Source organism: Pseudomonas sp. NPDC077451, from assembly GCF_044543345.1.
Classification (GTDB): domain Bacteria; phylum Pseudomonadota; class Gammaproteobacteria; order Pseudomonadales; family Pseudomonadaceae; genus Stutzerimonas.
Genome location: NZ_JBITVX010000013.1, coordinates 57,672 through 114,367, shown reverse-complemented (window position 1 = coordinate 114,367; position 56,696 = coordinate 57,672). Strand labels below are relative to the sequence as shown.

Here is a 56,696-nt window from a genome sequence, read left to right as displayed (position 1 = left end):
AGCGTTCAATTGCCGCTCTGAGCGTGGGACGGTCAGGGTCATGAATGGCGGCAAAGGCAATGTTTGCGTCATCAACCAGCTGTTCCGGGCTGATCCCGTACAGCTCGCGGGAACCCTCACTGGCATAGAGAAAGCTGTAGCTCCCGTCCCCGGAGCGCTTCAGCTGGTAGACCATGCCCGGCAGCAGGCTGGTGATTTTTTGGCCACGTTCGAGCAAACGCCGGCGGGCGCGTTCCTGTTGTGTCGAACGGATCTGGTGAAGACGTTGCACGATGCCGCGCCGGTGCAGCATAAAAACCAGCATGAGCAGCAAGGCCTCGGCAATAAGCCACGCCAGGCCCCACTTCTGCAGCAGGCGGTGTTCGGCCTGCTGCTGCTCACGAAGCGCCAGAGTGATGTCGCGCCAGACGAGCGCAACCGCCATGGGCAGACGACCGGGACTGTATTCAGCCCTGACGTCATGCAGCGGTATCTGATTGAGCAAAAAGCTGCGGCCGTTAGACTCCAGCATGCGCAGGGCTTGTCCTGCTTCGGGTGCCGGGAGTTTCTGCTGTTGGGCCCATTGCAGGATCTGCGGTGCCGAGTGGCTATCGAGCAACCAGCCGCCGAGCTCCTTGAGCTGGATGCCGACCGGGCGTGCCCAGAGCATTTCCTCCAGCTCGGCACGGTTGACCAGCAGGCCCAGACCGGCATCCAGCTGCTCGCCGAGTTCGGTTAGATCCGGAAGAATGTCGAACCCCACCTCCAGCGCGCCGATTACTTCGCTTTCGAGGCTGCTGCTGGCGCGTATCGGTACGATCGCGCGGTTGCCGGCGCTGTGTTCGCCGATGTCCAGGCCAGAGACGGTCTGGCCCTGGGACAGGGCTTTGTAGAGCAACGGCCTGCGGTCGGCCACCGCGTCACCAAAGGCGTCCAGATCCTGCATGCGCAACAGGGCGATCCCGGCGTCGCCCCAGTAGAGCTGCAATTGACGGGCGCCGTGGCCCTGCATCGCCGTCCAGGTTGGCATCAACGACTGGGTCAGTTGCTGGCGTATGCGCGTTATGCGCGGACCATGCCACTGAGCTCCGGCTTTGATGGCCCGGTCCGCTTGGCGTACCAGGCGCAAGGTTTCGGGGTTGGCGCTGAGCGTCCGGGCTATCAACCGGGCCTGTTTTTCCAGACCCTGCTGGGCGCTGCGCAAGGCCATGGCCTGCAGCTCGCCCTGTTGCTCGGTCTGCAACGACCAGACGGTATCCCTAGCCTGAAAGCCATTGAAGGCCAGGCCGCCGAACAGCAAGGCCAGCAGCAGGCTGCCGACGCCGAGTAACCATCGAGGGCTGGTGGGATGGGGAAGGGGGCTCATGGCTCTGTTCGGGGCAATCATCGACACCGTCTCGCGCAGCTCTGCGTGGGGCAGAACGTCCGAGGCGGACGAAGGAAAAGTGATAGCTATATGCTATCTCGAAAGCGCCGTCCCTTGCTCCGCTGTATATCGGCCGTGAAGGCTGTTTCTGTTAGACCCTGAAACGAAAAAGACGCGCCGAACGACAGGCGGCGGCTCAGCCAGCCAGGCAGGGTGGATAATGCATTCAGGTCCGCGGCTGCGGATCGGCTTTCTACACCGCGAGGCAGCGACACTATGTGGTACACCGGTATTCTCGAGCTTTCCGCCTGGCAGGTGGTTGCGGCAACCCTGATTCTGACCCACGTCACCATCGTTGCGGTCACCGTCTATCTGCACCGTTATTCTGCGCACCGCTCGCTCGAACTGAATGCGGTGCTCAAGCATTTCTTCCGCTTCTGGTTGTGGCTGACCACGGCGATGAACACACGTGAATGGACAGCGATCCATCGCAAGCATCACGCCAAGTGCGAAACCCCGGATGATCCGCACAGCCCTGTACAAAAAGGGTTGGGCACCGTGTTGCGTCGCGGCGCCGAGTTGTACATGGAAGAGGCGAAGAATGAGGAAACCTTGCGGGTCTACGGCAAAAACTGCCCGGACGACTGGGTCGAGCGCAACCTGTATTCCCGCTACCCCAACCTCGGCATCGTCCTGATGCTAGGCCTCGATCTGGCTCTGTTCGGTGTGATCGGCCTGACCGTCTGGGCGGTGCAGATGATCTGGATACCGGTGTGGGCCGCCGGTGTGGTCAACGGATTGGGCCATGCGGTGGGTTACCGCAACTTCGAATGCCGGGATGCCGCCACCAATCTGGTGCCCTGGGGCATCCTCATCGGCGGCGAGGAGCTGCATAACAATCATCACACCTACCCGAACTCGGCCAAACTCTCGGTGCGCAAGTGGGAGTTCGACATGGGCTGGGCCTGGATCAAGCTGTTCAGCCTGTTTGGCCTGGCCAAGGTGAACCGCACCGCGCCCATTGCGCATCGCGTCAAGGCCAAGCATCAGCTGGACATGGACAGCGCCATGGCCATCCTCAACAACCGTTTCCAGATCATGGCGCAGTACCGCAAGCTGGTGATCAAGCCACTGGTGCAGCTGGAGCTGCAGCGCGCCGACGCCTCTGTCCGGCACCAGTTTCGCCGTGCAAAGCGGCTGCTGTCCCGCGAGCCGAGCCTGCTCCAGGATGATCAGCAGGCGCATATCGAGGTGATCCTGGAGCAAAGTCAGTCGCTGCGGGTGATCTATGAACAGCGTCTGGCGCTGCAGCAGATCTGGACGCGTACCAGTGCCAACGGGCACGACATGCTGGCCGCGATGAAACAGTGGGTGCACGACGCCGAAGCCAGTGGGATTCAGTCGCTGCGGGAGTTCGCTGAGCACCTGCGAACCTATTCGCTGAGGCCGGCTGTCGCCCATGCGTGACCTCTGATCGGCGCGACCTGCGACACGCCCGGAGCCCGGAACTTTGCCTGCTCGCCACTCTCTGAACTGCATTCTGGTGCTCTTGCGACAGTTATCCAGCGGGTCTCCGTCGGTGCCTGACGCCATATTTTGGAAGCAGGTATGAATCTGGTGAAGCAGCGAAGCGAAACGGGTGTCGGGATTCTTCCGCCGACCGAGGCGCAAACCCTTTTGGCATTGATGCATGCGCGTGCCGAAGTCGAGCGCCTGAGTGAACGCGAGCATTTGTTCAGCACCCTGATGGGTGCGGTCAATGCTGTGCTCTGGGCGTTCGATTGGCAGGCCCAGCAGATGATCTACGTCAGCCCGGCCTATGAGCAGATTTTCGGCCGCTCCGCCGCCTTGCTGCTGTCGGACTTTGGCGAGTGGCGCAACAGCATCTACCCGGACGATCTTGAGTACGCCCAGCAGAGCATGCTCGATGTACTCGAGAAAGGCGCAGTCGAAGAGCGTGAGTACCGCATCATTCGCACGGATGGACAGCTGCGCTGGCTCAGCGACAAATGCTTCATTGCGCGCAATGCGGACTGTCTGCACGGGCCGATCATCGTCGGGATCGCCGAAGACATCACCGAAAAGAAGCAGCTCGAGGGCGAGCTGCAGCGTCTGGCCACCATCGATGTCCTGACCCAGAGCAGCAACCGGCGGTACTTTTTCGAATGTGCCCAGCGCGAGTTCGATCTCGCTCGGCAATACGCCACGCCGATGGCCTTCCAGCTGCTGGACATCGATGACTTCAAGCGCATCAACGACACCCATGGGCACCAGATGGGCGATCAAGTGCTGCAGCGCGTGGCTCAGTGCGGATCGTCGGTTCTGCGCCGTGGTGATTTGTTCGGCCGAATCGGCGGCGAGGAATTCGCCTTGCTGCTTCCGGGTTGCCAGCCCGACCTCGCCGAGCAGATCGCCGAACGCTTGCAGCGCGAGATCCAGCGACTGGTGTTCACCAGCCCGGACGGGCAGCGCTTTGGCGTCACCATTAGCCTGGGCGTGACCTATCTGACAGCCAGCGATCCGGACCTCAGCGCGATGTTCGCCCGTGCCGATGCCGCCATGTATACCGCCAAGCGTCTGGGCAAGAATCAGGTGATCGTTGCCTGAGGCTAGTCGTGAAATAAAAAACCGCTGCTAGCCCCAGGCTACGCAGCGGTTTTTTTGTTGCCCCCGGACCTCAGCCTTTATGCGTCAACGTCGCGATCGGCTGTTGCTGGGTAATGCAGTGAATGTTGCCACCGCCCAACAGGATCTCGCGGCCGGGCACCATGACCACCTGATGCTGCGGGAACAGACGGGTCAGAATCGCTTCGGCTTCGGCGTCCAGCGGATCGTCAAAGGAGGGCGCGATGATGCCGCCGTTGACGATCAGGAAGTTCACATAGCTGCCGGCCAGGCGAATCGATGGATCGCGCGGCTGGCTGCCAACCAGCGGGACCACGCCTGCACACTCCTCTTCGGTGGCATGCAGGGGCCCCGGTATCGGCATCTTGTGCACGATCAGCTGGCGATCCCAGGCGTCCGTCGCCGTCTCTAGCACCTGCATCGCGGCTTGGCAGCGTTCGTAGTTGGGGTTGTCGCGGTCGTCCGTCCAGGCGAGTAACACCTCGCCTGGACGGACGAAGCAGCAGAAGTTATCCACGTGTCCGTCGGTTTCATCGTTGAACAGGCCGTGCGGCAGCCAGATGACCTTGTCGATCGCCAGATAGTCGGCCAGCACCGCTGCGATGTCTTCGCGTGACAGGTGCGGGTTGCGGTTGCGATTGAGCAAGCACTCTTCAGTGGTGATCAGCGTGCCTTCACCGTCGACGTGGATCGAGCCCCCTTCCAGTACAAAACCTTCGGTGCGGTAGCGATCGCAGCGTTCGATTTCGAGGATCTTCTGCGCCACCTCATCGTCGCGCTGCCATTCGCTGTATAGCCCGCCGTCGAGGCCGCCCCAGGCGTTGAAGGTCCAGTCAACGCCGCGTAGCCCACCTTTGCCATTGATTAGAAAGGTCGGCCCGGTGTCGCGCACCCAGGCGTCATCCGTGCTCATCTCAACCACCCGGATGCGTGGGTCGTCCAGCTGCGCACGGGCGGTGAGGAAATGTTCGGCTGTCACGCAGACGGTTACTGGCTCGAAGCGGGCGATGGCTTTGGCGACCGCAGTGAATGCCACCTGAGCCGGCGTGGCCTGGCTGCGCCAATTGTCCGGGCGCTGCGGCCAAACCATCCAGGTCTGGCTGTGCGGCGCCCACTCGGCAGGCATGTGGAAATCGTCGGCACGCGGTGTGGTGGTCAGAGTGGTCATCGGTCTACCTGGAGGGCGGCAAATCTTTCGTGGCCGGTTGGGAACGGCCGTTCGTTGGAGGCGATAAATCTGACCACGGCGGAGGGCATTCAGCCGCAACGAATCGTGCAGCTGAAAACCTTTACCGATCAGAGGGCCGGTTCAGGACTCCAGCGATCCATCCAGCGTCTTGATCGGGCTATACAGGTTCGGCCGGCGGTCACGGAACACGCCCCAGGCGCTGCGAATGTGTTCGAGCTGATCGAGGTCGAACTTATGCACCAGCACGCCTTCGCTGGTCTCGTCCATTTCTTCGACCTTCGCGCCGAAATGATCGGCAATGAACGAGGAGCCATAGAAGGTGATGTCGTAGCCGTCCTGCTCTTCGCGGCCGATGCGGTTGCTCGCAATCAGCGGCATCAGGTTGGCACCGGCGTGGCCCTGTTGTACGCGCTGCCAGTGGTCGCGCGAGGTGATGCTCGAATCGTGCGGCTCGCTACCAATAGCGGTCGGGTAGAACAGCAGTTCGGCACCCATCAGCGCCATGCTGCGCGCGGTTTCGGGGAACCACTGATCCCAGCAGATGGCTACGCCGATCTTGGCATAGCGGGTGTTCCAGACCTTGAAACCGGTATCGCCCGGGTTGAAATAGTACTTTTCGTGGTAGCCGGGGCCGTCCGGGATGTGACTCTTGCGGTACACGCCGAGCACCTTGCCGTCGGCATCGATGATGGCGACGGAATTGAATCGCGCGCGCCCGGACAGCTCGAAGAAGCTCACCGGCAGCACGACCTGCAACTCAGCGGCGACTTTCTGGAAATGCTGTACGGCCGGGTTGTCTTCCACCGAAGTGGCCAGTTGCAGATATTCCGGGTTCGGCTTCTGGCAGAAATATGGAGTCTCGAAGAGCTCCTGAATCAGGATGACTTGTGCGCCCTTGGCGGCTGCCTCGCGGACCAGCTTCTCGGCGTTGGCGATGTTCGCCTGGCGATCCCAAGAACAGGCCATCTGGGTGGCGGCGACGGTAACGATACGGGACATGGAAAACCTCGCGGATGCTGGCGTAAGGGCGGCCCTGTGGGGCGCTGCGAAATTTATTCGATAATTATCTGGATTGAAAGCCCATCCGGTCAGCTTCTTCCCGGGGCGCTTGAATAAAAACCGATATCTATCGGCTAGATCTGCATGCGCTTTGGCAGATAGGGCGGCAGATAGAGTGCCAGGTAGGCATCGAATACGCGTATCCCTTCCTCTGCCATGCGCGGCGTGATGCTGCCGTGCAGATGCACCGATCGCGCGTAGACCCGGTCTCCAAGCTCCAGTGCCAAGGCAAACACATCGACATCACCGGGCAATGTCGGGAGTTCGAAATGCCTCTCAAAAAGGACCTGCATCAACCCGGCGAGTTCGATGTCGTGCTGGTGGTCGGCTTGCGTCACTTCGCTTAGCCCGTGTTGCGCGAGAATCAGCTGCCGGGCGGCTGCGTCGTGCTGATAGATGGCCAGCATGCGTTGTTCGACAAGCCGGGACAGGTCGCGCCAGCAGCCCAGGCGGTCGTGATCCACCGGCTCGGCGAGGCTTGCACGGAAGGCGGCGTGCACATCGGCGGTCAACGCATTGAGCAGTGCCGGCACGCTGGCAAAAAAGTGATAGACGGATGAGGGCGGGATTCTGGCGTGTTCCGCCACGCTGTAGATGGAAAGGCCGGCCACGCCCTGTCCGGCCAGCAGCTCGCGTGCGGCGGCGAGAATCTGGGCGATGCGTGCCTGGCTGCTGGCGCGTGGTCGCCGTCCGGAGACAGGCTTTTGATCATCGGGCTTGGTCATGGCCGGCATTGGAAGCCATGACGCGGTATGAAGCAATCGTCAGTTTCGCTTCGTCGTCTGGCTCGATGCGCAGGCTGCTTCTTCAATGAGCTAGCCACGGTCCGACGGTCTTTGCTATGTCGGGCGGTTTTTTTGAGCGAATGCCGCCGATGCATGTCTCAGCTTTCTGAACGGGTCCCTGTTGGGCCTGGCCCTCAGCAGCTGCAGGAGAAGTTTCGCATTGACGACCGAGTTCAATCTGTCCGTCGCCCCCGTTGATTGTGCCCAGGAGCCCATCCACATTCCCGGGACCATCCAACCACACGGCCTGCTACTAGGCTGCACCCTGCCGGATTGGACCATCGCGCACGTTTCGGCGAACACCTCGAGCTTTTTAGCCGACGTCGACCCGCAGTCGCTGTTGGGCCGGCCGCTTGATTCCGTCCTGCCGATCGAAACGGTCCACTCCGTACGCAATCAATTGCAAACGGCGATGCTGTCAGGCTCCGCTGAGCGGCTGGACTGCCTCGCGCTTGATGACAGCGCGCATCGCTACGACATGACGGTGCATATGGTCGACGGCCTGGCTGTGATCGAAGCGGCGCCCAGCGTGATGGGGGCAGGCGCAAACGGCGTGACGCTATTGCGCGGGCTGGCCGGTCGGTTGCGTCGGGCGCCCACTGTGCAGCGGCTGTTGACGCTCGCGGCGCAGCAAGTGCGCGCCGTTACCGGTTACGACCGGGTGATGATCTATCGTTTCCTGCCAGACGAGTCGGGTGAGGTGGTGGCCGAGGCGGTGCGGTACGGCAGCGATTCCTATCTGGGACTTCGCTATCCGGCGACCGATATTCCCGCACAGGCGCGCGAACTGTATCGGCGTCAGCCACTCAGGCTGATCCCGGACGTCAACTATCAACCGGTGCCGATTCTGCCGGGCCGCAGTCCGGAAGGCCTACCCTTGAACCTGGGATTGGCGGCGCTGCGCAGCGTGTCGCCTGTGCATATTCAATACCTGCGCAATATGAATGTGCGCGCCACGCTCACGGTCAGCCTGATGCGCGGTGAACAACTGTGGGGGCTGATCGCATGCCATCACAGTGAGCCGCACTACCTGAGCGGCGCACTCTGCTCGGCAGCCGAGCTGTTCGGCCAGATGCTTTCGCTGCAGATCGATGTGCGTGAGCAACAACAGGAACAGCAGCGGGTGACCGACGCGCAGCATGCGCACGATCAGCTATTGGAGGCGATGTCCCCTCGCGATACCGTATTCGAAGACCTGAACCGCTACGCGGGCATGCTCCACAGCATGATTGCGTGCGATGGCGTGGCGGTCTGGTCGAACGGTCGCCTCAACGGCGAGGGCGTACTGCCACCGGACGATGCGGTTGGGGAACTGATCGCCTTTCTCGGGCAGAAGCCTGTGGATCGCATCTACGCAACCTCATCGCTTGCGGAGCACTTCGCGCCCGCCGCCAGCTTCGCTGATCTCGCCAGTGGTGTGCTCGCTATCCCCATTTCGCGGGTCGCACAGGATTATCTGTTGTTCTTCCGCCGCGAAGTTATCCAGACCGTCACCTGGGGCGGCAACCCTGACAAAGCCGTGCAGCGGGATCCTGTTCGCGGAACGCTCAATCCGCGCAGCAGCTTCGAGGCCTGGCGAGAGACCGTGCGTGGCCATGCGCGCCCTTGGACCACCAGTGAGCTGCGAGTCGCCGAAACGCTTCGGGTGGCCCTGCTGGAAGTCATTCTTCGTCGCACTGAATTGATCGCTTCGGAACGTCAACAGGCGCAAGACAGCCAGTCTCTGCTGATTGCCGAGCTCAATCATCGGGTCAAGAACGTTCTCAGCCTGGTTCTCGCTACCACGCGTCAGAGTGCGCAACAGGCGACATCGGTGGAGGAGTTCACCCGGGAGGTAGAGCGACGCATCCAGGCACTCGCCAGCGCGCACGATCAGATCAACGCACCTGCTGGCGCCTCGACACAACTGCGTGCGTTGCTCGAATCCGAAGCCCGGGCTTGGATCGGCCGCGACGAACTGGACGAGCGCATCCACTTCTCCGGTCGCGCGGTAACGCTGGATGTGCGGGGCTATCAAACCCTGGCGCTGGTGCTTCACGAGCTGATGACCAACGCCGCAAAATATGGCGCACTGAGCGTGCCCGAGGGCCAGCTGACTGTAAGTTGGCAGCTTGTGGAGGGTCGGGGACTGGAGCTGGAGTGGAATGAAAGCGGCGGGCCAGAGGTAAAGCCACCGACTCGACGCGGCTTCGGAAGCATCGTCACCGAGCGCACCGTTCCCTTCGAACTGCAGGGGGACGCACGGGTGGAGTTCCGTCCGGAAGGGTTGTTCGCCAGATTCCGCATTCCACCTCAGCATGTATCGCTGGCTACCGAGCAACCTCAGCCGGACGTGGCTCGTGCTCGCCCGGCAAGCCCCATCGCCGGTCTCAGGTTGTTGCTGGTCGAAGACAGCATGATGATTGCCCTCGACGCGCAGACCATGCTCGAAGACGCCGGCGTCAAGGTTGAGATCGCAGGCTCGCTGAGCGATGCGCGGCGAGCCTTGCGGCTCGATCCGTTCGATCTGGTGATACTGGACGTCAATCTGGCCGGGGAAACCAGCCTTGGTATTGCCGCCGAGCTTGAAGCCGAGCAGCATCCTTTCCTGTTCGCCACAGGCTATGGCGCCCGTACCGCAATCCCGGAGCGCTTCGATCAGGTTCCGGTCGTGACCAAACCCTACAACCTCAGCGCCTTAGGCTACGCCATCGGGCAACTGCCAGGACTCGGGCGTCGCCGTGAGCGATCTCCGTTGACCGACAATCGTGGCGCGTGACCTTGCGTTAGTTGAGCTGGTTAGGTTTTTTTATCGATGGCGGTGCAGATGGCATCGAGGTTTTCCGATCACCAGCGCTTCCGTGAGCGGCTGAGAGCCCCGCACGCGATGGTGCGGGGCGTGGTATCAGACGGTGTGCAGGTACCAGTTGTATTCGAGGTCGGAGATCGAGTGTTCGAATTCTTCCAGCTCGCTTTCCTTGCAGGCCACGAAAATGTCGGTGTACTGCGGGCTGATGTAGCGCGCCATGATCTCGCTGTCGTCCAGCTCGCGCAGCGCATCGCGCAGGTTGGAGGGCAGACTCGGCTCGACCTGCTCGTAGGAATTCCCCTCGATCGGCTCGTCCGGCGCGATCTTGTTAGTCAGACCATGGTGAATGCCTGCTAGCACGCTGGCCAGCAGCAGGTAGGGGTTGGCGTCTGCGCCGGCAACCCGGTGCTCGATGCGCACGGCATCGGGGCTGTCGGTTGGCACGCGCAGCGCCACGGTGCGGTTGTCCAGGCCCCAGCAGGGCGCGTTCGGTACATAAAACTGGGCACCGAAGCGGCGATAGGAGTTCACGTTGGGGCAGAGGAAAGCCATCGAGGCGGCCATGGTCTGCTGAATCCCGCCGATGGCGTGGCGCAGCGTTTCGCTTTCCAGCGGATTGCTGGTGGCGAAAATATTGTTGCCGTTCTTGTCCAGCAGCGAGATATGCACGTGTAGCCCGTTGCCGGCCTGGCCCGGGTAGGGCTTGGCCATGAAGGTCGTATCCATTTCATGGTCATAAGCGATGTTCTTGATCAACCGCTTGAGCAACACGGCGTAGTCGCAAGCCTTGATCGGGTCGGCGACGTGATGAAGGTTGACCTCGAACTGCGCCGGGGCGCTTTCCTTGACGATGGCATCGGCGGGAATGCCCTGTTCCTTGGCGCCTTCGAGCACGTCCTGCAGACAGTCGACGTACTCGTCCAAATCGTCGATCAGGTAGACCTGGGTGGAGTGGGGGCGTTTGCCGGAGATGGGCGAACGTGGCGGTTGCGGACGACCGTTCACGTTTTCCTGGTCTATCAGGTAGAACTCCAGCTCGAACGCGGCGCAGATGGTCAGGCCCAGTTCATCGAACTTGCTCACTACCTGACGCAGCACTTCCCGTGGATCGGCGAAGAATGGCGAGCCGTCACGCTCGTGCATGGTCATCAACAGCTGGGCGGTGGGGCGTTTCTGCCAAGGCTCGTTGCTGAGCGTGTTGGGAATGGGGAAACAGGTCCTGTCGGAGTCACCAATGTCCATTCCGAGGCCGGAGCTCTCCACGGTGATGCCATTGATGTCGAGGGCGAACAGCGAGGCCGGCAGGTTGATGCCTTTTTCATACACCTTGTGCAGGCTGGCGCGCTCGATGCGCTTGCCCCGGACGACACCGTTCATGTCTGCGATCAGCAGGTCGACGTACTGGACCTCCGGGTGTTCCTTTAGAAATGCGTTCGCTTCGTTGAGCTGAACGGCACGCGGCGGCGGAAGCATGATGAAGCACCTTAATTGTTAAAAATTTCAATCATCAAACAGCTTGTCTTGGAGTCAATCGAAAAGCCCTGCTGCTGTCAATAGTGCCCCGAAATGCCTCTTCGAGGCCCACAGTGGGCGTTTTCGGGGCAGTCCGGAGAACGATCCCTAAACGCTGACATGGCTTTGCGAAGCGGTAACCCTCGGCTATTGTCTATAAAAACGAACAAGACTACTCTCCGAAGAGCCCCATCTGGAAAGACGAGTATCCCATGCCTCGCGTGCCATTGATCGGCGTTTCCGCCTGTACCAGGCAGATCGGCCACCACAGTTTCCATATCGCCGGCGACAAGTACCTGCGCGCGGCGGCTGTAGCCGGCATGCCGCTGGTCATCCCGGCACTCGGCGATCTGATCGACCCAGCTGCTTTACTGGATAGCGTAGACGGCCTGCTCTTTACCGGCTCACCGTCCAACGTCGAACCGCACCATTATGGCGGCCCGGCCAGCACCGAGGGCACGGCCCATGACCCATCACGTGATCAACTGACGCTGCCGCTTATTCGCGCGGCGGTGGATGCGGGTGTTCCAGTATTCGGCGTCTGCCGCGGGTTTCAGGAAATGAACGTCGCTTTTGGCGGCAGCCTGCATCAGAAGGTTCACGAGGCCGGGCCTTATGCCGATCACCGTGAGCGCGCCGAGGATCCAGTCGAGGTGCAGTACGGTCTAAGTCATCCGTTGCACGTCCAACCGGGCGGATTGCTGCAGCGCCTCGGGTTACCCGCGCAGATTGATGTCAATTCGGTGCACGGGCAGGGCGTCGAGCGGCTCGGCGAGGGCTTGCGCATCGAGGCGCTGGCTCCCGATGGGCTGATCGAGGCGTTTTCCGTCGAGGGTGCGCGAAGCTTTGCCCTCGGCGTGCAGTGGCATCCGGAATGGAAGGTGCATGAGCATCCTTATTACCTGGCGTTGTTCGAGGGCTTTGCCCGCGCCTGCCGGGAACGCGCAGGACGGCGCTGAGCGCGGGCCGGCCCGGCGCTCGTTTCATTAATTTCTGAGGTCGATATGTCCAGCAAGCTCGACCAGCTCACCGGCTGGCTGAAAGAACGCAAGATCACCGAGGTGGAGTGCCTGATCAGCGACCTGACGGGCATCGCCCGCGGCAAGATCTCACCCACCAACAAGTTCCTCGACGAAAAAGGCATGCGCCTGCCGGAAAGCGTACTGCTGCAGACCGTGACTGGCGATTATGTAGAGGACGATATCTATTACGAGCTGCTCGATCCCGCCGATATCGACATGTTCTGCCGGCCCGACCCGGACGCGGTGTTCCTGGTGCCCTGGGCCATCGAGCCCACCGCCCAGGTGATCCACGACACCTACGACAAGATGGGCAACCCCATCGAAATCTCGCCGCGCAATATCTTGAAGCGTGTACTGAAGATGTACGCCGATAAAGGCTGGCAGCCCATCGTCGCGCCGGAGATGGAGTTCTACCTGACCAAGCGCTGCGAAGACCCGGACCTGCCATTCCAGCCGCCGATCGGTCGTTCGGGCCGGCAGGAGACGGGCCGGCAGTCGTTCTCCATCGACGCGGCCAACGAGTTCGACCCGCTGTTCGAGGACATGTACGACTGGTGCGAGGCCCAGGGGCTGGATCTGGATACCCTGATCCACGAGGAAGGCACCGCGCAGATGGAAATCAACTTCCGTCATGGCGAGGCGCTGCACCTGGCCGATCAGATTCTGGTGTTCAAACGCACCATGCGCGAGGCCGCGCTCAAGCACAACGTCGCCGCCACCTTCATGGCCAAGCCCATGACGGGCGAGCCGGGCAGTGCGATGCACCTGCACCAGAGCGTCGTGGACCTCGAAACCGGGCGCAACATCTTCTCCAACAGCGACGGCACCATGAGCCAGCTGTTCCTGTACCACGTCGGCGGCCTGCAGAAATACATTCCCGAACTGCTGCCGCTGTTCGCGCCGAACGTCAATTCGTTCCGCCGCTTCCTGCCCGACACCTCGGCACCGGTCAACGTCGAATGGGGCGAGGAGAACCGTACCGTCGGCCTGCGAGTGCCTGATTCCGATCCGCAGAACCGTCGCGTCGAGAACCGCCTGCCGGGCGCCGATGCCAACCCTTATCTGGCCATCGCCGCCAGCCTGCTGTGCGGCTACATCGGCATGGTCGAGGAGCTGCCGCCAAGCCAGCCAGTCAAGGGTCGCGGCTATGAGCGCCGCAATCTGCGTCTGCCGCTGACGCTGGAAGCGGCACTGGAACGAATGGAGAACTGCCGGCCGCTGGAGAAGTACCTGAGCCCCAAGTTCATCACCGGCTACATCGCGGTCAAGCGCGCCGAGCAGGAGAACTACCATCGGGTCATCAGTTCCTGGGAGCGGGAATTCCTGATGCTCTCGGTGTAACGAACAGCCGTAGGGTGGATGACGCTCTGTTCATCCACCGGACCAAGCAACCATTATCAAGAGGTGATTGATGAGCGATTCGCAAACCCTGCAATGGCAAGCCCTGAGCCGCGACCATCACCTTCCGCCGTTCACCGACTTCAAAGCGCTCAATGCCAAGGGCACGCGCATCATTACGCGGGGTGAGGGCGTCTACCTTTGGGACAGCGAAGGCCACAAGATCCTCGATGCCATGGCCGGGCTCTGGTGCGTCAACCTCGGCTACGGCCGCGAAGAATTGGTCGAAGCGGCCACTCGGCAGATGCGTGAGCTGCCGTACTACAACCTCTTTTTCCAGACTGCCCACCCGCCGGCGCTGGCCTTGGCCAAAGCCATCTCCGAGATCGCGCCGGAAGGCATGAACCATGTGTTCTTCACCGGCTCCGGCTCGGAAGCCAACGACACCGTGCTGCGCATGGTGCGCCACTATTGGGCGATCAAGGGGCAGCCGCAGAAGAAGGTGGTGATCGGCCGCTGGAACGGCTACCACGGCTCAACCATTGCTGGCGCCAGCCTCGGCGGCATGAAGGCCATGCACGAGCAGGGCGATGGTCCGATCCCTGGCATCGAGCATATCGACCAGCCCTACTGGTATGGCGAAGGTGGCGACCTCGATCCGGAAGAATTCGGCGTTCGCATGGCTGAGCAACTGGAACAGAAGATCCTCGAAGTTGGCGAAGACAAGGTGGCCGCCTTTATCGCCGAACCGATCCAGGGCGCCGGCGGGGTGATCATTCCGCCGGACAGCTACTGGCCGAAAATCCGCGAGATCCTCGCCCGCTACGACATCCTGTTCATTGCCGACGAAGTCATCTGCGGCTTCGGGCGAACCGGCGAGTGGTTCGGCAGCGACTATTACGGCAATGCGCCGGACCTGATGCCAATTGCTAAAGGCCTGACATCCGGCTATCTGCCCATGGGCGGCGTGGTGGTACGCGACGAAGTGGTGCACACCCTCAACGAAGGGGGCGAGTTCTATCACGGCTTCACCTACTCGGGACACCCGGTAGCGGCTGCGGTAGCGCTGGAGAACATCCGCATTCTGCGCGAGGAGAAAATCGTCGAGCGGGTCAAGACCAAGACGGCACCTTATTTGCAGTCTCGCTGGCATGAGTTGGTCGAGCACCCGCTAGTTGGTGAGGCCCGTGGTGTCGGCATGCTTGGCGCGCTGGAGCTGGTGAAAAACAAAAAGACCCGTGAGCGCTTCGCTGACCCTGGCGTGGGCATGCTCTGTCGGGAGCATTGCTTCCGCAACGGTCTGGTGATGCGCGCAGTCGGTGACACCATGATCATTTCGCCACCGCTGGTGATCAACGAGGAGCAGATCGACGAGCTGATCGGCAAGGTCCGGCTGTGCCTGGACGCGACGCTGAAAGATGCGCGGGGTTGAGTGTGCAGGGCGTCGGCGAGAGCTACCGGCGCCAAGGATCGACTGGAAAACTGTGCAAGCGAAGCGCATGCAAGCGGTTGAAAAACAGCCATTGACCTTGCCAGACTGCGCGCGTGCTTTGGCCTGACTTACCGAGGGTGTGTCGATGCCGGCACAGCCATTAGCTGCACCAGGCACAACGGGGTAGGCATCGCCGCCGCCCTGTGTGACCTGTCCACAGCCCAACATATGACTACAACAGGAGCTGCACGGATGAAACCCTTTGCCAAGACCCTACTTGCGATGACGCTGGCTGGCGCGGTCGCCGGCGCTGCGCAGGCCGAAGACAAGGTGCTGCACGTCTATAACTGGTCCGACTATATCGCTGAAGACACCTTGGAGAACTTCACCAAGGAAACCGGGATCAAGGTCGTCTACGACGTGTTCGACAGCAACGAAGTGCTGGAGGCCAAGCTGCTGGCGGGCAGCTCCGGCTATGACGTAGTCGTACCGTCCAACCCCTTCCTGGCCAAGCAGATCAAGGCGGGCGTATTCCAGAAGCTCGACAAGAGCAAGCTGCCGAATTGGGAAAACCTCGACAAGGACCTGCTCAAGGCGTTGCAGCCGAGCGATCCAGGCAACCAGTACGCGGTGCCGTACATGTGGGGCACCATCGGCATCGGCTACAACCCTGAGAAGGTCAAGGCTGCGCTAGGCGAAGACGCTCCGGTCGATTCCTGGGATCTGGTGTTCAAGCCGGAAAACATGGAAAAGCTGAAATCCTGTGGCGTTTCCTTCCTCGATTCGCCCACCGAAATCCTTCCGGCTGCACTGCACTACCTGGGCTACAAGCCTGACACCACCAACAAGGAGGAGCTGAAGAAGGCTGAAGAGCTGTTCATGCAGATCCGTCCGAACGTGGCCTATTTCCATTCCTCGAAGTACATCTCCGATCTGGCCAACGGTAACGTCTGCGTTGCCATCGGCTACTCCGGTGACATCTACCAGGCCAAGGCGCGTGCCGAAGAAGCCGGCAATACGGTCAAGGTCAACTACAACATTCCCAAGGAAGGCGCAGGCACTTTCTTCGACATGCTGGCGATCCCGGCTGATGCGAACAACGTCGACAACGCCCATGTCTTCCTCAATTACCTGATGAAGCCTGAGGTGATGGCCTCCATCACCAACTATGTGCAGTTCCCCAACGGCAACGCGGCGGCCACGCCGCTGGTGGATGAAGCAATTCGTACCGACCCGGGCGTTTACCCGAGCCAGGCCGTGCTGCAAAAGCTCTACACCTTCCCGGACCTTGACCCGAAGACCCAGCGCACCATGACCCGCAGCTGGACCAAGATCAAATCCGGTCGTTGATCCAGCCGCCTCGCCAGGTCTGCTTGCGGGCCTGCGCGAGGCACTCCTCAGTGCCTCGAAAGGGCCAGTTCGGATTTTGCAATTCTGGCTTGCGGTCTGGCTGTAGCGCACCTTTTGCGCCTGACCGTCTCGCCATTTACAACGCGCCAGTTGATTTTTAGAGGTTTTTCCAATAAATAGCCCGCCTTTCGCCCACTGATCGCGCGGTCTGCACTAAGAGGACACTCTCATGCGCTCGACATTGAAGTCGCTTCTTATAGCCGCTGCGGTCAGCGGTGCTGCATCCGCTCAGGCTGCCACGGTGCATATCTACAACTGGTCCGATTACATCGGCGAAACAACGCTGGAAGAATTCGAAGAAAAGACCGGTATCAAGCCGGTCTATGACGTCTTCGATTCGAACGAGACCCTAGAAGGCAAACTGCTCGCTGGTCGTACCGGCTATGACGTAGTGGTGCCTTCCAACCATTTCCTCGGCAAACAGATTCGCGCTGGCGCTTTCCAGAAACTGGACAAGAGCAAGCTGCCTAATTGGAAACACCTGGATCCCTCGCTGCTTAAGCAGCTCGAGAAGAACGATCCGGGCAATGCCTACGCCGCGCCCTATCTCTGGGGCACCAATGGCATCGGCTACAACGTCGAACAGGTGACCGCTGCGCTGGGCATCGAGAAGGTAGATTCCTGGGCCGTTCTGTTCGAGCCGGAGAACGCCAAGAAGCTGGCCGGCTGCGGCATTGCCCTGCTCGACTCGCCTGATGAAATGATCCCGGCGATGCTCAACTACCTTGGCCTGGATCCCAACAGCACCGATCCGGATGACTACGCCAAAGCTGAGGCGAAGTTGCTCGAAATACGTCCGTACGTCCGCTATTTCCATTCATCCAAGTACATATCGGACTTGGCCAACGGTAACATCTGCATAGCCGCTGGCTTCTCCGGGGACATTTTCCAGGCGTCGGCGCGCGCCGACGAAGCCGGTAAGGGTATCGATATTGCCTACGCGATTCCCAAAGAAGGCGGCAATCTCTGGTTCGACATGCTGGCCATTCCCGCCGACGCACAGAATGTCGAAGAAGCCCATGCCTTCATCAATTACCTGCTCGACCCCCAGGTGATCGCGTCTGTCAGTGATTATGTTGGCTATGCCAACCCCAACATCAAGGCGGGGGAACTGATGGACCAGGAGGTGCGTAACGATCCGTCGGTCTATCCGCCGCAAGCCGTGCTGGATCGCCTGTACGTCTCCGCAGAGCTGCCGCAGAAGATCAACCGCCTGATGACCCGCACCTGGACCAAGGTGAAGTCCGGCCAATAGCAACACCGGGCAAGGCGGGAGCCGCTGCTGGTCTTCCGTCTTGCCTTACAGCGTGTCATTTCCCGGCGCCGTCCGGGTCCATTATTCCAATCGGGAGTTTGCGCATGGCCGTTGCCTCCAGCGCCTACAAAAAGGCCCTCACCGGTGAGAGCCAGAACAAGCAGGTGCTGCTGAAGATCGACCGCGTCACCAAGAAGTTCGACGAAACGGTGGCGGTCGATGATGTCTCGTTGAGCATTCACCAAGGCGAAATCTTTGCCCTGCTTGGAGGATCGGGCTCGGGCAAGTCCACTTTGCTGCGCATGCTGGCAGGCTTCGAGCGGCCCACTGAAGGACGGATCTTCCTCGACGGCCAGGACATCACCGATATGCCGCCCTACGAGCGGCCCATCAACATGATGTTCCAGTCCTACGCATTGTTTCCGCACATGAGTGTCGAGCAGAACATCGCCTTCGGCCTGAAGCAGGATGGCCTGTCGAAGGATGAGGTAAAGACGCGCGTCGATGAGATGCTCAATCTGGTACAGATGAGCCAGTACGCCAAGCGCAAGCCGCATCAGCTCTCAGGCGGCCAGCGTCAGCGTGTTGCCTTGGCCCGTTCGTTGGCCAAGCGACCCAAGCTATTGCTGTTGGATGAACCGATGGGCGCGCTGGACAAGAAACTGCGCTCGCAGATGCAGCTGGAGCTGGTGCAGATCATCGAGCGCGTCGGCGTAACCTGCGTGATGGTCACCCACGACCAGGAAGAGGCCATGACCATGGCCGAGCGCATCGCCATCATGCACCTCGGCTGGATCGCTCAGGTCGGCAGCCCGATGGACATCTACGAGACCCCGGCGAGCCGCTTGGTCTGCGAGTTCATCGGCAACGTCAACCTCTTCGACGGCGAGTTGGTCGAGGACGTCGAAGACCATGCCGTCATCTCATCACCTGGCCTGGAAAACCCGATCTACGTTGGCCATGGCATCAGCACCCGGGCCCAGGACAAGCAGATCACCTATGCGATTCGCCCTGAAAAACTGCTGATCGGAACCGAACTGCCTGAGCTGCAACGCCCCGGCTATAACTGGGCCAAAGGCGTCGTCTATGACATCGCCTACCTCGGCGGGCATTCGGTCTATTACATCCAAATGCCATCCGGCGGCATCTTGCAGGCATTCATGGCTAACAACGAGCGCCATGTGAAATGGCCGACCTGGGAGGAAGAAGTTTTCGTTTATTGGTTGGACGACAGCGGCGTGGTGCTGCAGGCATGAGCCGCTCCCGTCTGAACCCAGGTCGCCGGCTGGTCATCGGCGTACCCTTCGTATGGCTGGTGCTGTTCTTTCTGCTGCCGTTCGTGATCGTACTGAAGATCAGTTTTGCCGAAGCCGATGTAGCGATTCCGCCGTACACGGAGGTTTTTGCTTACGCCGAGCAGCAGCTGCAGATCATCATCAACCTGGGTAACTACATCTTCCTCAGCGAGGACGATCTGTACTGGGCGGCCTACGCCGGCTCGCTGCGCATTGCCTTCTTCAGCACGCTGATCTGCCTGCTGGTGGGCTATCCGATGGCCTACGCCATCGCTCGAGCACGCAAGGACCTGCAGACCGTGCTGCTGCTGCTGATCATGATGCCGACTTGGACGGCCATTCTGATCCGCGTCTACGCCTGGATGGGCATTCTCAGCAGCAACGGCATTCTGAACGGCCTTTTGCAGGGCCTGGGTCTGATCGACGAACCGCTGCGTATCCTCAACACCGATCTCGCTGTCTACATCGGCGTGGTGTATTCCTACCTGCCGTTCATGATCCTGCCGCTCTACGCCAACCTGGTGAAGCATGACCTCAGCCTGCTGGAGGCTGCGTCCGACTTGGGCGCTCGCAATTTGACCAGTTTCTGGAAAATCACGGTGCCGCTGTCAAAGAACGGCATCATTGCCGGCTGCATGCTGGTATTCATTCCGGTGGTGGGCGAGTTCGTCATCCCCGAGCTGCTCGGCGGGCCGGAGACGCTGATGATTGGCAAGGTGCTGTGGCAGGAGTTCTTCAATAACCGCGACTGGCCGGTAGCGTCTGCACTGGCGGTGGTGATGTTGGCGATCCTGTTGGTACCGATCATTTTGTTCAACCGCAACCAAACCAAGGAACTGGAGGGCAAGCTATGAAGCGTTACAGCTTTTCCAACCTGATCCTGGTCCTCGGGCTGTTGTTCATCTACCTGCCCATGGTGCTGCTGGTCATCTACTCGTTCAACGCCTCGCGGCTGGTAACGGTGTGGGGCGGCTGGTCGCTGAAGTGGTACGCGGGTTTGCTGGACAATAGCCAGTTGATGGGCGCGGTCATGCGGTCGCTGGAGATCGCTTTCTACACCGCCATAGCCGCGGTTGCGCTAGGCACCATGGCCGCCTTCGTGCTGACGCGAATACCCAACTTTCGCGGGCGCACCGTGTTTGGCGGTCTGGTCACGGCGCCGCTGGTGATGCCGGAAGTGATCACCGGTCTGTCGTTGCTGCTCCTGTTCGTGGCCATGGCGCAGCTGATCGGCTGGCCCGCCCAGCGCGGCATCGTCACCATCTGGATCGCCCATACCACCTTCTGCTCGGCCTATGTCGCCGTGGTCGTAATGGCGAGGTTGCGTGAACTTGACCAGTCCATCGAGGAAGCAGCGATGGACCTCGGGGCACGGCCCTGGAAGGTGTTTTTCCTGATCACCATGCCGATGATCGCGCCGTCACTGGCGGCCGGTGGCATGCTCTCGTTCGCGCTGTCGCTGGATGATCTGGTCCTGGCCAGCTTCGTCTCTGGTCCAGGCGCAACGACGCTGCCAATGGAGATTTTCTCGGCGGTGCGCCTGGGTGTGAAGCCTGAGATCAACGCGGTTGCCAGCCTGATCCTGCTGGTGGTGTCGCTGGCGACCTTCATTGCCTGGTACATCGGCCGTCGCGCCGAGAAGCGCCGTGTACGTGCGATGCGCCAGGCGATGGATGACACCAATGCCAACCCGACCTGGCGTCAGGTTATCGACAGTCGCAAGGTAATGACGCCACCCTCGGCACACAGCTGACAGGCACTGCTAGCGGTCAGCGATTAGCTGCTGACCGCTGGTTTGCTGAGGATTCAGCGCTCGGCGAAGGCGCCCAGTCACAGAAACAACCCACCGCGAGCGAGTGCGTCACCTTGACCGGACGGCCAGCCAGCACCGCCTCGAGGATGGGCTCGATAAAGCTGTTGTCGGAGCTGCACACGGCCCCTTCGCTATAGGGGCCGATGTACACCAGTCGTCCATCGGTATCCCAGATCCCAACCGCCGGACTGGCAGGCAGGCTGCTGGCCCCCGGCAGATCAGCGAGCGGCTGCAGACCAGCCAACTGGTCCGGCAAGCGGCCCTGGCTACCCGGCTTTTGCAGCGCATAAAAGCTGACGCCCCGCCCACCGAAGCGTTGCACCAATTCGGCCAGGTGTTGCTGGTTGCCTGCATTGCAGGGGCAGGCCGGATCCCAGAAGTGCACCACGCGAACCGGCCCGGCGCCGCTCAGCGACTCGGGCAATGCCAGCTGATCGCCGGAGAACAGCTCGGCCCGCTCGTTCTCGAACGGTCGCAGGTAGCGCGCTTCGAACCACCAGAAGGCAGCCAGCATGGCGCCACCCCAGACTAGGGCAACGAGCGCTGCGATCAGATACTTGTTGCGTACGGACATGATGGGACTCTTGGATGGATGCGCCAGCTTGCCACGTCGCGCTGCAGAGCTGAATATCTCGCTTACTCCTAGCAAGAAAACCGCTCATGCCTTCGCGAATCGATCCCGACGCACTCCGCGCACAATTAAGCCCACTTCGCCACGCGGCCGAGCTTACCGCCGATGCACGCTTCTATCAGGCCTACTATGGGTTGGATCTGCCTCACCACGGCGGTATCCAGCGGCGCCTGGGGCGGTTTCAGGTACACGGTTATGAGGTGGTGGCACAAGCGTGGTGCCCAGAGCAGCCGGTCGCGACACTGCTGGTCCTGCACGGTTACTACGACCATATGGGCCTGTACCGGCACGTAGTGGATTGGGGGTTGCGCATGGGCTTCGCCGTGCTCGCCTGCGACCTGCCGGGGCATGGGCTTTCCAGCGGGCCTCGCGCCAGCATCAATGAATTCGATGAATACCAGGCCGTGCTGCAGGGCCTGCTGCAAGAAGCCGCTGCGATGAATCTGCCGCATCCTTGGCATTTGCTGGGGCAGAGCACTGGCGCCGCCATTGTGCTGGATTACCTGCTCTGCCAGCCGGTGCACCCAGCGCTGGGGCAGAGCATTCTGCTGGCGCCCCTGGTGCGGCCACGAGCCTGGGGATGGTCACGCTTCAGTTATGAAGTGATGCGACGTTTCGTCCAGCAGATTCCCCGGCGCTTCAGTGAAAACTCAGGCGATCCGGCGTTTCTCCAGTTCATCCAGAGCCACGATCCGCTGCAGCCCGATATTCTACCGACCGCCTGGGTGGGCGCGCTGTCGCGCTGGATCCAGCGTATCGAAGGCGCGCCTGCCAGCCTGTACAGCCCGCTGATTGTTCAGGGAGAGGCCGACATGACGGTCGACTGGCAACACAACCTGCCGGTCCTGCAAGACAAGTTCGCTGCCCCGGAGATTCTTCGGCTACCCGCAGCGAGGCATCACTTGGTCAACGAGCAGGAAGCCCTACGCCGTGAATATTTCGACTTTCTCAGCGAGCGCTTGAAGTAGCTGGCGCGTTGGCTGAGAGCTCGCTCAAGCCCGAGTCTCGTTGCCGCTCAAGCCGACTGCAAGCCCGGCACGAAGGGCTTGCAGCGCTGCGCTGTAATAGCGCTGACCGGCCTCCGACTGGGCGAACTGGACAAATTCCTCCAGTTCGGCATCGGAGAGATCGCGATAGATATACAGCAGCGTGTTGTCCAGGTCGCTCTCGACCTGTTGCTGCAAACGCTCGCGTTGGCTGTCGAGCAGGCCCTGCGCCTGGCCGCCGCCGAGCAAGCCCGGAATCATCTGGCTGAGGCTATCGGCTGCGACACCAGCCAACGCCAGGCTGACCTCAGCACCGGCTTCGGCAGCCGGCAGCGCCTGGGCCAGATGACGGATCAACAGCTGCCGGTTGCTGCCGGCCTCCATTCGCGGAATGCCGTTTTCGTATCTGGCCAGCTGCTCGCGGCGCCCGGCCAGCGTCTCGGCCGCGACCACCTTGTGGCCGAGCGGAGATTGGAAAAACTCCAGCGCTGGTTGCGGATTGGCAAGGCTCTCGCGCAGCGCCTGCTTGGCCCGCTGATCGATGGCATTAACCGCGAAACGGCGATTGCTGTTGGTCACTAGCGCCTGGTAAACGGCGGGTGGCAGGGTGTTCTTGTAGCGCTGTTGAGCGGCGGTCAGAGCATCGCTGAAATTGGCGCGTTGTTCGGTCCAGCCAGCGGTCTCGTACAGCTCGTCGTAGGTATCGGCGAGGGTGTTGAAGCTGAAGGCAAGTAATACACAAGCGATTAAAGCGCGCATGGAAGCTCCTGTCTGGCGGGCAGTTTATTTTCAGCGCCCTGACGGCTGCTGTCGAGGCGCGAAAGCGCTGCTGCTAGACTCCACGCAGTCCTTTCGGAGTCTCTTCCTTGCAGTTCGATCCCATCATTGACGACCTCGCCGAGCATGGCTGGTCGCTACGTCATTCGTTCCTGTCAGATGATCTGACCCTCGGTTTGGCAGCGGAGTGCCGCAAGCGCGAGGCACAAGGTGCCCTGGCCCCGGCCGGTATCGGCCGGGGCGATGCGCTGACGATCCGCGAAGGAATACGTGGCGATCAGATTCAGTGGCTCGAGCCGGGCCAGTCGCCGTTGTGTGACTGCTATCTGGAGCTGATGGATGGGCTTCGATTACGCATGAACCAGACGCTGTTCCTCGGTCTGGAAGAGTTCGAATGCCACTTCGCCCTGTACCCGCCGGGCGCCTTCTACAAGACGCATCTGGATCGCTTCCGTGACGATGACAGCCGCTGCGTTACTGCGGTGGTTTACCTCAACCCAGACTGGCAACCCGCTGATGGGGGAGAGCTGCGTATGCATTTCGCTGACGGCTCGCAGCGCGACATTCCGCCGCTTGCGGGTGATCTCCTGGTTTTCCTGTCTGGCGAGTTTCCTCACGAAGTATTGGTCACCCAGACCGACCGCCTCTCGCTGACGGGCTGGTTTCGCCGCCGTCCTGCAGATGTCCTCGCGCTGTAGCGCGGGCAAAAAAAAGCCCGGCATAAGCCGGGCCAATAGGGAAGCGATGCAATAGGCAGGCGTTACATTCCAAGCAGGTTTGGCAGCGCCAGGGAGATCGACGGCACATAGGTGATGATCATCAGGAAGCTCAGCAGCAGCGCAAGCCACGGCATCACGGCACGGATCACCTGAGTCACCGGCATGCCGGTCACGGCCGAGGCGACGAACAAATTCAGCCCCACCGGTGGCGTGATCAAACCGATTTCCATGTTCACCACCATGATGATGCCCAGGTGGATCGGGTCGATGCCCAGTTCCATCGCAATCGGGAACAGGATCGGTGCCAGGATCAGGATGATCGCCGACGGTTCCATGAAGGCACCGGCGATCAGCAGGACGATGTTCACCACTAGCAGGAACATCCAGGGCTGCAGACCGGCCTCGAGCACCATGGCGGTGATCTGCTGTGGGATCTGCTCAGTCGTCAGTACATGCGCGAAGAGCATGGCGTTGGCGATGATGAACATCAGCATGATCGACAGCTTGCCCGACTCCAGCAGCACCTTTGGGCAATCACGGATCGTGATGTCTTTGTAGACAAACAGCGCGATGATGGCTGAGTAGACTGCGGCGACTGCGGCGGCTTCAGTCGGGGTGAACATGCCCGAGTAGATGCCGCCGAGGATGATGACCATCAGCAGCAAGCCCCATATGGCCTTGCGTGCAGCCGACAGCCACTCGCGGAAGGTTGCCCGCGGCAGTGCAGGAAGGTTCTTTTTCACCGCGATGATGTAGATCGCCACCATTAGCCCGAGACCCAGCAGCAGACCCGGCACGACGCCTGCCATGAACAGCTTGCCGACCGAGGTTTCGGTGGCCGCGGCGTAGACCACCATGACGATCGACGGCGGAATCAGGATGCCCAGGGTACCGGCGTTACAGACGATGCCGGCGCCGAAAGCCTGAGGGTAGCCGGAACGAACCATGCCGGCGATGGCGATTGAGCCGACCGCGGCTACCGTTGCTGGCGACGAACCGGACAGCGCGGCGAACAGCATGCAGGCCAGTACCGCCGCGATAGCCAGGCCGCCGCGGATGTGGCCAACGCTGGCGTTGGCGAAATCGATGAGTCGCTTGGCGACGCCACCGGTAGTCATGAATGCGCCAGCCAGCAGGAAGAACGGGATGGCCAGCAGCGTGTAGTGTTCGGACGTCTCGAACAGCTTGATCGCCAGCGAGGTGACCGAATCCGGGCTGAACAGCAGGATGGTCAGCGAACCGGCCAGGCCGAGGGAAACGGCCACCGGCACGCCGATGAACATCAGCGCGAAGAGCGCGACAAAGAGGAACAGGATGGTCATTTACTTCGGCTCCTCTGCGCCCAGTTTCGCGGCTTCGGCGGCTTCGTCTGCCAGGCCCAGGCCGGTTTGCTCGTTACGCAGAATGCGCACGAAGATTTCGGCGAAACGGATGAAGACCATGGCGAAGCCAATCGGAACGATCATGCCGATGTGCCACTGCTTGATCCCGAAATGACCGAGGTCTTCCGCGCCGATGTCTGCGGTGAACAGGGCGGAGATCCAATTGAAGCTGGCGAAGGCCAGCAGGCCTGCATAACCGAGGCAGAACAGGCAGGCAACGAAGCCGATGTAGCGCTGGATGTGGCGCGGTGCCAGTTTGACCAGGGCGTCGATACCGATGTGGCCGGCGGTGCGCACACCGTATGCCAGGCCGGAAAAAATCAGCCAGGCGAACAGTGCCTTGGTCAGTGCCGTGCTCCAGGTCATCTCTTGCGCCAGGCCGATGGTGAAGTCACCCATGGCGAAGAACAGATCGCTGGCACCCTCGTAGCGATCGCCGAGGCTGTAGAACACGGTGTAAAGGTTGTTCAAGACCACGTAAACGAAGGTCACCAATGTCATGGCGGCCAGAAGGAAGGCGATAAACGCTTCTTCGAAGTGGTCCCAGACGCGCCAGAGGGCGTTCATGGATGACATCTCCTGATGGATTGCATTGTTTCGGTGGGCGTACAGAAGTGCGCCATGGGCCGGTCGAGTAACCGGGTGACAGAGCAATGAAAAACTCTTGTTGTACAGGCAGCTGGCTCGGGATCACCGCGCCGTAGGTATTGCCTGGCTGGGTTGTCTTTTCACTGGTCTGTCGATGTGGCTGGTATTGCTCTAGTCGGAACGCGGAGGGCGGCTTGTGGCTGCCCTCCGGCAAGGCCTTACTGGGCCTTGTTAGCTTCTTCGGCGGCCTTGATCAGGTCGGCACCGATGTCGTTCTCGAACTTGCTCCAAACGGGCTTCATGGCTTCGCGCCACTTGGCACGCTCTTCCGGAGTCAGGACGAGGATTTCGGTGGTGCCAGCAGCCAGGATGTCCTGCTTGGCTTTCTGGTTCAGGTCATCGGCCTGCTTGTTCACCTCAACGGTGACTTCGTCGATGATCTGGTCCAGCTCGGTGCGAACGTCTTCCGGCAGACCGTCCCAGAACTTGGTGTTGGTGATCAGCATGTAGTCGAGCAGACCGTGGTCGGACTCGGTGATGTGCTTCTGCACTTCATGCATCTTCTGGGAGTAGATGTTCGAGTAAGGGTTCTCGGCACCGTTGACCACGCCAGTCTGCAGGCCCTGATAGACCTCGGCGAAGCTCATCTTGCGCGGATTGGCACGCAGGGCCTTGAACTGCTCGTCCAATACGGCGGAGGCCTGTACGCGGAACTTCAGACCACGGGCGTCTTTCGGCTCACGCAGTTCCTTGTTGGCCGACAGCTGCTTCATGCCGTTGTGCCAGTAGGCCAGGCCAGTGATGTTCTTGTCTTCCATCGAGCTCAGCAGCTTCTGGCCGGCATCGCTCTGCTGGAAGCGGTCAACCGCCTGGATGTCGTCGAACAGGAACGGCAGGTCGAACACCTGAACGCCCTTGGAGTAATGCTCGAACTTGGCCAGCGACGGAGCGATCAGCTGTACGTCGCCCAGCAGCAGCGCTTCCATTTCCTTGCCGTCGCCGAACAGGGAAGAGTTCGGGTAAACCTGGACTTCCACCTTGCCGGGCAGACGCTCTTCAACGAGCTTCTTGAACATGACGGCACCCTGACCTTTCGGGGTGTTCTCGGCAACCACGTGGGAGAACTTGATCAGGATCGGGTCGGCGGCCTGGGCCAGGCTTGCGATACCGAGGGACAGAGCACAGGCGAGCGCTGTGGCAGTCAGCTTGAACATTGTTGTGTTTCCTCTTGTTGTGGATGAGCCGCTGCAATCAGGCAGGAGCTCGGCTGTAACCAGCAAGACAAGTCTAGGCGCCATTGAATAAATCGCCGCGCCGGATTGCGGCTGGACTTGCCGGTTCATGGAGTTTGCGGGAGCAAGTGCTGTGCCAGATGCGTGCAACTGGCGCCCGTGAGGCGGAAGTTTACTCGCATGATGGCTAAATACTGACGAATATTTCTCAGCCTAAGACGTCTAGCTCGCAGGTTTCGTCAGCGTTGCCAAGCCAGGGCAAGACGCCGACATTCAGCCAGATGAAGATGTCCAAACCATGTCTGCTTGGCCTTGGACGCTACGATTTGATTGCAGTGAGCGAGGGCTTGGCGGAAATCCGCCAGCTATTCGTTATCCTCGGGCGGAGTTCCGCCAGCATCATTGAACACCAGGCCGTGCTTGCGCAGTTTGTCGTGCAGCGTTTTGCGTGGCAGACCCAGGGCCTCGGCAACGCTGCGCAGCGAGCTATGGGGCCGTGCGAGTTCGGCTGCGATCAGGGCGCGCTCGAAAGCGTCTACCTGCTCGCTAAGCCCGTGGGCTGAGTCAGTACTGCTGGCCTCAGAAGCACGAGCGAGATCGTCGAGACCCAGTTCAAGCCCCAACGCGAAGCGTTCGGCGGTGTTCTGCAACTCACGCACATTGCCCGGCCAAGCATGCCGAAGCAGCTGTGCACGCTGCTCCGGACGCAGCTCACGGATCGGCAGGGCGTGGCGATTGGCGGCGGTCTCGGCAAAATGCTGGAACAGGAACAGCAGGTCCTCGCTGCGTTCGCGCAGCGGCGGGATGCGCAGGGGGGCGACATTCAGGCGGTAATAGAGATCGGCGCGGAAGCGGCCCTGGTCGGCGGCTTGGCGCAGATCCTCCTTGGTCGCGGCAATCACCCGGATGTCCAGCGGGATCGACTGGTTGCCACCGAGTCGCTCGACGACCCGCTCCTGCAGCATGCGCAGCAGCTTTACCTGGACATCCAGGCTCATGCTCTCGATCTCGTCTAGGAACAGGGTGCCACCGTTGGCGAACTCGAACTTGCCGATACGGCGTTTTTGCGCGCCGGTAAAGGCTCCGGCTTCGTGCCCGAACAGCTCGCTTTCGACCACTGACTCGGCCAGCGCCCCGGCATTGATCGCCACGAACGGCCCGCTGCGACGGCTGGAAAGGTCGTGCAGCGCACGGGCTACCACCTCTTTGCCCGCGCCGGTTTCGCCAAGGATGAGTACGTCGGCCTGGGTCCCGGCAAGCGCGCCGATCTGCTCACGAAGGCGCTGCATGGCGGGTGATTGGCCGAGCAGACGGGTCGACAACTGCTGACGGTCGGCCAGGGCCAGGCGTAGGCTGCGGTTGTCGAGCACCAGCTGGCGTAGGGCGAGGGCGCGACGAACGCTGTCGAGCAGTGCCTCGCTGGGGAAGGGTTTTTCAAGAAAGTCATAGGCACCGGCGCGCATGGCCTGAACCGCCAGCTGGATATCACCATGGCCGGTAATCAGCAGCACCGGTAGCTCGCGGTCGATCGCATGTAGCTGTTGCTGCAGCTCCAGGCCGTCTATGCCGGGCATGCGGATGTCGCTGACCACTACGCCGCCCCACTCCACTGGCAGCATGCCTGGAAGGCCGCGTGCATCGCTCAGGCTGAGCACCTTTAGCCCGGCGAGGTCGAGGGTCTGGCTCAGTGCCTTACGCAGATGGGGATCGTCATCGACCAGGATGACCTGAGTCTGCGGGTCGATCGGGTGGGTCATGCTAGTCCTCGCTTGGAAAGGCGACACCGGGGTCGGCGCAATGCAGGTAAAGACTGATCTGCGCGCCGCCCTCTGGATGGTTGGCCAAGGTCAGTTCACCGTCCAGGGCTCGGGCCAGGGTATCGCAGATGGCCAGCCCCAGGCCCAACCCCTGAGCGCTGGTCTTGGTAGTGAAGAAGGGCTCGCGGGCCCGTCGCATCGCCTCGTCGGAAAAGCCCGGTCCGTTATCGCGCAAGGTCAGCAGCACACCTTCGCCCTGCCGCTCGGCGCGCAGCCAGATGCGACGCACCGGCGGGCGCTCGACCAGAGCGTCCAAGGCGTTGCTCAACAGGTTGGAGATAATCTGCCGTAGTCGCGTCTCGCCGGCCTGAACCCAGAGTGTGGCGTCCGGTAGGTCACGAATCAGTTCTACGCCCATGGCCTGACGCCGCTTGGCCAGCAACGCCAGCGCGTCGTCCAGCGCTGGCTGCAGCGCAACCCGCTCCGGGGCATGGCGGTCGCGGCGGGCGAAGGCGCGCAGATGAGCGATGATCGAAGCCATGCGCGCGGTCAGCTCGCTGATCAACCGAAGGTTGTCGCGCGCCTCGTCGTTTCGCTGCTGGTCGAGCAGGACGCCGGCATTGTCGGCATAGCTGCGAATCGCCCCAAGCGGCTGGTTGAGTTCATGGCTGATGCTCGCTGACATGGTGCCGAGCGCCGACAGCTTGCCGGCCTGCAGCAACTCGTCCTGAGCGCGGAACAGCTCCTGCTGAGCTTGCTCGCGTTCCAGCACCTCTTCCTTGAGTCGGCTGTTCAGGGCTTCCAGGTCGTATGTTCGTTCCTGCACGCGGCGCTCGAGTTGTTGCCGCGCTTTGGCATCGAGGGCGATACGCTCGAGGTAATGGCGACGCCGCTGCATCAGCAGGCCAAGCAACAGCAAGAGCGCTGCGAGGGTCGCTGCGCCGATCGCGACGACCGTCTGCACGGGTCGTTCGACCAGGCTGATCGGCGCCAGGATGCGCACCGTCCAACCGGTTTCCTTGAGTTCGCGGCTCTGAATCAGCCAGGTATCGATATCGAGCGTCAGGTCACGGGGTTCTAGCGTTGGATAGGGGCGTTCGGAGGCGATCTGCTCGCGCTCCTCAATATCCAGTGCACGGCTGGCGCGGAACCGCCATTCTGGTTTCGAGGTGAGGATCACCACGCCGAAACTGTCGGTCACCATCAGTTGCTCGGGCGTGCTGCCCCATAGCGTCTCGGTATGGTCCAGGTCCACCTTGACCACCAGCACGCCAAGGATCTCGTCGCCGTCGCGGACAGCGGCCCCGAAGTAGTAGCCGCGCTTGCCCGAGGTGGTGCCGAGGCCGAAGAAGCGGCCAAGCTGGCCGGCCATGGCTTCTCGGAAATAGGGCCTGAAGGCGAAATTCCGACTTATGAAGCTGTCTTCCTCGTTCCAGTTCGACGCGGCCAGCGTGTCGCCGTCCGGCGCCATCAGATAGATCACATCGGCGCCGGTTTCCTTGCGCAGCTGATCCAACAGGCGGTTGGCCTGATCCTTGGCGGCTGGGTTGTCGGGCTGACGCAGCGCCGTGCGCAGGGTCGGCAGATCACCGAGGATGCGCGGCAGCACTTCGTAGCGGCGCAGCGAGCCGAGCAGGTTGGCGACGTAGAGATCGAGCGTCTGGCGGTTCTGCTCGATCAGCTCGTTGCTGTAATAACGTTTGGCCAGTTGCTGCAGCGGCCACAGCAGCGGCGCCAACAACAATGCAACCACGGCCAGGTTGCGCCAGCGAGGGCGGCGGGGGGTATCGGGTGAAGTCATGCAGATGCGCCTGTGGTTCGGGCGCCATTATGCACGTCCGACCCGCTTTGGTGCTTGCGGCTAGGTGAGCGGCTTAGTCGGCTGGACCAGCGTCGGTACTATCAGACGCTTTGTGCAGTCGGTGCGCTGTGATCCGCTTGAGCATGGGGCATAGTGCCAAGGCACTGCTGCAGGGCGGTTTCCCAGTCTGGCAAGGTGATCTGCCAATCGCGCTGCAGGCGCGCGCAGCTGAGGCGGGAATTAAGCGGCCGCTGAGCAGCCGTGGGGTAATTGGCAGACAGGATAGGCTCTATCCTTGCGCGCAGCAGGCCCTGGCTCTGCAGATGTTGAGCGATGTGGCAGGCGAAGCCGTACCAGGACGTCTCCCCTCTGGCGGTCAGGTGATAAAGCCCGCTGGGCCCGCCCGCACCGCTACGCCGTTTGCGTACCATCTCGGCGGTGGCCGCTGCGATGGTTCCGGCCCAGGTTGGCGCGCCGATCTCATCGTCGACTACCGACAGCGAGTCGCGCTCCTGTAGCAGGCGTCGCATCGTCAGCAGAAAGTTGCGCCCGTGCAACGAGTAGACCCAACTGGTGCGCAGTATCAGGTGGTCGCCGCCTACGGCCTGAATCGCTTGTTCACCGGCCAGCTTGCTCGCCCCGTATACGCTCAGCGGAGCTGGTACATCTTCTTCACTGTAGAGCCCGGTCTTGCGGCCGTCGAAGACGTAGTCGGTGGAATAGTGGATCAGCGGTACACCCAGGGCTGCCGCCTCCTCGGCGAGCACACCAGGGCCGATGGCGTTCACTGCAAAGGCTCGCTCACGGTCGTCTTGCGCGGGGTCAACCGCGGTGTAGGCGGCCGCGTTGATGATCAGGTCGGGACGCAAAAGGCGAACCTGTCGACGAATCTGCGCCGGCTCGGCCAGGTCCAGCAGCTTGTGACCCAGCGCGAGCACCTTCCCTTCACCGGCAAGCGCCAGTTGCAGCTCCCGAGACAGTTGCCCCGAGCTACCGGTGACGAGGATTTTCATGCAAACAGCTCCGCTTCGCTGAGTACTTTGCCGTCGATATCTTTCTTCGAAAGCTGGGGCGGCTCGGTGAATGGCCAGTCGATGCCGATCTGCGGGTCATTCCAGAGCAAAGAGCGCTCATGGGCTGGCGCGTAGTAGTCGGTGGTCTTGTAGAGGAATTCGGCGCTCTCGCTGAGCACCACAAAACCATGAGCAAAGCCTTCCGGGATCCACAGCTGGCGCTGGTTATCGGCACTCAGGCGGGTGCCGACCCAGCGACCGAACGTCGGCGAGCTGCGGCGCAGGTCCACCGCGACATCGAATACTTCGCCGGCCACGACCCGCACCAACTTCCCCTGGGGCTGCTGAATTTGATAGTGCAGGCCGCGCAGCACGCCGCGCTGGGACTTGGAATGATTGTCCTGAACGAACTGGCGCTTGAGCCCCGTGGCCGCTTCGAAAGCGGCCGCGTTGAAACTCTCGTAGAAGAAACCGCGTTCGTCGCCGAAGACCTTGGGCTCGACAATCAGCACATCGGGAATGTCGGTTTCGATGACCTTCATGCGTCTTCACCCGCCAGCTTGAACAGGTACTGGCCGTAGCCGGTCTTGCCCAGGGCATCGGCGCGCTGCAAGAGCTGCTCGCGGTCGATCCACTTGTGTTGATAGGCGATCTCTTCCAGGCACGCGACCTTCAGGCCTTGACGGTGCTCAATGGTTTGCACGTACTGCGAGGCTTCGAGCAGGCTGTCGTGGGTGCCAGTGTCGAGCCAAGCGAAGCCGCGGCCGAAGCGCTCTACATTCAGGTCGCCGCGCTTGAGATAGGCATTGTTGACGTCGGTGATTTCCAGCTCTCCGCGCGGCGAGGGCTTGATCGACTTGGCGATCTCGATCACATCGTTGTCGTAGAAATACAGGCCGGTCACGGCATAGCTGGATTTCGGCTTGGCCGGCTTTTCTTCGATCGAGAGTGCTTTGCCGGTCTCGTCGAAATCGATCACGCCGAAGCGCTCCGGATCCTTGACCCAGTAGCCGAATACCGTGGCGCCTTTCTTCTGTGCCGAAGCACGCTGCAGCTTCTCGGTGAAGTGCTGACCATGGAAGATATTGTCGCCGAGGATCAGGCACACCGAGTCGTCGCCAATGAACTCTTCACCGATCAGGAAGGCCTGAGCCAGGCCGTCCGGCGACGGCTGCTCGGCGTAGCTGATGTTCACGCCGAACTGGCTGCCGTCACCCAGCAGGTTCTTGTACTGCGGCAGGTCCTGCGGCGTTGAAATCAGCAGGATGTCGCGAATCCCGGCGAGCATCAGCACCGAAATCGGGTAATAGGCCATCGGCTTGTCGTAGATCGGCAGCAGCTGCTTGGATACGCCCAGGGTGATGGGGTGCAGCCGGGTGCCGGAGCCTCCAGCGAGGATGATTCCTTTCATGCGTTCTCCAGGGCGCCGAGGCGCTCACGTTGATAGCTGCCGTCCTGAACGCGACGGCACCATTCGAGGTTGTTCAAATACCACTGCACGGTCTTGCGCAGGCCGGTCTCGAAGGTCTCCTGCGGGACCCAGCCGAGCTCGCGCTCGATCTTGCTGGCGTCGATGGCGTAGCGCAGGTCGTGACCGGGGCGGTCCTTGACGAAAGTGATCAGGTCCTCGAAACGCTCGAGGCCTTCGGGCTTCTGCGGCGCCAGCTCTTCGAGCAGGGCGCAGATGCCGCGCACCACGTCGATGTTCTTTTGCTCGTTGTGACCGCCGATGTTGTAGGTCTCGCCGACCTCGCCTTCGCTGACCACCTTGAACAGGGCGCGCGCATGGTCCTCGACGAACAGCCAGTCACGTACCTGGGTGCCGTTGCCGTAGACCGGCAGCGGCTTGCCATCCAGCGCGTTGAGGATCACCAGCGGAATCAGCTTCTCGGGGAAGTGATACGGCCCGTAGTTATTCGAGCAGTTGGTGATCAGTACCGGCAGCCCATAGGTGCGCTGCCAGGCCCGAACCAGATGATCCGACGAGGCCTTGCTCGCCGAATAAGGCGAGCTGGGCGCATAGGGTGTGGTTTCGGTGAACAGGTCATCGACGCCGTGCAGGTCGCCGTACACCTCGTCGGTGGAGATGTGGTGGAAGCGGAAGGCTTCACGGCGCTCGGCTGGCAGGGATTGCCAATAGGCACGTGTTGCCTCGAGCAGCTGATAGGTGCCGACTATGTTGGTCTGGATGAACTCTGCCGGGCCGTCGATTGAGCGATCGACATGGGATTCGGCGGCCAGGTGCATGATGGCGTCCGGCTGGAATTCCAGCAGCGCTTCGCTGACGCGCTCGCGATCGGCAATGTCGGCTTGAAGGAATTGGTATCGGTCGCTGCTGTGGACTTCGGCCAGCGACTCGAGATTGCCGGCGTAGGTCAGCTTGTCCAGGTTGAGGACGCTGTGCCCGGTGTCTTGGATAAGATGGCGGATCAGAGCAGAGCCGATGAATCCGGCTCCGCCGGTTACGAGAATGCGCATGATTGAGAGGCTTCCTTGGCGCGCTACAGAGCTACAGGCTCTTGGCATGTCGGCAGGATAGACCCGCCGAAAATGCAAAAATTCCCGCCCATGGCGCTGAACTCCGAACGGGTATGACGGTGACTGACTGCGTTTGTTCCGGCAACCCGCTGGCCAGGGCCCCGCCAAGCCTGGCAGGTGATTCGCCTGTTTTGCTCATGAGTTACCGTGCATGACGCGAACGCGTCTGGGCTCAATCCTGACGTTAGGGTAATTCGACCAAAGCGGCGATGCAGGCAGGTGGCAAAAATGCAGTAACATCATGCTGATATCAACTGTTAGGTGGCAATGGAATGCACACTTGTAACGAGCAACTCGCCGAGTTTCTGAGCATGACAGCGCGCAGCCTGTCGCAACTGAGCGAGGCCGTGACCACCTACTCGTTCGAAATGATGGCCAGCGAAGACCCTGCCGTGCGCATCGCTAGCCGCCGCATGGTGTCGCGGGTCTCGCAGATCCAGTCGACCTTTGAGCACCAGCTACGACTGTTCGGTGCGCTGACCGGCGTCGAGCACGCTGCGTGCGGTTCAGTATTGGAGGTCGAACTGCAGCCGTCGCCCGAGGTTGACCCGTCTACCGGCTACGACCGCTAACGCAACGACTGCCGCAGCCGCGACAACGCACCGAGGAAGAACACCGCGCCGATCGCCAGCAGCGCCAGCAATTGTGGCCAGATCACCGAGACGCCAGCGCCGCGGAAGAGAATGGCCTGCGCCAGTTCGACGAAATGGGTGGTCGGTGCCGCTAGCATGATGTGCTGGATCAGCGCAGGCATGCTCTCGCGCGGGGTCACGCCACCGGAGAGGATCTGCAGCGGGATCAACGTGAGGATTACCAGCAGACCCAGTTGCGGCATCGAGCGCGCCACCGTGCCGAAGAAGATGCCCATGGACGTCGCGGCAAACAGGTGCAGCGCGGCGCCACTGGCAAACAGCAGCAGCGAGCCCTGAATCGGAATGTCGAGCCAACCCTCGACCACGAAGCGCAGCGCGAACGCCGCGGCGGCCAACACCACCAATCCCATCGCCCAGACCTTACCGACCATGATCTCGAACGGCGTCACCGGCATCACCAGCAGATGCTCGATGGTGCCGTGTTCGCGCTCGCGGATCAGTGCGGCGCCAGTGAGGATGATCGCCAGCATGGTGATCTGGTTGATCACCTCGTTCACGGCGCCGAACCAGGCGCGATTCAGGTTGGGGTTGAAGGCCGTGCGCACGACGGCTTCGACCGGCAGGGCATCAACGCTGCGGTAGCGTCGGACGAAGTCGGCCGTCTCGCTGGCGATGATCTGCTGGATCTGGCCTGCCCCGGTGAACGCCTGGCTGACCTGGGTGGCGTCGACATTGAGCTGGATTGTCGGCTGGCGACCGGCCAGTAAATCTGCCTGGAAGTTCGGCGGGATGTTCAGGGTGAAGGTGTAGAGGCCGGCATCCATGCCGCTGTCCATCTGCTGCAGGGTTATGGCCTTGGGCTCAATGAAGTAGGGCAGCTGGAAGGCGTTGACGATGCGCAGCGAGGCCTGCGACCGATCCTCGTCGACCACGGCGATGCTGGCGCGGTGCGGCGCCTCGGGCACGGCGGTGGCGCCTTCGTAGATGGCCAGGGTGAACGAATAGATGATCAGCACCAACATTGCCGGATCGCGGTAGAGGCTGCGCAGCTCCTTGAGGCCGAGCTGGATGATGTTGCTTAGCTTGCGCCGGACATTGGCCATGCTATTTCTCCTGCTTGCGCAGGCCGGCGACGCTGAGCAAGGTCAGCAGCGGAATCGCCAGGAGCATCGGGATGAAATACGGGTACAGGTCGGGCAGGCCCAGCGCCTTGGAAAACACCCCGCGGCTGATGATCAGAAAATGGCTGGTGGGATAGAGTTTGCCGATAACGGCGCCGAACCCTTCCATTGCGGAGGTCGGGTGGATCAGCCCGGAAAATTGGATTGCCGGCAGCAGGGTGACGATGGTGGTGCCGAAAATGGCCGCGATCTGGCTGTTGAGGATCGACGACATCAACAGGCCCAGCCCGGTGGCGCAGGTCACGTAGAGCAACGCGCCGAGGCAGAGGGTCAGGATGCTGCCCTTGATCGGGATACCGAAGACGAACACCGCCAGCAGCGCCAGGGTGGCGAAGTTGAACATGCCCAGGGCGATGTAGGGCAGCTGCTTGCCGAGCAGGAACTCCAGGCGGGTGGTCGGAGTGACGTAGAAGTTGGTGATCGAGCCCAACTCCTTCTCGCGCACGACACCCAAGGCGGTGAGCATCGCCGGAATCATCATCAAGAGCAGCGGAATCATCGCAGGCGCCATGGCTGGAAGGCTCTGCACGTCGGGATTGTAGCGGTAGCGGATGGCGACGTCGGCCGGCGCCAGCGTCCCGTCTATGCCGGCTTCGCGGGCCAGTTGTTGCAGGTAGGTCAGATGGATGCCCTGCACGTAGCCTTTGATGGTGTCGGCCCGCATGGGCATGGCGCCATCGATCCAGAACGCGACCTGAGGCACGGCCCCGCGTTTGAGGTCGCGGCCGAAATTGGGTGGGATTTCCACCGCCAGGCTGATGTCGCCGCTGCGCAGGCGTGCGTCCAGTTCGGCATGGCTGGCCAGCGCCGGCTTTTCCAAGAAGTAGCGCGAGCCGGCGATGTTCTGCAGGTAATGCTGGCTGGTGGTGGTCTGGTCACCGTCGAGCACGGCATAGGTCAGGTTTTCCACGTCGAAACTGACCCCGTAACCCATGATGAACATCAGCAGCATGCTGCCGAGCATCGCCAGCGTTGCGCGGATCGGGTCGCGGCGCAGTTCCATGGCCTCGCGGCGGGTGTAGCTGAGCAGCCGACGCAGGCTGAAACGAGCCTGGCGGGCGCTGCTGCTGGTCGCTTCGATCGGGCCGCGCATAGCGGTTGAGGTGGCTGCCGGCTGTTCGCCGGCATGCGCCGCGGCTTCCTCCAAGTAGGCGATGAAGGTCGCTTCGAGCGTCGGCAGCCCGCGCTTGGTCATCAGCGCCTGCGGCGTGTCACTGTCGAGTACCCGGCCGGCATGCATCAGCGAAATGCGGTCGCAGCGCAGCGCTTCGTTCATGAAATGGGTCGAGATGAAAATGGTCACGCCGTCTTCACGTGACAGCTGCACCAGCAGTTCCCAGAAGCCATCGCGGGCAACCGGATCGACGCCGGAAGTGGGCTCGTCGAGAATCAGGATTTCCGGGTTGTGGATCACCGCCACCGCCAGCGACAGGCGCTGACGCACGCCTAGCGGCAGGCTGCTGGGCAGGCTGTCGGTGTCGCCGGTGAGATCGAAGCGCGAGAGCATCTCCTGCACGCGCGGCGCGCGCCGTTCGACCGGCAGGTGGAACAGCCGGGCGTGCAGGTCGAGGTTTTGCCGCACGGTCAGCTCGCTGTACAGCGAGAAAGCCTGGGACATGTAACCCACGCGTTGGCGGGTCTGCATGTCGTGCGGGTCCACCGGTTTGCCGAACAGCAGCGCCTCGCCCTCGCTGGCCGGCAGCAGGCCGGTGAGCATCTTCATGGTGGTGGTCTTGCCGCAGCCGTTGGAGCCGAGGAAACCGAAGATTTCGCCACGGGCGATGCGGAAATTGACCTGGTCTACCGCGACGAAATCGCCGAAGCGCATGGTCAGACCGTGGGCCTCGATCGCAATGCTGTCGCTATGCGGCTGCGGCGGGATGACCAGTTCTCGATGCTGATTGCGTTTGGCGTCCGGCAGCAGGCGGATGAAGGCCTGCTCCAGCGAGTCGCTGGCGGTGCGCGCCAGCAATTCGGCTGGCGTGCCGGTGGCCAGCACGCGGCCGGCGTCCATCGCCACCAGATGGTCGAAGCGCTGCGCCTCATCCATATAGGCGGTGGCCACCAGTACGCTCATCTGTGGGCGCTCGCGGCGGATGCGCTCGATCAACTCCCAGAACTGTGCACGTGACAGCGGATCGACGCCGGTAGTGGGCTCGTCGAGGATCAACAGATCGGGGTCGTGGATCAGCGCGCAGCAGAGGCCGAGCTTCTGTTTCATGCCGCCGGAGAGTTTGCCCGCCGGCCGTTCGAGAAAGGACGCGAGGCCCGTGCTGCGGGTCAGTTCAGCAATGCGCCAGTGGCGCTCCTCACTCGCCTGGCCGAACAGGCGGCCGAAGAATTCGAGATTCTCGAAAACGGTGAGTGTTGGATACAGATTCTTGCCCAGCCCCTGAGGCATGTAGGCGATACGCGGGCAGACCCTGCGTCGGTGGCCGGGATCGGCGATGTCGCCGCCGAGTACGCCTATCGAGCCCTGCTGCAGCTTGCGCGCCCCGGAGATCAACGCCAGCAGGCTGGACTTGCCCACCCCATCGGGGCCGATCAGGCCGACCATGCATCGCGCGGGCAAGGTCAGCGTCAGCTCATCCAGAGCACGCGTCTTGCCGTATTGCAGGCTGACCCCGGCAACCTGCACCACCGAATCGAGCGGCTCGCTCATGGCGTTACATTGATCTGCAGATCGGCGGGCCACTCGCTTTCAGCGTCGAGCTTCAGATAGGCCATGCCCGGCAGGCCGGTCTTGACCTGCTCCATGTGACGCTTGAGCAGTTCCGGATCGATGCGTGCCTTGACCCGGAACATCAGTTTTTCGCGCTCGCTTTCGGTTTCCACGGTCTTGGGTGTGAATTGCGCCACGCTGGCCACATAGCTGACCTTGGCCGGAATCACGTACTGCGGGGCGGCGTCGATCACCAGCCGTACCTCGGCGCCGATCGCCACGCGTCCGGCCTGACGTTCGGGCAGGAAGAAGGTCATGTAGACGTCGGCCAGATCGACCAGATTGAGCAGCTTGCCCCCCGCGCCGAGGACTTCGCCGGGCTGCGCTACGCGGTATTGCACGCGAGCCACCCGGTCGCTCTTCAGTTCGCTGTCGCGAATGTCCGCTTGCAGTCGCTCAACGCCGGCTTGTGCCGCCTCGACAGCCGAGCGCGCCTCGATCACCTGGGATTTCGCTGCGGCAATGCCGGCGTCGGCAGACACCACTTGTGAGCGTGCGGCGGCGAGCGCCGCCTGGGCGCTTTGCATCGCGGCCAAGTCATCGTCGAGCTGCTGTCGCGCCATGGCGTTGCGCGCGACCAGGGTTTCGGTCCGTTGGTGGCGCTTCTGGGCGGCGGTCAGTTCGGCTCGGCGCTGGGTGACGACGGCTTCGGCGGTGGCGCGCTCGCTTTCCCGCTGAGCGACCATGGCCTCTGCGGTGAGGATGGCATTCTCGCCCTGGCGGACCTGCGCACGCGCCTGGTTCAATTGCGCCTGGAGCACATCGGTATCCATACGCGCCAGTACCTGGCCCGGCTGGACGAAATCACCCTCGTCCACGAGGATTTCAATCACCCGGCCCGGGCTCTTGGTGGCGACATCAATCTCGGTCGCTTCGATGCGACCATTACCGCTGGCGAACCCTTCGCCAAGACCGCTGGGGCGCAATTCGCTCCACAGCAGCGCCCCAATGACGGCAATCACGGCGGCGGCTGCAAGAACCTTGAGTGCGGCTCGGGTGCGTGGCTGACTCATGACTCTGCTCCGGCTATTAAACGTCCGGAGTCATCTTAGGCGCTCTAATACGCTACTTGTGTGTATCTGGATCAATTCCGAGGCGATTAACGCCTACCGTACGGCAGTTGCTCAGGGCAGTTGTCGGGCATGGCTCAGCGTCCATTCGAGAATATCGGCACTGAGCCTGTCGCTGGCCTGGCCGAAGGCCTCGACCACACTTTCCACGCTGGGGTCGGCGCTTGGCTGACGGACTTCGAAGCGGCGGTTGGCCAGGGTGCGCTGGTCGTTGCGATTGACCAGCCGCGCATCGAGGGTAATCACCACCACCGGCTTGCCATCGATGTAGACAGTCTGGAAGGCGCGCAGATCGCTGTGCAGGCTGAGGTCTGCATAGAGATTGACGTCTTCATTGCTTACTGAAGGCATGCGCCCGTCGCGCTGGAAGGCTTCGATCAAGCGGTCGCGCAGCAGCACCGGCGCAGCGTCGCTCCAGCGTGCGCCGCCGTAGGCACTGATTTCGTTGCCCTGCGGCACGACGGCGATGCGCTGGCCGGAGAGAACGCGGCTGGCCTGCGGTGTGTTGATGCGCAGCGCCTGCTGGATGGTCGGCTCGCTGGCTTGCTGCGGCGTCGGTGTGGTCGGCAGCAAAAAGATCCGCAGGGTCTCGGACTCCGGCAGAACCGAACAGGCGGCGAGGGCCGAGAGCAGCCCGAGCAGCGCAAAGCGGGACAGGGATTGGCGAAGGCTCATGGGTTGAACTCCTGCAGTTTGTCGCGGCCGAGGAGGAAACCACTCGGGTTGTCTTCCAGGCGCTGGGTGACCCGGCGCAGCGCACCGAGGGTGCTGCGCAATTCGTTGATCGCCGGGCCGAGTTCGTTGAAGCCCTGCATGCCATTGTTCAGCGCGCCCTGATTTTCTTCGAGCAAGGTATCCAGGCGCGCGGTGGTGCGGTCCAGCGCGCTCATTGACTGCGCTGCGCTGTCCAGCACGCTGCGGCCCTGATCATCGAGCAGGTCGTTGGCGTTGCGTGTCAGGCTCGACAGCTCACCCATCACGGTATTGGCCTGTTGGCTCAGTTGGTTGAATTGCTGGAGCGTCTGGGCCAGATCGCCGCGTTGCTCCGAGAGCACACTGGTGGCCTGTTCCAGGTGTTCCAGCGTGCGGCTCAGGCGCGTGGTGTTCTCCTCGGAGAAGATCTGGTTGGCGCTGAGCAGCAGGTTGTTGATGTTGCTCATCAGGTCTTCGCCGTTTTCCAGCAGTGCGCTGAGTGAGGACGGGTCGGCGATGATTAGCGGTGGGTCTTCGCGGTCGCCTTCGAGCCGCGGGGCATCCGGGGTGCCGCCGTGCAGCTGGATGACCATGCTGCCGGTGATATTGGCCAGCGCCAGGCGCGCCTGGGTATCGGTTTTGATGGGGGTGCCGGCGTAAACGCGGATCCGCGCTCGAACCTTGCGCGGGTCGTCTGGCTGCAGCCACAGCTCGGTGACATCGCCGACCTTGATGCCGCTGTATTCCACCGAGCTGCCACTCGACAGTCCGCTGACGGCCTGGCTGAAGCCGATAACGTAATAGCTGTATTCCCGGTCCATGCTGGATTTGCCCAACCACAGGGCGAAGAGCAGGGCGCAGCCGACGGCTGCCACGGTAAACAGTCCGATCAATACATGATGGGCGCGAGTTTCCATTATGGTTTCTCCAACCGTTGCGCGGCTTCGTGCGCGGCGCGGCCACGAGGGCCGTGAAAATATTCGCGAATCCATTCGTCGTCAGTGGCGGCGACCTTTTCCAGCGTGTCGACCACCAGTACGCGTTTTTGCGCCAGCACGGCAATGCGGTCGCAGATGGTGTACAGCGTGTCTAAGTCGTGGGTGACCAGAAATACGCTGAAGCCCAGCGCATCGCGCAGGGTCAGGATCAACTGGTCGAAGGCCGCTGCGCCGATCGGGTCGAGGCCTGCGGTGGGTTCATCGAGAAACAGCACCTCCGGATCCAGCGCCAGCGCGCGAGCCAGGGCGGCGCGCTTGACCATACCGCCGGACAACTCGTCGGGATACTTGCAGGCGGCTTCCGGCGGCAGACCAGCCAGCGCCAGCTTCTGTCGTGCCAGATGTTCGGCATCGGCGCGCTTGAGGCCGATGTGCTCGATCAGCGGCAAGGCAACGTTTTCCTGGAGGTTGAGCGAGGTGAACAGGGCGCCGCGCTGGAACAGCACGCCGAAGCGCCGCTCGACTTCCGAGCGGCGCTGGGTCGAGAGCTTCAGCAGGTTCTCACCGAACACCTTCACGCTACCGGCATTGGGCCGGCGCAGGCCGACGATGCTGCGCAGCAGCACCGACTTGCCAGTGCCGGAACCGCCGACCACGCCAAGGATTTCGCCGCGACGGATATCCAGATCGAGATTGACGTGCACCGCCTGTTTGCCGAAGCGATTGACCAGGCCCTGGACCTGGATCACGGGTTCGTCTGTTCTCACCAGCCCATCTCCATGAAGAACAGGGCGGCGACCGCATCGAGCAGGATCACCATGAAGATCGATTGCACCACGCTGGAGGTGGTGTGTTCGCCCACCGACTGCGCGCTGCCGCTGGCCTTGAAGCCCTCGAGACAGCCGATCACTGCGATCAGGAAGGCGAACACTGGCGCCTTGGCCATGCCGACCAGAAAGTGGTTGAGCGGGATGTCGCGCTGCAAGATGGTGAAGAACATGGCGGGCGAAATGTCCAGCGCCAAGGAGCAGACCACCAGCCCGCCGACGATGCCGCTGAGAATGCCGATAAAGGTCAGGATCGGCAGCGTGATGAGCATCGCCAGCACCCGTGGCAGTACCAGCAGCTCGATGGGGCTCAAGCCAAGGGTGCGGATGGCGTCGATTTCCTCGTTGGATTTCATCGCCCCGATCTGTGCGGCAAAAGCGCTCGCGGTGCGCCCGGCTAGCAGGATCGCCGCCAGCAACACGCCAAATTCACGCAGAAACGAGAAGGCAACAAGGTTGACCGTGTAGATGGTCGCGCCGAAATCGGCCAGCACCGTGGCGCCTAGAAAAGCCACCACCGCACCGACCAGAAAGGTCAGCAGGGCGACGATGGGGATCGCGTCCAGCCCGGTTTGCTCGATGTGCGCCACCAACGCTGTGACCCGCCAGCGCCGCGGGTTGGGGAGCACGGTGAACAGGGTCTGTAGGGTCAGGCCAATGAAGCCGAGCAGAGTGCGCTGCTGATTCCAGACACCCGACACGGTACGTCCAACATGGGCCAGCACATCGGCAAAGCCATTGGTGGCCGGCGCCTGCTCGGCTTCTGGCTGGTCCAGCGCGGCGGCGACGGTTTTCAACAAGGCTTGGCGTTCCGCTGGCAGCTGCGGCGCCCAGTCGCTCAGGCGGGCCACCCGTGCGGGGCCGATCAGTTCGATCAGTAGCCCGGCGCCCGCGGTATCCAGCTCGCCAAGCGAGTCGAGTTCGACCCGATCGGTGTCCGTGACCTGGCGGCGCGTGCGCTCTATCTCCCGCCGCAGCGTCGCGTAGTGCTGCAGGGTCCAGTCGCCGCCAATGGTGAGTGTGGCGTGGGCGTCCTGTGTCGGCTGCCGCTGCAGACTGCCTGGCAGCGAAGTGGGGTGCGTCAAAGTGGTATCCCGTAGTGCTGGTAGCGGGGCGGCATACGCCGTTACCCGTAGCATTGCCCAGATCCTAACAGTTCGGACCTCGATCACGAGGTTACGTTTAGGTCTCTGAGGCTTCGAATATGGGCAGTTGGTCAATAGCGGCGCAATTTGTTACAGGCCGGCACGAACTATCGACCGCTTCCGACCTCCATAGCGTGCACGCCGACGACCATGCTCGGTACGCGCTGCGTCGAGGGGCTGCTATCTTACGCCGCCTTTGTTGACGTCTTCATCACGCCCGCGATTCGGGCCCTGCCAACTTCACCTTTCCGATCTCAGCAAGAGCTACCGATTGCCTATGAATTACTTGCGCGTCCTGCCGTTCCTCGCGGTGCTAGCGGTCATCCTCTTCAGCGGATTGCGGCCGGAACCGGTTCCCCAGGTGTTCGACCAGCAGGACAAGCTGCATCACATGCTTGGCTTCGCCGCGCTGATGTTCTCGCTGCGCCTGGCCTTTCCGCAGTGGAGCGTGTTCTGGGCCGTGGCGGCAAGCCTGGCGGCGGCCACGCTGATCGAAGTCGGGCAGAGCCTGCTGCCCAATCGACAGGCGTCGCTGGGCGACATGCTCGCCAATACCCTTGGCGTTCTGCTTGGCTGGGGTTGCGCATACGTGGCTCATCAGTGGTACCTGCGCCGGATCGGCGTGACCACAGATCCCGAGCCATCCGAGTTGCCCGAGCGGCTGGGAGACACCGCCCGTCCGTGAGATCGGTGACAGTCGTCATCCGGCCGAGTCGCCATGCCGGCGCCGTGTTCGGCTGACGATTCCGGTAAGGATCATGGCGATCAGCGCGCCGCCGGCTGCCAGGGCGATGTCCTTCTGTGGGTCCCAGCGATCATTCTGAGTGGCGAGAAAGGTGCGCCCCAGGCCGCCGTCTAGCACTTCCGCGCCTGCCCATTCGATCAGCTCGTAGATCGCCGAGGTCGACAGCACGATGTCTATCGGCAATACCAGGCTCCAGAATCCAGGGCGCAGGCCCATGCGCACCAGCACCTCACGCATCGGATAGGCCAGCAGCAGCCCATAGCTGAAGTGCGCCAGGCGGTCGAACTGATTGCGCTCCCAACCCAGCTGTTCATTCAAGCCTTCGCCGGTCAGCGCCTGCCACCAATCGTTGTAAGGCACGTTGGCGTAGGTGTAATGAGCGCCAAGCTGATGGATGCAGAGATAAAGGAAGATCAGTGTCGCGGCGCTGCGGGAGGGCAGGTAGTGCTTGTGCCCCAGCAACAAGGCCGCTGCCAACCCCACCACCAAGAGGTTCTCCAACAGCCAGTCATGGCGGTTGAACGGATCGATCGCCAGCGCACCCCAGATCAACAGGAACAGGCCGACCAAGGTCAAAAGGTAGCGTCGGTGTCGTCTGTCGGTGGCCATGCGTTCTCCAAAGTCGATTTCCTTGTTTTTTAGGACAAGCGCAACGACCTAAGGGTCCACCGCTTACGAATTCGACCGGTTATCCAACTTTTCCCGCCTGCGGAGTGTCACAAAACGTGACCCACAGCGAGGCGGACCATGCGGCTGACCCTAACAAACGACCTCACCACAGCACGCTTGCAGCCGCATGGCGTCTGCCTGTTGCTGCTGAGTGCGGTGCTGGTGGGGTGCGACGGGCAGCAGTCGGCGCTGAACCCCGCTGGTGCCGGCGCACAGAGCATCGCCACATTGTTCTGGTGGATGGCGGGCGGTGCGCTGGTCATCTGGCTGGTGGTGATGGGCATCGCCCTGTATGCCACCCAGGCACACCCGGAAGCTCACGGTATCCGCAGTGCCCGTTGGCTGATCATCGGTGGCGGGATCATTTTCCCCGTCGTGGTTTTGACCGGCCTGCTGATCTACGGGCTGATGCTGATGCCACAGCTGCGCTCCGCCGAAAATGTCGCCCTGCGTGTCGATGTGTCGGGTGAGCAGTGGTGGTGGCGGGTGCGCTACCGGACCGATGCGGGGGAGGCCGTCGAACTGGCGAACGAAATAAGGCTGCCGGTGGGTGAGCGGGTGGCCTTCAGCCTGACCAGCCCGGACGTGATCCACTCGTTCTGGATCCCATCGCTGGGCGGCAAAGTCGACATGATTCCCGGTCGGGTCAACGAGCTGGTGCTGGAGCCCACCGAGACCGGCACCTTCCGTGGCGCCTGCGCCGAATACTGCGGCACCTCCCACGCGCTGATGAATTTCGCCGTAGTAGTGATGACCCGTGAGGCCTTCGATCAATGGCTAGCCGAACAGGCAGAGCCCGCGCAGCAACCGGAAACGGAACTGCAGCAGGTGGGCCAGCAGGCCTTTCTCGCCAATGGCTGCGGTGCCTGTCATCAGGTGCGCGGCACGGCCGCCGACGGTACGGTCGGGCCCGACCTGACCCACGTTGGCAGCCGCCTGACCCTGGCAGCCGGCACGCTGCCGGCCGATGTCGACGCCTTCCGGCGCTGGATCGGCCACAGCAGCGCGATCAAGCCAGACGTGAAAATGCCCGCCTTCGGCATGCTGCCTGAGGCACAGCTGAGCGCCATGGCGCATTACCTGAAGGGCCTTGAATGAGCGAGCCGATTGCATACCGCGACCCGCAGGACGAAGCCCGCGCCAAAGGGCAGGCCGAACGCCTGGCCGCAGCCTGGAAGACACCCACCGGCTGGCGTTACTGGTCTGCGGTAAACAACACCGAGGTGGGCCTCTGGTACACCGGCGTGTCGTTCCTGTTCTTCCTCTTTGCCGGCGTGCTGGCGATGCTGATTCGCGCTCAGCTGGCGGTGCCGAATAACGATTTCCTGTCGGCCGAAACCTACAACCAGGTGTTCACGCTGCACGGCTCGGTGATGATGTTTCTCTTCGGCGTGCCGATCTTCGAAGCCTTCTCCATCCTGATCCTGCCGCAGATGCTCGGCGCACGAGACTTGCCGTTCCCGCGTCTGTCGGCCTATGGCTTCTGGTGTTTCATCATTGGTGGCGTGTTCGTTTGTGGCTCGATCTTTTTCGGCGTCGCGCCCCAGGGTGGCTGGTTCATGTACCCGCCGCTCACCACCACCTATCAGGACGGCCTCGGCGCGGATATCTGGCTGCTCGGGCTGTCATTCATCGAAGTGTCCTCGATCGCGGCGGCGGTGGAGCTGATCGTCGGCGTGCTGAAAACACGGCCGCCGGGTATGCGCATCAACCTGATCCCGCTGTATTCCTGGTACATCCTGGTGGTTGCCGGAATGATCCTGTTCGCGTTTCCACCGCTGATCGCGGGCGACCTGTTGTTCGAGCTGGAGCGCGCATTCGATTGGCCGTTCTTCGATGCCAGCCGTGGCGGCGACCCGCTGCTCTGGCAGCACCTGTTCTGGATCTTCGGCCACCCCGAGGTTTACATCATCTTCCTGCCCGCCGTGGCGCTGGTGGCGACCATCGTGCCCACCGCAGCCGGGCGGCCCATCGTTGGCTACAGCTTCATCGTGCTGGCCGCGGTCGGCACCGGCTTCATCAGTTTCGGGCTGTGGGTCCACCACATGTTCACCACCGGGATGCCGGGCATCTCGCTGGCCTTCTTCTCGGCGGCGTCCGAAGCGGTGGCGATCCCCACCGGGGTGCAGATCTTTTGCTTCCTCGCGACAGCATTGGCGGGACGCTTCGTCAAATCGGTGCCGATGCTGTTCGTCGCCGGTGCGCTGGCGATCTTCGTGCTGGGCGGGCTGACCGGCGTGATGGTGGCGCTGGCGCCGTTCGATTTCCAAGCGCACGACACCTATTTCATCGTCGCGCACCTGCACTACGTGCTGATCGGCGGCATGCTGTTCCCGGTCATCGCCGGCCTCTACTACTTCTTCCCGCTGGCGATGAGCAAGACGCTGTCCGACCGGCTCGGGCGGATCGCCTTCTGGCTGATGTTCATCGGCTTCAACATCGCCTTTCTGCCCATGCACTTCACCGGTCTGCTCGGGATGCCGCGGCGTGTCTACACCTATGCGCCGGGTATGGGCTTTGACGTGCTGAATATGGTGTCCACGGTGGGCGCTTTCATCCTCGCCGCCGGCGTCGCGGTGCTGGTCTGGGATGTGTTGCGGCCCAAGGGCAAACAGCCCTACAGCAAGCGCAATCCGTGGAACGCCGGGACCCTTGAATGGCTGGCCGAAATGCCCGGCAGGGCCTGGGGCGCGCGTTCGATTCCGATCATCAAGAGCCGCTACCCACTGTGGGATCAGCCAGACCTGATGCGGGACGTGGATGCTGGTCGCTTCTACCTGCCCGACGCCGAGGAGGGCAAACGCGAGACCCTGATCAGCAGCATCATTGATGCCGAGCCGATCCAGTGCCTGCGCGTGCCGGGCCCCACCTTCTTGAGCATGTGGGCGGCCATCTTCACCGGTGGGCTGTTCATCTTCGCGACCTACAGCTGGTACGTCGCAGCGCTGGTAAGTGCCGGCCTCGCGCTGATCACCATCCTCATCTGGCTGTGGACCGGAACGGCGGTGATCCCGGAAAAGCCAAAAAAGGATATCGGCCTGGACGTGACGGTGCCGCTTTATGCCTCGGGTGCCAAGTCGGTGGGCTGGTGGGCGACCTTTATCACCATGATCGGCGACATGAGCGCTTTTGGCAGTCTGGTATTCGGCTACTTCTTCTTCTGGACCGTGCACGAGAATTTCCCGCCCGCCGATGCCGCCGGCCCCGGCGTGTTCTGGCCGGTATTGGGGCTGGGGTTGATCGCAGCGTCCTGGGCGCTGACGCTGCTGGCGCGGCACTGCAACTTTCGCGATCAGGCGGCGGGCTTCTACGGCTCGCTGGGGCTGGCGGCGATCTGCACCCTGGCGGGGGCCTACTCCATGTGGGCCGGGCCGCATTTCAGTGGCCTCGATCCGACCAGCAATGTCTATCCCGCCACGGTGTGGGTGCTGGTGCTCTGGTGCCTGATACACCTGTCCATCGGCCTGATCATGCAGCTCTATTGCTTGGCGCGACGTGCGGCCGGCCGGATGACGGCGGTGCATGACATCGATATCCGCAATATCGCGTTGTACTGGCATTTCATGCTCATCACCGTCGGCGTGACCGTCGCGGTCATCGCCGGCTTTCCGGAGGTGCTATGAGTGAAAACCTGAGCGAACAGCAACGGAATGGCGATCAGCAAGCCCCTGAAGCACCGCCGCAAGAGCGCGACACCCTCTGGCTGATCACCTTCAGCCCGACCATCTGGGCGGCGCATTTTCTGCTGTCCTATCTGGCTGTGTCCGTGTGGTGCGCGAAGGTGGCGGGCCGCAGCGGCGAGCTGGGCGACATTCGCATCGCCATCGGCGTGCTGACACTGATCGCGCTGGTCGGCATTGGATTGACCGGCTGGAAAGGCTGGCGTCACCACTCCTTTGGGCATGCAACGGCGCCGCATGATTTCGACACCCCCGGCGATCGCCATCGCTTCCTTGGCTTCTCGACGCTGCTGTTGAGCGGCCTGAGCTTCGTTGCGACGATCTTCGTGGCGCTGTGCGTGTTGTTCATCAGGAGTTGCGCATGATCTGGCGCCCCCTATCGCTGATGCTCGGCCAGACCACGCTGGGCGCGGTCTGGCTCGGGCCCTTGCCAGACATGGCCGATCGGCTGTTCGTCGGCCATATGCTGATGCACGTGATGGTGGTGGCGGTGGCGGCGCCGTTACTGGCGATCGGCCTTGCTGGCGGCCGGTTTGATTTCTCCAATCGCATCCCGTTTCTGTTCTCGCCGATCCTGGCTTCGGTGATCGAGTTGTTCGTGGTCTGGGCCTGGCACATGCCGGCGCTGCACCATGCGGCGCGCACCTCGCAATCGGCGGAGTTGTTGGAACAGGCCAGCTATCTGTTCGTTGGGCTGTTGGTCTGGCTCGCGGCATTCGGCGGCGTGCGTCATCAGCGCGCGCTGGCCGGCATTGCCGGCCTGCTGCTGACCTCGATGCACATGACGCTACTCGGCGTGCTGCTGGCGATGTCGAGCCGACCGCTGTTCGAGCACACCGGCTCGGCACTCTCAGGCATGAGCCCGCTCGAGGATCAACAGATGGGCGGCGTGATCATGTTGGCTTTCGGCGGCAGCGCCTATCTCATCGGCGGGTTGTATCTGCTTTTTGGGCTTTTACAGGACAAGCGCAATGCCTTTTCAGTCAGCTAAACGCATGGTCCGGCGATGCTCGGCGCCGCTGCGGCGCTGGCTCTGCTGGCTGACCGGTGGCTCGTGGAAGCGCGTTGTGGCGGCCATCGCGTTGATGGCAGCGTTGGCGGGGACGGGCGCGTTCGTGCTGGTTTCGCTGGGACTGGTCTCGATCAGTGCCAGCTCGGGTCACTGGAAGGCGACCGGCTGGATGCTGCATTACGCCATGCGGCGTGCAGTGAGCACGCAGTCGATGGGCATCAAGGTGCCGCCGCTGGACGATCCGGCGTTGGTGCTCAAGGGGGCTGGCCACTATCACACGGGCTGCCTGGCCTGCCATGGCGGCCCAGGGCAGGAACGCTCGCTGATCGCCCAGCAGATGACGCCCGAGCCGCCTTACTTGCCGCCGCGGATCGAGCACTGGGAGCCGCAGGAGTTGTTCTGGATTGTGAAGAATGGTGTGAAATTCACCGCCATGCCGGCCTGGCCCGCGCAGAAGAGGAACGATGAGGTCTGGGCCGTGGTGGCGTTCCTCCAGGCGATGCCGAGCATGTCGCCCGAGCGCTATACGCAGCTTGCGCTGGGCTGGCGCAGTGAAGAGACGGTCAAACCCGTCACGCCCGATCATCTGCGGCCGTTGAAGGATCCGCTCGGTCCGGTGTTGGCCAACTGCAACCGTTGCCATGCCGAAGACGGCGGCGGCCGGGGCGAGGGCGCGTTCCCCCGATTGGCCGGGCAGAGCGAGGCATATTTGCTCGGTGCGCTGCAGGCGTACGCAAGGGGCGAGCGGTATAGCGGCGTCATGCAGCCGATCGCCGCAGGTCTGGAGCCGGCGGTGCTCGAAGCACTGGCGCAGCATTACGCCGATCTGCCGCCAGTCAGTCGCACAGACGCTCCAGAGCCGACGCCGGACATCCTGGCCCAGGGCCTGTCGCTGGCGGAGCGCGGTGTGCGTGAACGCGGCATCCCGTCCTGCGTCCACTGCCACGGTCCCAAGGACGGTCCTCGCAATCCGATGTATCCAAACATCGCCGGGCAGTACGCTCGCTACCTGAACTTGCAGCTGGAGCTGTTCACGGCGGGTAAGCGTGGCGGTACGGAGTACGCCCATATCATGCACAGCGCCGCGCAGCGGCTCACGCCGGAGCAGATGCAGGCACTGGCCGATTACTACGCGTCGTTGCCGACAAAGGTGGCCGGGGCGCTCGATAAGCCCGCCCCAACCCTGACCGAGCCGTCCGCGCAGACCCCTTTACCGCAAAAGCAGAGGTAACCGATGTTCGACAAAATCGTGGAAATCGTTTCGGCATTGGGCTACGTCGGGGTTTTCCTGCTGATGTTGCTGGAGAACATCTTCCCGCCCATCCCGTCGGAGCTGATCATGCCGCTGGCCGGCTTCGTCGCGGCGCGGGGTGATCTCAACTTCATCGCGGTGATTCTGGTCGGCACTGCTGGCTCAGTAGTCGGTGCGCTGCCCTGGTACTACGCCGGCGCCAAACTCGGTCAGAAGCGCATGAAGCATTTCGCCGAGCGCTGGGGGCACTGGTTGACCCTGTCGCCGGAGGACGTCGACAAGGCCAGCGACTGGTTCGATCGCCACGGCAAGGGCGCAGTGTTCTTTGGCCGCCTGATTCCGGCGGTCCGCACGCTGATTTCGGTGCCCGCGGGTATCGCCGGAATGTCGATGACCAAATTTCTGGTCTATTCGACGCTGGGCTCGCTGATCTGGACGGCCTTGCTGGCGCTGGCCGGTTACCTGCTGGAGTCGCAGTACCAGAAAGTCTCGGAGTACCTCAACCCGGTTTCCACCGCGATCGTGGTGCTGATGGTGCTCTATTACCTGTATCGGCTGATTCGTCAGCGCTTTGCCAGCAAAAAACAGTAGACCGTGACGCCATTTCGCGGCGCCACGGTGGTCACTCAGGCCGCGCCAGCGGTGTGGTGCTGCGCCTGGTGTGTACGCTGACACTGGTCAATCACGGCGAAGACCTGCTGCCACATCTGCTCGGATTGTTGCTTGAGCTGAGCGGTACGGGTCTGGATCAACGCCTGGATCCGCGCGGCATCATCCGTCACCAAGTCGATCTTGCGCTTGATTTCCGCCTCGTCAGTGGTGACCTGAACCAGCCCTTCGGGGAAGCCGTAGTCTTCAAACAGCATCTGGTACTTGTGGCTCCAGCCCGTGGCCAAGGCTGGCACGCCTTGGGATAGCGCGCTGACCAACCCGTGGAAACGACTGCCCAGGGTGCCGCTGCAGGCGCCGAGGATGCCTTTGATTTCCAGTGCACCGCTTTCCTTGACGATCGGAATGCCGCCTACCGCCGCAGACAGTTCGTCAGCCAGGCGCTGATCGTCCTTGCCTTCATGCACCAGCACGAAAGGCTTGGCGCCCTTTTCCAACAGGTAGCGTGTGCAGCTGATCAGGAACGGCAGGTAGGCATCGCGCGTCTTCTGGTCGGTCTTGTCCAGCATTCGGCAGTTGGGGACGATGCAGAAACGGTTCTGCTCGGTATCGAAGCCCTGCGGCAGCACACCGGTGATGAGGTTGGTGAAGTCCGGTGATTGCTTGATCTTCGCCTGCTCACCCACCAGCTCGGTGAGATGCTCGTAGGACACCCGCTCGCGCGGGAAAATCAGATCGACGTTATCGACCACCGTTTTCATTGCCGCCCGGTTTTTCTCCGATTTGAACGGCCCAAGCGCTTGCGGCATCAGGATCACCCGGGTGCCGTTCTTGTGCCAGCGCTTGGTCGACTGTGCCAGCTCCGCACAGGGGTCTTCGCCCCACTGATCGCTGTAGGCGAAGCCCGCCGCATCGATGACCACATCGACTTCCTTATCCAGCACCACGCCGTACATCTCGCGCAGCGGACGTGGCGCGAAGTTGGCCAGCGTGCCCCACTGGATGCCGTAGCGCCACAGCCAGGCCTTGGGATAGAAACCCAGCTGGACCAGCTTGCGAAACGGCTGCTCGGCTTTTTTCGGGGTCGGGGCCATGACGAAGGTAGCGTCCGGATACCGGGTCCTCAGTTTCTGCAATGCCGCGTGCAACATCAGCTCAGCGCCTTTATTGACGAAGCCTGCCTTTCTGATCTCGATAATCATCGCTTACCTCAGTTGAATACAATCAAGTCGTCTGCGGTCTTCTTGTCCGAATAAGGAATCCCTCCCGTTGGATCGGCATAGCCCACCGCAAGGAGCATCACAGTGCGTTCCTGGTAGGCCAGACCCAGTATTTTCGCCAGTTGACGTTCTCTTTCTTCGACGTCAGGCCAGTTGATCGAGCAGCTCGACAAGCCCAGGCTTTCCAGTGCCAGCATCAGCTGCATGGCGGCCAGCGAGCCGTCGATATAGACCACGTGGCGGTCGCGTGCCTCTGGATAGCAGCCCAGGTCGCCGACTACAGCAATCACGCAGGGCAAATTGTCGTGGAAACCCGCCGTGCCGCCGGCGCACTTTGCGACCTCGGCGGCCTTTTCCTTGCCGTTGCTGACATAGAAGCGAAACGGCTGGCGGTTGCAGGCCGACGGCGCCAGAGCCGCGGCGCTTACCGCCTGTTCGATCAGCTCATTGCTGACCGGCTTGTCCTGATACCAGCGAACCGAGCGGCGACGGCGGAACAGCACCATCAGCTCGTCATAGCTGACCGGGCAGTCCGGCAGTTGGCTGTGGGGGTAGGGCACGCAGCGGTTGGTTTCGTTGGGGTTCTCGGTGCTGGTGAAGGCGCGCTTGGCCGAGTCGATGCGCGGCGTGCTGCCAACGGCTGAGAAATAGTCAGTAAGTACATCGTTGGCCCAGCGCTGTTGGCCGTTGATCACGCCGGCCCGGGTCGCATCGGCATAGCAACGAACCGTCGGGCCGATGTAGTCCTCGGCAAAGGTGCTGCGCCGTGGACGCATGATCAGGCCCTTCTCCAGGCGATGCACGTTGCGCCGCAGGAAGGCATCGTTCTCGCCCTTGCCGCGCATCCGCTGAGCGAAATGCAGCCGGCCCAGCAGCACCGCACGGTGTTCACGGTCGAATTCACGACTGATCAGGCAGTAATAGGCAGAAGACAAGAAGCCGCTGGAGGAAAACAGGCGGACCAGGGCCAGGCCAGTGTTGTCCCGGGTCGCTTTGATGGCGTTCTTCACAGGATCAGGCAAGGCTCTGGCGAGCGACATGAGGCTCATCGGGTGGCTCCTACGGCGTTGAATGCGTAACGGACCGGGCTGAACATCGACTTGGTCATCATGTAGAACACCGGGCGGGTCTTCTTGTGCACCAGCAGTGCAGCGTATGAAGCAACCGCATAAGAAATGAGCGTGGCCATGGCGGCGCCTTCACCGCCGTACCGAGGAATCAGCAGCAGGTTGAGGCCGACATTGGCCAGCGCGCCGAGGCCCTGGGTGATCAGCGAAAACATCAGTGCGCCCTCGATCAAGATCCAACGGCTGAACGCCGCTCGCATGAAGATGAACACGCCGGCCCAGATATGGATGGTGAGGATCGATGCGGAGTTCTGGTACTCGTCGCCGAACAGCAGGGCGATCAGAGGTTCGGCGACGAGCGACACCAGCACCGCTACGGCAATGGCGAGAATGAACAGGACGTCGAAGAGCTGCTGGAAGCGCTTGTTGAACAGCGCCAGGTCGGCCGCATGCAGCTTGATCAGCTTGGGGAAGAACGACGCGACGATGGCGATCGGCAGGAAGTACCAGGCCTCGGAGAGCTGTGCGGCCACGGCATAAACGCCCACCTCCTCGGCACCCACCATCCACTTGAGCATGACCTGATCGATCTTCATGTAGATCACTGCGAAGATCGAACCGACGTAGAGAATCCAGCCCTGGCTGAGCAGCTCTTTGGCCTTGGCGAAGCTGGCCTTCCAGCTCATCAGCGAGACCGTGGTGGTGCCTTTGTAGAGCAGTGCGAGGATCACCGCGGCGATGATGAACTGCGCGGTATGCGCGAAGGCGAAGGCTATGACGCCGGCGCCGCTGACGACCATCAACAGCTTGAGGCCGGCGGAGAGCAGGATCGCACTGGACTTGGCGATGGCCGGATAGCGGGCCTGCACCTGAGACTGGAACCAGTATTCCACCACGTCAAACGTCTGGAAGAAGATCGCCGAGGCGACGATCAGCAGCATCCAGAACTCGGTGCCGCCAACTTCTTCGAACACCCACGCGTAAACGAAGACCAGAATGAAACCGAGGGTCATGCCGGTCAGCTTAAGCATGAAGGTGGTGCCCAGCGTCTCCGGAACCTTGTCCGGCTGCTTCACCACCTCGCGCACCACCAGGCCTGCCAGTCCCATGTGACCGGCCGAGGCGAAGATCGCAGTCATGGAAATGGCGTAAGCGAGAATCCCGAACTGTTCCGGTCCCAGATAGCGGGCCAGCACGATCGCCATGAGAAAGCCCACGCCGATGTTCAGCAGCCGCTCCGCCATCATCCATGAAGCATTGAACAGGTACAGCTTGAGTTTGTGGAAGAGGGTGGTGATAGCGCTCATCGAGTGGCTCGGCTCCTCAAGGCTGGCTCCGTGGTGGCAAGCATTGCCTTCAGTTGCGCTGGAGTGGCGACGCACAGCAGACCGCGTTTTGTCTGGCATGTTCCGGACGCAGACATTTGGAAATGGATCGCGGTGCAATCCGCTGAAAGGCTGGCCAAGGGCCTTTAGAGCGAATCGGGTGCCGGCAAATGTCGGGCTGATTACAGGTGAGATGACTAGGCGAAAACCTGCCTGCGAACACAGCCAGTAGGGACTGATGGCCAATCGAAGGCACCGATTCGCCTCGCTGTGATTAATCTGATGGCCTTTTCATTCTAAAAGTGGAACTTTTGCCATCACTGCCCCTCTTAACCCTGCTGCCGCTGTTAGCCGCTCCCTGACCCATTTCGATGTGCCATGGAACGCCTAGCTCGGCGACCAGTGAAGTGACTTTCAGCTGGTGCATGGCTGCCGCGAAGGATCTCGCGAAGCGTCAGGACTGACGCAAGGAATCGCTGCTCGGAGCGGCCGAAGGGACAGGACTCAGCCCAAACAGAAGAGCCCCGCATCGTTTGATGCGGGGCTTTTTTGTTTCTGCCTTACCGGTGCGAGAGACGTGCCGCTAAATTGCATGGCCGGTTGCTGTGTGCAGACCGCTGGCGCTGGGCATCCGAACTCACCTCGCTCCTGTTGCGCAGCCCTAGTACGCCCGGCTAGGCCGGGCATCGACAGAATGGTATTAACGAGCCGACTCAGGCAGCTTTCGCTTGGCGCGTCGAGACAGTATGTTCAGCACCTCTATACCGGCCGAGAATGCCATCGCTGCATACACATAGCCCTTCGGTACATGCGCGCCGAAGCCTTCGGCAATGAGCGTCATGCCGATCATGATCAGAAAGCCCAGGGCGAGCATCACAACCGTAGGGTTATCGTTGATGAACTTGGCCAACGGATTAGCGGCAACGAGCATCACGGTCACTGCGACGACGACAGCGATCACCATGATCGAGACATGTTCGGTCATACCAACCGCAGTAATGATGCTGTCGATGGAGAACACGAGATCAAGTAGCAGTATCTGCGCGATGGCTGCACTGAAACCCATCGTGACCGCGTTCTCGAGCGGCTTGCCCTCAAACATATCGCCGCCAGGGGTTGGGTCCATGGTGTGGTGAATTTCTTTCGTGGCCTTCCACAACAGAAACAAACCACCCGCAATCAGAATCATGTCCTTCCAGGACAAGGCGTTTCCGAACAGTTCGATTACCGGCTCGGTCAACTGAACAATCCAGGCTACGGTACCTAGCAGGCCCAGCCGCAGCACCAACGCCAAGCCGATACCGATGCGTCTGGCACGCTCGCGCTGATGCTCGGGAAGCTTGTTGGTCAGGATGGAGATGAAGATTAGGTTATCGATACCTAGTACCACCTCCATGGCAATCAACGTGGCCAGAGCCACCCAGGTGGTAGGTTCGGAAAAAAGCTGAATAAGCGATTCCATCAAGACTCTCAAGCAGAAGGTTGCGATCAGAACCCACTCCGGAATTGGATGGGGAGCAAAATCATAGCCACAAACCATCCTGGCGAGGCCCGAGCACTCGGCCCGATTTGTATCAAGTCATTTGGTCGGGCTGTTGTGGCGATACGTGTTCGCGCCGACGCGAAGAAGCGGCAGTGGCGTTAAGCCCTCAAAAC

Annotated in this window: 49 protein-coding genes (1 of these 49 only partly in view); 21 read left to right on the top strand and 28 right to left on the bottom strand. The window is 61.8% G+C overall.

Annotated features, from left to right (window positions below):
• Positions 1–1,345, bottom strand: the start of a protein-coding gene (locus ACIGHL_RS18420) for a PAS domain S-box protein (RefSeq protein ID WP_128119898.1). Its footprint begins 1,610 nt before the window's first position; the window shows 1,345 of its 2,955 coding nt (coding positions 1–1,345); its start codon is at positions 1,343–1,345; the stop codon falls past the left edge of the window.
• 276 nt (positions 1,346–1,621) lie between these two features.
• Between ACIGHL_RS18420 and desA the strand changes: the two genes are divergently transcribed.
• Positions 1,622–2,812: a delta-9 fatty acid desaturase DesA gene (desA, locus tag ACIGHL_RS18415; protein ID WP_128119897.1), complete on the top strand. Its 1,191-nt coding sequence runs from the start codon at positions 1,622–1,624 to the stop codon at positions 2,810–2,812.
• A 141-nt stretch (positions 2,813–2,953) separates the two neighbouring features.
• Positions 2,954–3,952: a GGDEF domain-containing protein gene (locus ACIGHL_RS18410; protein ID WP_128119896.1), complete on the top strand. Its 999-nt coding sequence runs from the start codon at positions 2,954–2,956 to the stop codon at positions 3,950–3,952.
• A gap of 70 nt (positions 3,953–4,022) precedes the next feature.
• Here the strand turns inward: ACIGHL_RS18410 and aguA are convergent, their stop codons facing one another.
• The 3 genes from aguA to ACIGHL_RS18395 form a co-directional block, all read right to left on the bottom strand.
• Positions 4,023–5,138, bottom strand: coding sequence for an agmatine deiminase (gene aguA / locus ACIGHL_RS18405; protein WP_128119895.1), 1,116 nt, complete (start codon positions 5,136–5,138; stop codon positions 4,023–4,025).
• A 141-nt stretch (positions 5,139–5,279) separates the two neighbouring features.
• Positions 5,280–6,158 (bottom strand): N-carbamoylputrescine amidase, encoded by an 879-nt coding sequence (aguB, locus tag ACIGHL_RS18400; protein WP_128119894.1) that lies wholly within the window; start codon positions 6,156–6,158, stop codon positions 5,280–5,282.
• A 134-nt stretch (positions 6,159–6,292) separates the two neighbouring features.
• Entirely contained in the window at positions 6,293–6,943 is a 651-nt protein-coding gene (locus ACIGHL_RS18395; RefSeq protein ID WP_128119893.1) for a TetR/AcrR family transcriptional regulator, read from the bottom strand.
• Positions 6,944–7,163: 220 nt separating this feature from the next.
• Between ACIGHL_RS18395 and ACIGHL_RS18390 the strand changes: the two genes are divergently transcribed.
• Positions 7,164–9,761 carry an HWE histidine kinase domain-containing protein gene (locus ACIGHL_RS18390; protein WP_241509093.1) on the top strand — a complete coding sequence of 866 codons (2,598 nt, stop codon included), beginning with the start codon at positions 7,164–7,166 and terminating at the stop codon, positions 9,759–9,761.
• Between the two features lie 126 nt (positions 9,762–9,887).
• Here ACIGHL_RS18390 and ACIGHL_RS18385 read toward each other — a convergent pair whose 3' ends face one another.
• Entirely contained in the window at positions 9,888–11,264 is a 1,377-nt protein-coding gene (locus ACIGHL_RS18385; RefSeq protein ID WP_045423203.1) for a glutamine synthetase family protein, read from the bottom strand.
• 251 nt (positions 11,265–11,515) lie between these two features.
• Between ACIGHL_RS18385 and ACIGHL_RS18380 the strand changes: the two genes are divergently transcribed.
• The 8 genes from ACIGHL_RS18380 to ACIGHL_RS18345 all read left to right on the top strand — a co-directional run bounded on the left by ACIGHL_RS18380 (position 11,516) and on the right by ACIGHL_RS18345 (position 20,808).
• Positions 11,516–12,262 carry a gamma-glutamyl-gamma-aminobutyrate hydrolase family protein gene (locus tag ACIGHL_RS18380; protein WP_128119892.1) on the top strand — a complete coding sequence of 249 codons (747 nt, stop codon included), beginning with the start codon at positions 11,516–11,518 and terminating at the stop codon, positions 12,260–12,262.
• Positions 12,263–12,307: 45 nt separating this feature from the next.
• A complete protein-coding gene (locus ACIGHL_RS18375; RefSeq protein ID WP_045423208.1) occupies positions 12,308–13,666 on the top strand; it encodes a glutamine synthetase family protein in 1,359 nt (452 codons plus the stop codon).
• A gap of 70 nt (positions 13,667–13,736) precedes the next feature.
• Positions 13,737–15,095: an aspartate aminotransferase family protein gene (locus ACIGHL_RS18370; protein ID WP_216707032.1), complete on the top strand. Its 1,359-nt coding sequence runs from the start codon at positions 13,737–13,739 to the stop codon at positions 15,093–15,095.
• A gap of 252 nt (positions 15,096–15,347) precedes the next feature.
• Positions 15,348–16,445, top strand: a complete 1,098-nt coding sequence (locus ACIGHL_RS18365) for a polyamine ABC transporter substrate-binding protein (RefSeq protein ID WP_128119891.1) — start codon at positions 15,348–15,350, stop codon at positions 16,443–16,445.
• A gap of 229 nt (positions 16,446–16,674) precedes the next feature.
• Positions 16,675–17,760: a polyamine ABC transporter substrate-binding protein gene (locus tag ACIGHL_RS18360; protein ID WP_216707033.1), complete on the top strand. Its 1,086-nt coding sequence runs from the start codon at positions 16,675–16,677 to the stop codon at positions 17,758–17,760.
• Between the two features lie 104 nt (positions 17,761–17,864).
• A complete protein-coding gene (gene potA / locus ACIGHL_RS18355) occupies positions 17,865–19,016 on the top strand; it encodes a polyamine ABC transporter ATP-binding protein (RefSeq protein ID WP_128119890.1) in 1,152 nt (383 codons plus the stop codon).
• Positions 19,013–19,909, top strand: a complete 897-nt coding sequence (locus ACIGHL_RS18350; protein WP_128119889.1) for an ABC transporter permease subunit — start codon at positions 19,013–19,015, stop codon at positions 19,907–19,909. Before potA ends, ACIGHL_RS18350 begins: the two co-directional genes overlap by 4 nt.
• Complete coding sequence (locus ACIGHL_RS18345) at positions 19,906–20,808, top strand: ABC transporter permease subunit (protein ID WP_128119888.1); 903 nt, start codon at positions 19,906–19,908, stop codon at positions 20,806–20,808. The genes ACIGHL_RS18350 and ACIGHL_RS18345 overlap by 4 nt, the downstream gene beginning before the upstream one ends.
• 16 nt (positions 20,809–20,824) lie before the next feature.
• Here ACIGHL_RS18345 and ACIGHL_RS18340 read toward each other — a convergent pair whose 3' ends face one another.
• Positions 20,825–21,442: a DUF6436 domain-containing protein gene (locus tag ACIGHL_RS18340; protein ID WP_128119887.1), complete on the bottom strand. Its 618-nt coding sequence runs from the start codon at positions 21,440–21,442 to the stop codon at positions 20,825–20,827.
• 86 nt (positions 21,443–21,528) lie between these two features.
• On the opposite strand from ACIGHL_RS18340, the gene bipL reads away from it, so the two are divergent.
• Positions 21,529–22,467 carry a phospholipase BipL gene (gene bipL, locus ACIGHL_RS18335; protein ID WP_128119886.1) on the top strand — a complete coding sequence of 313 codons (939 nt, stop codon included), beginning with the start codon at positions 21,529–21,531 and terminating at the stop codon, positions 22,465–22,467.
• Positions 22,468–22,491: 24 nt separating this feature from the next.
• Here bipL and ACIGHL_RS18330 read toward each other — a convergent pair whose 3' ends face one another.
• Positions 22,492–23,244, bottom strand: a complete 753-nt coding sequence (locus tag ACIGHL_RS18330) for a hypothetical protein (protein ID WP_128119885.1) — start codon at positions 23,242–23,244, stop codon at positions 22,492–22,494.
• A gap of 107 nt (positions 23,245–23,351) precedes the next feature.
• Here ACIGHL_RS18330 and ACIGHL_RS18325 point away from each other — a divergent pair, with 107 nt between their 5' ends.
• Positions 23,352–23,960, top strand: a complete 609-nt coding sequence (locus ACIGHL_RS18325) for a 2OG-Fe(II) oxygenase (protein ID WP_128119884.1) — start codon at positions 23,352–23,354, stop codon at positions 23,958–23,960.
• Positions 23,961–24,022: 62 nt separating this feature from the next.
• Here the strand turns inward: ACIGHL_RS18325 and dctM are convergent, their stop codons facing one another.
• From dctM to rfbB, 9 genes are all read right to left on the bottom strand, one after another.
• The gene (gene dctM, locus ACIGHL_RS18320) at positions 24,023–25,303 is read right to left on the bottom strand and encodes a C4-dicarboxylate TRAP transporter large permease protein DctM (RefSeq protein ID WP_128119883.1); all 1,281 of its coding nucleotides are present in this window, start codon (positions 25,301–25,303) and stop codon (positions 24,023–24,025) included.
• Complete coding sequence (locus ACIGHL_RS18315; protein WP_128119882.1) at positions 25,304–25,930, bottom strand: TRAP transporter small permease; 627 nt, start codon at positions 25,928–25,930, stop codon at positions 25,304–25,306.
• A 239-nt stretch (positions 25,931–26,169) separates the two neighbouring features.
• Complete coding sequence (gene dctP, locus ACIGHL_RS18310) at positions 26,170–27,165, bottom strand: C4-dicarboxylate TRAP substrate-binding protein DctP (protein WP_046163350.1); 996 nt, start codon at positions 27,163–27,165, stop codon at positions 26,170–26,172.
• Between the two features lie 383 nt (positions 27,166–27,548).
• The gene (locus tag ACIGHL_RS18305; protein ID WP_128119881.1) at positions 27,549–28,940 is read right to left on the bottom strand and encodes a sigma-54-dependent transcriptional regulator; all 1,392 of its coding nucleotides are present in this window, start codon (positions 28,938–28,940) and stop codon (positions 27,549–27,551) included.
• 1 nt (position 28,941) lies between these two features.
• On the bottom strand, positions 28,942–30,741 hold the full coding sequence (locus ACIGHL_RS18300) for a sensor histidine kinase (RefSeq protein WP_128119880.1): 1,800 nt from the start codon (positions 30,739–30,741) through the stop codon (positions 28,942–28,944).
• Between the two features lie 101 nt (positions 30,742–30,842).
• Complete coding sequence (rfbD, locus tag ACIGHL_RS18295) at positions 30,843–31,754, bottom strand: dTDP-4-dehydrorhamnose reductase (RefSeq protein WP_128119879.1); 912 nt, start codon at positions 31,752–31,754, stop codon at positions 30,843–30,845.
• Entirely contained in the window at positions 31,751–32,296 is a 546-nt protein-coding gene (gene rfbC, locus ACIGHL_RS18290) for a dTDP-4-dehydrorhamnose 3,5-epimerase (RefSeq protein WP_128119878.1), read from the bottom strand. Before rfbC ends, rfbD begins: the two co-directional genes overlap by 4 nt.
• Complete coding sequence (rfbA, locus tag ACIGHL_RS18285) at positions 32,293–33,165, bottom strand: glucose-1-phosphate thymidylyltransferase RfbA (protein WP_045423251.1); 873 nt, start codon at positions 33,163–33,165, stop codon at positions 32,293–32,295. Before rfbA ends, rfbC begins: the two co-directional genes overlap by 4 nt.
• Positions 33,162–34,232: a dTDP-glucose 4,6-dehydratase gene (rfbB, locus tag ACIGHL_RS18280; protein ID WP_128119877.1), complete on the bottom strand. Its 1,071-nt coding sequence runs from the start codon at positions 34,230–34,232 to the stop codon at positions 33,162–33,164. The genes rfbA and rfbB overlap by 4 nt, the downstream gene beginning before the upstream one ends.
• Positions 34,233–34,564: 332 nt before the next feature.
• Between rfbB and plzR the strand changes: the two genes are divergently transcribed.
• Positions 34,565–34,864, top strand: coding sequence for a PlzR type 4 pili assembly inhibitor (gene plzR / locus ACIGHL_RS18275; RefSeq protein WP_128119876.1), 300 nt, complete (start codon positions 34,565–34,567; stop codon positions 34,862–34,864).
• Here plzR and ACIGHL_RS18270 read toward each other — a convergent pair.
• The 7 genes from ACIGHL_RS18270 to ACIGHL_RS18240 form a co-directional block, all read right to left on the bottom strand.
• The gene (locus ACIGHL_RS18270) at positions 34,861–35,988 is read right to left on the bottom strand and encodes an ABC transporter permease (RefSeq protein WP_045423256.1); all 1,128 of its coding nucleotides are present in this window, start codon (positions 35,986–35,988) and stop codon (positions 34,861–34,863) included. The genes plzR and ACIGHL_RS18270 overlap by 4 nt on opposite strands.
• A 1-nt stretch (position 35,989) precedes the next feature.
• Complete coding sequence (gene rbbA / locus ACIGHL_RS18265) at positions 35,990–38,728, bottom strand: ribosome-associated ATPase/putative transporter RbbA (protein ID WP_128119875.1); 2,739 nt, start codon at positions 38,726–38,728, stop codon at positions 35,990–35,992.
• Positions 38,725–39,801: an HlyD family secretion protein gene (locus ACIGHL_RS18260; protein WP_045423260.1), complete on the bottom strand. Its 1,077-nt coding sequence runs from the start codon at positions 39,799–39,801 to the stop codon at positions 38,725–38,727. Before ACIGHL_RS18260 ends, rbbA begins: the two co-directional genes overlap by 4 nt.
• 111 nt (positions 39,802–39,912) lie before the next feature.
• The gene (locus ACIGHL_RS18255) at positions 39,913–40,533 is read right to left on the bottom strand and encodes an ABC-type transport auxiliary lipoprotein family protein (protein ID WP_128119874.1); all 621 of its coding nucleotides are present in this window, start codon (positions 40,531–40,533) and stop codon (positions 39,913–39,915) included.
• Positions 40,530–41,468 (bottom strand): MlaD family protein, encoded by a 939-nt coding sequence (locus tag ACIGHL_RS18250; protein ID WP_128119873.1) that lies wholly within the window; start codon positions 41,466–41,468, stop codon positions 40,530–40,532. The genes ACIGHL_RS18255 and ACIGHL_RS18250 overlap by 4 nt, the downstream gene beginning before the upstream one ends.
• On the bottom strand, positions 41,468–42,256 hold the full coding sequence (locus ACIGHL_RS18245; RefSeq protein ID WP_045423267.1) for an ABC transporter ATP-binding protein: 789 nt from the start codon (positions 42,254–42,256) through the stop codon (positions 41,468–41,470). Before ACIGHL_RS18245 ends, ACIGHL_RS18250 begins: the two co-directional genes overlap by 1 nt.
• Complete coding sequence (locus ACIGHL_RS18240) at positions 42,253–43,455, bottom strand: MlaE family ABC transporter permease (RefSeq protein WP_446697683.1); 1,203 nt, start codon at positions 43,453–43,455, stop codon at positions 42,253–42,255. The genes ACIGHL_RS18245 and ACIGHL_RS18240 overlap by 4 nt, the downstream gene beginning before the upstream one ends.
• Positions 43,456–43,738: 283 nt before the next feature.
• Between ACIGHL_RS18240 and ACIGHL_RS18235 the strand changes: the two genes are divergently transcribed.
• On the top strand, positions 43,739–44,146 hold the full coding sequence (locus ACIGHL_RS18235) for a VanZ family protein (protein ID WP_128119872.1): 408 nt from the start codon (positions 43,739–43,741) through the stop codon (positions 44,144–44,146).
• A 15-nt stretch (positions 44,147–44,161) separates the two neighbouring features.
• On the opposite strand, the gene ACIGHL_RS18230 is transcribed toward ACIGHL_RS18235, so the two are convergent.
• On the bottom strand, positions 44,162–44,815 hold the full coding sequence (locus tag ACIGHL_RS18230) for a DUF2238 domain-containing protein (RefSeq protein ID WP_128119871.1): 654 nt from the start codon (positions 44,813–44,815) through the stop codon (positions 44,162–44,164).
• A 138-nt stretch (positions 44,816–44,953) separates the two neighbouring features.
• Between ACIGHL_RS18230 and coxB the strand changes: the two genes are divergently transcribed.
• Genes coxB through ACIGHL_RS18200 form a run of 6 tightly spaced genes read left to right on the top strand, consistent with a single transcriptional unit; the run spans position 44,954 to position 51,410 of the window.
• Positions 44,954–45,973, top strand: a complete 1,020-nt coding sequence (coxB, locus tag ACIGHL_RS18225) for a cytochrome c oxidase subunit II (RefSeq protein WP_128119970.1) — start codon at positions 44,954–44,956, stop codon at positions 45,971–45,973.
• Entirely contained in the window at positions 45,970–48,498 is a 2,529-nt protein-coding gene (gene ctaD / locus ACIGHL_RS18220; RefSeq protein ID WP_128119870.1) for a cytochrome c oxidase subunit I, read from the top strand. The genes coxB and ctaD overlap by 4 nt, the downstream gene beginning before the upstream one ends.
• Entirely contained in the window at positions 48,495–48,920 is a 426-nt protein-coding gene (locus ACIGHL_RS18215) for a hypothetical protein (RefSeq protein ID WP_128119869.1), read from the top strand. Before ctaD ends, ACIGHL_RS18215 begins: the two co-directional genes overlap by 4 nt.
• Positions 48,917–49,546 (top strand): cytochrome c oxidase assembly protein, encoded by a 630-nt coding sequence (locus ACIGHL_RS18210; RefSeq protein WP_216707036.1) that lies wholly within the window; start codon positions 48,917–48,919, stop codon positions 49,544–49,546. The genes ACIGHL_RS18215 and ACIGHL_RS18210 overlap by 4 nt, the downstream gene beginning before the upstream one ends.
• A complete protein-coding gene (locus ACIGHL_RS18205; protein WP_206606862.1) occupies positions 49,527–50,798 on the top strand; it encodes a c-type cytochrome in 1,272 nt (423 codons plus the stop codon). The genes ACIGHL_RS18210 and ACIGHL_RS18205 overlap by 20 nt, the downstream gene beginning before the upstream one ends.
• 3 nt (positions 50,799–50,801) lie before the next feature.
• A complete protein-coding gene (locus ACIGHL_RS18200; RefSeq protein ID WP_128119868.1) occupies positions 50,802–51,410 on the top strand; it encodes a DedA family protein in 609 nt (202 codons plus the stop codon).
• A 35-nt stretch (positions 51,411–51,445) separates the two neighbouring features.
• On the opposite strand, the gene ACIGHL_RS18195 is transcribed toward ACIGHL_RS18200, so the two are convergent.
• From ACIGHL_RS18195 to ACIGHL_RS18180, 4 genes are all read right to left on the bottom strand, one after another.
• On the bottom strand, positions 51,446–52,630 hold the full coding sequence (locus tag ACIGHL_RS18195) for a polysaccharide pyruvyl transferase family protein (RefSeq protein ID WP_128119867.1): 1,185 nt from the start codon (positions 52,628–52,630) through the stop codon (positions 51,446–51,448).
• Between the two features lie 8 nt (positions 52,631–52,638).
• On the bottom strand, positions 52,639–53,697 hold the full coding sequence (locus tag ACIGHL_RS18190) for a nitroreductase family protein (protein ID WP_128119866.1): 1,059 nt from the start codon (positions 53,695–53,697) through the stop codon (positions 52,639–52,641).
• Positions 53,694–55,022, bottom strand: a complete 1,329-nt coding sequence (locus ACIGHL_RS18185; protein ID WP_128119865.1) for a flippase — start codon at positions 55,020–55,022, stop codon at positions 53,694–53,696. Before ACIGHL_RS18185 ends, ACIGHL_RS18190 begins: the two co-directional genes overlap by 4 nt.
• Positions 55,023–55,740: 718 nt before the next feature.
• The gene (locus ACIGHL_RS18180) at positions 55,741–56,502 is read right to left on the bottom strand and encodes a TerC family protein (RefSeq protein ID WP_128119864.1); all 762 of its coding nucleotides are present in this window, start codon (positions 56,500–56,502) and stop codon (positions 55,741–55,743) included.
• Positions 56,503–56,696 lie beyond the last annotated feature (194 nt).

Excerpts from the sequence above, each read along its gene's own strand:
- desA (WP_128119897.1), top strand. The coding sequence starts at position 1,622 with ATGTGGTACACCGGTATTCTCGAGCTTTCCGCCTGGCAGGTGGTTGCG.
- ACIGHL_RS18410 (WP_128119896.1), top strand. The coding sequence starts at position 2,954 with ATGAATCTGGTGAAGCAGCGAAGCGAAACGGGTGTCGGGATTCTTCCG.
- aguA (WP_128119895.1), bottom strand. The coding sequence starts at position 5,138 with ATGACCACTCTGACCACCACACCGCGTGCCGACGATTTCCACATGCCT.
- aguB (WP_128119894.1), bottom strand. The coding sequence starts at position 6,158 with ATGTCCCGTATCGTTACCGTCGCCGCCACCCAGATGGCCTGTTCTTGG.
- ACIGHL_RS18395 (WP_128119893.1), bottom strand. The coding sequence starts at position 6,943 with ATGACCAAGCCCGATGATCAAAAGCCTGTCTCCGGACGGCGACCACGC.
- ACIGHL_RS18385 (WP_045423203.1), bottom strand. The coding sequence starts at position 11,264 with ATGCTTCCGCCGCCGCGTGCCGTTCAGCTCAACGAAGCGAACGCATTT.
- ACIGHL_RS18380 (WP_128119892.1), top strand. The coding sequence starts at position 11,516 with ATGCCTCGCGTGCCATTGATCGGCGTTTCCGCCTGTACCAGGCAGATC.
- ACIGHL_RS18375 (WP_045423208.1), top strand. The coding sequence starts at position 12,308 with ATGTCCAGCAAGCTCGACCAGCTCACCGGCTGGCTGAAAGAACGCAAG.
- ACIGHL_RS18370 (WP_216707032.1), top strand. The coding sequence starts at position 13,737 with ATGAGCGATTCGCAAACCCTGCAATGGCAAGCCCTGAGCCGCGACCAT.
- ACIGHL_RS18365 (WP_128119891.1), top strand. The coding sequence starts at position 15,348 with ATGAAACCCTTTGCCAAGACCCTACTTGCGATGACGCTGGCTGGCGCG.
- ACIGHL_RS18360 (WP_216707033.1), top strand. The coding sequence starts at position 16,675 with ATGCGCTCGACATTGAAGTCGCTTCTTATAGCCGCTGCGGTCAGCGGT.
- potA (WP_128119890.1), top strand. The coding sequence starts at position 17,865 with ATGGCCGTTGCCTCCAGCGCCTACAAAAAGGCCCTCACCGGTGAGAGC.
- ACIGHL_RS18350 (WP_128119889.1), top strand. The coding sequence starts at position 19,013 with ATGAGCCGCTCCCGTCTGAACCCAGGTCGCCGGCTGGTCATCGGCGTA.
- ACIGHL_RS18345 (WP_128119888.1), top strand. The coding sequence starts at position 19,906 with ATGAAGCGTTACAGCTTTTCCAACCTGATCCTGGTCCTCGGGCTGTTG.
- ACIGHL_RS18340 (WP_128119887.1), bottom strand. The coding sequence starts at position 21,442 with ATGTCCGTACGCAACAAGTATCTGATCGCAGCGCTCGTTGCCCTAGTC.
- bipL (WP_128119886.1), top strand. The coding sequence starts at position 21,529 with ATGCCTTCGCGAATCGATCCCGACGCACTCCGCGCACAATTAAGCCCA.
- ACIGHL_RS18330 (WP_128119885.1), bottom strand. The coding sequence starts at position 23,244 with ATGCGCGCTTTAATCGCTTGTGTATTACTTGCCTTCAGCTTCAACACC.
- dctM (WP_128119883.1), bottom strand. The coding sequence starts at position 25,303 with ATGACCATCCTGTTCCTCTTTGTCGCGCTCTTCGCGCTGATGTTCATC.
- ACIGHL_RS18315 (WP_128119882.1), bottom strand. The coding sequence starts at position 25,930 with ATGAACGCCCTCTGGCGCGTCTGGGACCACTTCGAAGAAGCGTTTATC.
- dctP (WP_046163350.1), bottom strand. The coding sequence starts at position 27,165 with ATGTTCAAGCTGACTGCCACAGCGCTCGCCTGTGCTCTGTCCCTCGGT.
- ACIGHL_RS18305 (WP_128119881.1), bottom strand. The coding sequence starts at position 28,940 with ATGACCCACCCGATCGACCCGCAGACTCAGGTCATCCTGGTCGATGAC.
- ACIGHL_RS18300 (WP_128119880.1), bottom strand. The coding sequence starts at position 30,741 with ATGACTTCACCCGATACCCCCCGCCGCCCTCGCTGGCGCAACCTGGCC.
- rfbD (WP_128119879.1), bottom strand. The coding sequence starts at position 31,754 with ATGAAAATCCTCGTCACCGGTAGCTCGGGGCAACTGTCTCGGGAGCTG.
- rfbC (WP_128119878.1), bottom strand. The coding sequence starts at position 32,296 with ATGAAGGTCATCGAAACCGACATTCCCGATGTGCTGATTGTCGAGCCC.
- rfbA (WP_045423251.1), bottom strand. The coding sequence starts at position 33,165 with ATGAAAGGAATCATCCTCGCTGGAGGCTCCGGCACCCGGCTGCACCCC.
- rfbB (WP_128119877.1), bottom strand. The coding sequence starts at position 34,232 with ATGCGCATTCTCGTAACCGGCGGAGCCGGATTCATCGGCTCTGCTCTG.
- plzR (WP_128119876.1), top strand. The coding sequence starts at position 34,565 with ATGCACACTTGTAACGAGCAACTCGCCGAGTTTCTGAGCATGACAGCG.
- ACIGHL_RS18270 (WP_045423256.1), bottom strand. The coding sequence starts at position 35,988 with ATGGCCAATGTCCGGCGCAAGCTAAGCAACATCATCCAGCTCGGCCTC.
- rbbA (WP_128119875.1), bottom strand. The coding sequence starts at position 38,728 with ATGAGCGAGCCGCTCGATTCGGTGGTGCAGGTTGCCGGGGTCAGCCTG.
- ACIGHL_RS18260 (WP_045423260.1), bottom strand. The coding sequence starts at position 39,801 with ATGAGTCAGCCACGCACCCGAGCCGCACTCAAGGTTCTTGCAGCCGCC.
- ACIGHL_RS18255 (WP_128119874.1), bottom strand. The coding sequence starts at position 40,533 with ATGAGCCTTCGCCAATCCCTGTCCCGCTTTGCGCTGCTCGGGCTGCTC.
- ACIGHL_RS18250 (WP_128119873.1), bottom strand. The coding sequence starts at position 41,468 with ATGGAAACTCGCGCCCATCATGTATTGATCGGACTGTTTACCGTGGCA.
- ACIGHL_RS18240 (WP_446697683.1), bottom strand. The coding sequence starts at position 43,455 with ATGCTACGGGTAACGGCGTATGCCGCCCCGCTACCAGCACTACGGGAT.
- ACIGHL_RS18235 (WP_128119872.1), top strand. The coding sequence starts at position 43,739 with ATGAATTACTTGCGCGTCCTGCCGTTCCTCGCGGTGCTAGCGGTCATC.
- ACIGHL_RS18230 (WP_128119871.1), bottom strand. The coding sequence starts at position 44,815 with ATGGCCACCGACAGACGACACCGACGCTACCTTTTGACCTTGGTCGGC.
- coxB (WP_128119970.1), top strand. The coding sequence starts at position 44,954 with ATGCGGCTGACCCTAACAAACGACCTCACCACAGCACGCTTGCAGCCG.
- ctaD (WP_128119870.1), top strand. The coding sequence starts at position 45,970 with ATGAGCGAGCCGATTGCATACCGCGACCCGCAGGACGAAGCCCGCGCC.
- ACIGHL_RS18215 (WP_128119869.1), top strand. The coding sequence starts at position 48,495 with ATGAGTGAAAACCTGAGCGAACAGCAACGGAATGGCGATCAGCAAGCC.
- ACIGHL_RS18210 (WP_216707036.1), top strand. The coding sequence starts at position 48,917 with ATGATCTGGCGCCCCCTATCGCTGATGCTCGGCCAGACCACGCTGGGC.
- ACIGHL_RS18205 (WP_206606862.1), top strand. The coding sequence starts at position 49,527 with ATGCCTTTTCAGTCAGCTAAACGCATGGTCCGGCGATGCTCGGCGCCG.
- ACIGHL_RS18200 (WP_128119868.1), top strand. The coding sequence starts at position 50,802 with ATGTTCGACAAAATCGTGGAAATCGTTTCGGCATTGGGCTACGTCGGG.
- ACIGHL_RS18195 (WP_128119867.1), bottom strand. The coding sequence starts at position 52,630 with ATGATTATCGAGATCAGAAAGGCAGGCTTCGTCAATAAAGGCGCTGAG.
- ACIGHL_RS18190 (WP_128119866.1), bottom strand. The coding sequence starts at position 53,697 with ATGAGCCTCATGTCGCTCGCCAGAGCCTTGCCTGATCCTGTGAAGAAC.
- ACIGHL_RS18185 (WP_128119865.1), bottom strand. The coding sequence starts at position 55,022 with ATGAGCGCTATCACCACCCTCTTCCACAAACTCAAGCTGTACCTGTTC.
- ACIGHL_RS18180 (WP_128119864.1), bottom strand. The coding sequence starts at position 56,502 with ATGGAATCGCTTATTCAGCTTTTTTCCGAACCTACCACCTGGGTGGCT.